This is a genomic window from Microvirgula curvata (assembly GCF_054781615.1).
The window spans coordinates 1-54,797 of the sequence record NZ_BAAGUB010000030.1 but is presented as its reverse complement, the minus strand read 5'-3'; the positions used below and the strand labels follow the sequence as shown (position 1 = coordinate 54,797).

The window sequence follows — 54,797 nt, the reverse complement described above, 5'->3', positions numbered from 1 at the left end:
GGGACGATCTAGCACGGGGAACAGACGGATGGATTCGGAAAAAAGCGAACGCGCAGCGAGCGGAGAGTCCGCCGGAATGAAGTAATGGATCGCTATTCTAACCGACAGCGACGCCACGGCTTGCTACCATTCCCCCATGCTGAATTCAACCAGACTGACTTTTGTGCGCCACGGCGAGACGGCATGGAATGTCGACCATCGCCTGCAGGGGCACCTGGACATCCCCCTCAACGACACCGGCCGCGCCCAGGCGCAGCTGACCGCCGCCGCACTGGGCGACGAAGCGTTTGACGCGCTGTACTCCAGCGATCTCGGCCGCGCACTGGACACGGCGGCACCGCTGGCCGAACGGCTGGCGCTGCCGGTCACCCCCGACCCGGCACTGCGCGAGCGCCACTTTGGCGCGCTGCAGGGCCTGCGCCCGGCCGATGCCGAACACGAGCACCCCGAACTGTGGCAGCGCTATCGCGGCCGTGCGCTGGACTGGGTGCCACCCGGCGGCGAATCGCTGGCCGACTTCGCCGCCCGCATCCACACCCGGCTGGAAACGCTGGCCAGCCAGCACCACGGCCAGTCGCTGCTGCTGGTGACCCACGGCGGCGTGCTGGAAGTCATCTACCGGCTGGCTACCTCCACCCCGCTGGCCCTGCCGCGCGACTTCCCGATCCCGAACGCCGCCATCTACCGCATCGAACGCCACCCGGGCGGCTGGCGGCTGCTCGGCTGGGCCGAGCGCCCGCACCTCGAGCAGGCGCGCGACGAGATTCTCTGAGCGGCAGACGATAAAAAACCGCCGTGAGAAAAGCTCACGGCGGTTCTTGCTGTCCATCAACCCCACTGCACTGGCGGCGGGGTTTTGACTTCAGACTCAGGCGGCAGCGCTGCCCGAGGCCTTCTTGCCGGCGCGGTTGACGGCAGCGGAAGCAGCCTTGGCCGACGAGGTAGCGGCTTCGACACCGGCTTCGGCCAGCTCGCTCGACACCTTCTTGGCGGTGCGCGACAGGCTGTCGTAGGCGGCGGTGGCGCTGGTGATCGCGTTCTTGGCGATATTCACGGCAGCATCGGAACCGGCCGGGGCGTTCTTCGAGATATTGTCCAGCGAGGCGCAAACCAGCTTGTTGAAGTCCAGAATCTGTTCTTCAATGAAGCTTTGCACTTCGTTCTGGGTTTCCACGGCGGCGTCGTACACGCTGCGGGCGGCGCCGAAAACCTGTTCGATACCCGGCTGGGCCAGGGTGGCCTGCACTTCGGCCAGCGCCTTCGGGTCCTTGGCGGAAGCCAGGGTCTTGGCGGTCGAAGCCTGTTCAGCCAGCAGCTTCTTCGACAGTTCGAGTTGCAGGGCGGCGAAGCGCTCGGCGCTGGCCAGCACGATCGAGGACAGGCGCAGTGCGCGATCCAGTTGGTTTTTTTGCAGGTCTTGCAGGCGTTCGGTTTGATTGAACATGGTGTATCTTCCTTCCGGCATTGGTTTGAACTTCTTCTTCCGCTGCCAGCGCCTTATGGTGCACTGCAGCAACACCGTGAATTTATGCAAGACCGGCCCGCTTGTCAAACTTTTTTTGTGCACTGCACAATGACGAATGACGGCATCTTGACGGTTCCGTGGAAAACACGTCGAACAGCAGGTAAACTCGCGCCATTCAAAAGCTTTTGTCCGTCGCCATCGACGCATCATGAACGCCAATCCAGCGCACGCATTCGACATAAAATCCGCCCGTTTGAACCTGCTGGCGGTCCGGCTGAAAAGCCCCCGCCTCGACGAGCTGGAACTTGACCTCAGCACCCGCTTCGCCAACGGCTCGCCGTTCGACGGCGAACCGGTCGTGTTCGACCTTCCCGCCGACGGTGCAAACGCCATTCGCTACGACGAACTGGTCAGCCTGTATGCCCGCTATGGCCTGAAGGCAATCGGTGTGCGCGGTGCACCATCGGGACTGCGCGGCGCGCTGGCCCAGGCCGGCCTGATCGCCTTTTCCGGTTCGGACAGCGACGACGAGCCGCACCCCCAGCCACCGGCCCAGGCAGAAGCACCGGCCGCCGCCGCACCCAGTGCGCCGCCGTCGACGCTGATCATCGACCGGCCGGTCCGTGCCGGCCAGCAGATCTACGCGAAAGGCGGCAACCTGGTGGTACTGGCCATGGTCAGTGCCGGCGCGGAAGTGATCGCCGACGGCGACATCCATATTTATGCGCCACTGCGCGGCAAGGCACTGGCCGGTGCCCGCGGCAATATTGCCGCGCGCATCTTCGTGCAGGCAATGGAAGCGGAACTCCTGTCCATCGCCGGCATCTACCGCACCATCGAACAAGCGTTGCCGGCCTCCATCGCCGGCAAACCCACTCAGATATTCCTGGACGCAGACAAACTGGTCATGCAGCCATTGGCCGCCTGATTGCAGGCGCCGAATATCGCCCGATATCATCGACAGGGGAAATACGTGGCCAAAATCATCGTCATCACGTCCGGCAAGGGCGGCGTCGGCAAGACCACTACCAGCGCAAGCTTTGCAAGCGGCCTTGCCCTCAAGGGGCACAAGACGGCCGTCATCGACTTCGACGTCGGCCTGCGCAATCTCGACCTGATCATGGGTTGCGAACGCCGCGTCGTCTATGACCTGATCAATGTCGTCAACGGCGAAGTGTCGCTGAATCAGGCGCTGATCAAGGACAAGCACTGCGACAACCTGTACATCCTGCCGGCGTCACAGACGCGCGACAAGGATGCGCTGACCGAGGAAGGCGTGGAAAAGGTCCTGAACGACCTGGCCGCCGACGGTTTCGAATACATCGTCTGCGATTCGCCGGCCGGCATCGAGCGCGGCGCGCTGATGGCGCTGCACTTCGCCGACGAAGCGATCATCACCACCAATCCGGAAGTGTCGTCGGTGCGCGACTCCGACCGCATCCTCGGCATTCTGGCCGCCAAGTCCCGTCGCGCAATCGAAAACCGCGAACCGGTCAAGGAACACCTGCTGATCACCCGCTACACGCCGGCGCGCGTCGAGCGCGGCGAAATGCTGTCGGTCGATGACGTGAAGGAAATCCTGCGCATTCCGCTGATCGGCGTCATTCCCGAGTCGCAGGCGGTCCTGCAGGCATCGAACCAGGGCACGCCGTCCATCCACCTGTCCGGCACCGATGTCTCGGAAGCCTACAAGGACGTGGTCGACCGTTTCCTCGGCGCCGACAAACCCATCCGTTTCCTGGACGCACCGAAGGTCGGTCTCCTGAAACGCCTGTTCGGAGGCTGAACCCATGACACTGATTGAACGCCTGTTCGGCAAGCGCCAGAAAACCGCGGCCATCGCGCGCGAGCGACTGCAGATCATCCTTGCCCACGAGCGCAGCGGTCGCGGCACCGACAAGCCGGACTACCTGCCGGCGCTGCAGGCCGAACTGATGGCCGTCATCTCCAAGTACGTGCAGGTGTCGCAGGAGGACATCAAGGTCCAGCTCGAACGCCAGGACAACCTGGACGTGCTGGAAGTGAACATCGTGCTGAACGAGCCGCAACGGCCAGCGGCATGACCCTGACCGAGCTCAAGTACATCGTCGCCGTCGCCCGCGAGCGCCATTTCGGCCGTGCAGCGGCCGCCTGCTTCGTCAGCCAGCCGACCCTGTCCATCGCGGTCAAGAAGCTGGAAGACGAACTGGGCGTGACGCTGTTCGAGCGCGGCTCCGACATCAGCGTGACCGATATCGGCCGCCAGGTGGTCGAGCAGGCCCAGGTCGTGCTCGAACAGGCCGCCGTGGTCAAGCGCATCGCCGGCGAGCGGCAGAACGAGCTGGTCGGGCCGCTGAAGCTCGGCATCATCTTCACCATCGGCCCGTATCTGCTGCCTAAGCTGATTCCGGCACTGCGCCACGTCGCCCCCGACATGCCGCTGTACCTGGAAGAGAACTACACGTCGCGGCTGGCCGACATGCTGAAAAGCGGCGAGATCGACGCCGCCATCGTCGCCGAGCCGTTCGATGAACCGAACATTGTCACGCTGCCGCTGTACGACGAACCTTTCGTCATCGCCACGCCGAAGGACCACCCGTGGGCCGACCGCGATGCGATCCAGCCGCACGAGCTGGCCAACGAGGCCGTGCTGCTGCTGACGCAGGGCAACTGCTTCCGCGATCAGGTGGTTGAAGTGTGCGACCGCCATGCCGAGCCGGTTCCCGGCGGCCACCCGCTGTCACAGGCCCTGTCCGGCAGTTCGCTGACCACCATCCGCCACATGGTCGCCAGCGGCGTCGGCGTCACCGTGCTGCCGGCCACCTCGGTCAGCGCCGCCGACAACGAGCTGCTCTGTATCCTGCCGTTCGCCGGCCAGGCGCCGACGCGCCGGGTCGTGGTCGCCACCCGCAAGCACTTCCCGCGCATGGGCGCCATCCACGCCCTGGCCGACGCGGTGCGCAGCAGCGGGCTGGAAAGCGTCACCATGATCGGTGACTGACCAGCGGTACAGTTGAAGTCAGTCAAGGTTATTGACGTCCGGGCTTGACGCGCAGAAAATAACTTTCGCAAACGGCATGCCGTTATGCATTTTCCAGGGGGAACCGCCTGCGCTTGATGACGGTTCCGTTTTTACCGCGCCGATTTAACGACAACTTGCGGGGCGCATTCAAATTCCGCTAAAGCGTCCCCCGGGTCGCACCGGGTGCGCTGTGTCGTCGGAGACATGCCATGTACGATTGCCAGACCGACGCCGCCATTGAGTTCGGCCATTCCCCTTCCCCGACAGCCCCGACCCGCTCGGCCCTGTGCGGCGACCTCTGTTGCCGCCCGCTGGCCAATGCCACGCCGCAGGACGTCCTGACGATCGCGGACCTCGCCCTTTCTCTCGGCTATCGCGTCAACCGCCAGCAACCCGCCTGCCTGACCATTCTTGCCGTCCGCCTCGACGACGCGCTGCGCCTCAATGCACGCTTCGGCGACCGCTTCGTGGTCAGCGGCGAGATGAACGCCCCCACCCCCATCCGCGTACCGGGCTGAGCCCGGCGCCCTGACCGGCAAGGACACCGGCGCCCGCCGTGGCGCCGGCGCAGCCCTGGCCGAGTGCGATATACTTCGCGTTCTGTCCTCTTTCTGATACGGCCCCCGGAATGCGCATTGCCACGCTGTTCTCCCGTCGTCACGAGGCGCGGGCGGAAGCGTCCGCGCTAACCCGGCTGGCAGTACCGATGATGATCGCGCAGATGGCACAGGTCGCGACCGGCTTCGTCGACACGGTCATGGCCGGCCAGGTCAGCGCCAACGATCTCGCCGCCGTCTCGATCGGTTCCAGCATCCTGATCACCGTGTTCATCACCCTGTCCGGGGTGATGGTCGCGCTGAATCCGGTCGTCGCCCACCATATCGGTGCCCGGGCACCGGAAAAAATCGGCCCGTCGGTGCGCCAGGGCATCTGGCTCGCACTCGCACTCGGCCTGTTCGGCATGGCCATCCTGTTTGGCGTGCAGCCGTTCCTCGGCGCCCACCTCGGACTCGACGCGGCCGTCACTGACAAGGTCAACGGTTTTCTGACCGGTGCCGGTCTCGGCGTGCCGGGCGTGCTGCTGTACCGCGCACTGCATGCCTACTCGTCCAGCGTCAACCGCACCAAGCCGATCATGATCGTCAGCCTGTGTGCGCTGGCGCTGAACATCCCGCTCAACTACATCCTGATCCACGGCCTGTTCGGCTTTCCGGAACTCGGCGGTGCCGGCTGTGGCTGGGCCACCGGGGCGGTATTCTGGTTCAGCTTCATCGCGCTGGCCATCCATACCCGGCTGGCGGCCGCCTACCGGCCATATCGGCTGTGGCAGCGCTTCGAGCGCCCGGACCCGGCCCAGCAACGCCAGTTGCTGCGTATCGGGGCACCGGTGGCGTTCTCGTATTTTCTGGAAGTCAGCGCCTTCACCTTCGTCGCGCTGGCCATTGCCAAGCTGGGTGCGGTCACCGTATCCGGCCACCAGGTGGTGATCAACTTCTCCAGCCTGATCTACATGATTCCGCAAAGCCTGGCGACTGCGCTGACGGTCCGTGTCGGCCAGGCACTGGGCCATCAGGACCCGCAGGCGGCACGTTTCCGCAGCGGCGTCGGCATGGTGGTGGCGCTGCTCTGTGCCTGTGCGACATCGCTGTGCGTCCTGCTGCTGCGCGAACCGATCGCCGCCATGTACAGCAACGATGCGCGCGTGGTCGCACTGGCGGCCTCGCTGCTGCTGTTCGCCGCGGTATTCCAGCTGTCCGACGCCGCGCAGACGGCGGCAGCCGGCGCGCTGCGCGGCTACAAGGTTACGGCACGGCCGATGGCGGTCCACCTGGTCGCCTTCTGGGGCGTCGGGCTGGCCGGCGGGGCCTGGCTCGGCCTCGGCCATGGCATCGTGCTCGGGCTGGAGCGGCCGATGGGCGCGCACGGCTTCTGGCTGGCCCTGACCATCAGCCTGACCCTGGCTGCCATCCTGCTGAGCTGGATGCTGGCCCGCGTCAGCCATGATGCCCTTCCCGCCCCCGGACATTTGCAAAAGGTTTCCGCATGACCCTCCTCGCGCAGCACGACGTCGCGCTGGCTCCGTTCACTACCTTCGGCGTGCCGGCCCAGGCCCGGCGCCTGGTCCATGTCAGCGACGAGGCCGCGCTGGCCGCACTGCTGGACGACGACGCCTTTCGCCACGGACCGAGGCTGGTGCTCGGCGGCGGCAGCAATGTGCTGTTCACCCGCGACTTTCCCGGCACGGTCGCCCGCATCGAGCTGAAGGGCATTGCCGTCATCGACGATCAGCCGGACACAGTGCAGGTCCGTGTCGCCGCCGGCGAAATCTGGCATGACTTTGTCCGTTCCGCGCTGGCCCGCGGCTGGTTCGGGCTGGAAAACCTGAGCCTGATTCCCGGCACGGTCGGTGCCAGCCCGGTGCAGAACATCGGCGCCTATGGCACCGAAGCGGGCGAACGGATCGTGCAGGTCGATGCGGTGGAGATTGCCACCGGCACCCTGCACCATTTCGACCATGCCGGCTGCCGTTTCGGCTATCGCGACAGCGTGTTCAAGCGCGAGTGGAAGGACCGGCTGATCATTACCGCCGTGCATTTCCGTCTCAACCGGCATGCCTCGCCCCGCACCGGCTATGGCGACATTTCCCGTGAACTGGACGCCGCCGGCATCGTGACGCCAACGCCGCTGGATGTGTCGGATGCGGTGTGCCGCATCCGCGCCGCCAAGCTGCCCGATCCGGCGCGGCTGGGCAATGCCGGCAGCTTCTTCAAGAACCCGGTGGTGACGCAGGCCACGGCGGACCGGCTGCATGCCGCCCATCCGGGCCTGGTCAGCTATCCGCACAGTGCCGGTCTGGTCAAGCTGGCCGCCGGCTGGCTGATCGATCATGCCGGCCTGAAGGGGCTGGTCCGGGGCCAGGCGGCGGTCCATGACCGCCAGGCCCTGGTGCTGGTCAATCGCGGCGGAGCCAGTGGCGAGGAGGTACTGGCGCTGGCCCGCCATGTGCAGCAGACCGTTCGCGATCGCTATGATGTAGAAATAGAACCGGAGCCAATCATTCTTTAGTGCCTTGCCGCCGCTGTGCGGCAAGCCAGATGCGGATACAATTCAGACTATTCCAGTCGCAATCCACAGGGACACCGCCCATGACAGCCAAGCTCACCAAAGTGCTCCCCCTGACCGGCAAGCGGCTGATTGTCGGTTTTGCGGACGGGGTCAGCGCGACGGTGTGGCTGGACCGGATCGACGGCCCGCACGATGAACGTTTTGCCGCGCTGGTCGATACGGCCCTGTTCCGCGCGGCACGCGTCGACAACGACCGCGTGGTCTGGCCGAACGGCGCCAGCCTGGCCGGCGAGCTGTTGTACGCGCAGGCGACACGGCGACCCCGCACCGGCTCGTAGCAGGCCTCCCCGCAGCGGCTATCGCCTGTCGATCGGGCCTGCTGCAGTGCCTCGCCACAGTGAACATCACAACGCAGAACGCCGCCTTTTCAGGCGGCGTTCTGCATGTCCCGGCGGTGCTTACGCGCCGAACGGGTGACGCAGCACGATGGTTTCCGCGCGGTCCGGACCGGTCGAGATGATGTCGATCGGGGCTTCGCAGATTTCCTCGATGCGCTTCAGGTAAGCGCGTGCATTGGCCGGCAGGTCCTCGAAGCGCTTGACGCCGAAGGTCGAGTCGGTCCAGCCGGGGATGGTTTCGTAGATCGGCTCGCAGCCGGCCACGTTTTCCGAGCCGAACGGCAGGATGTCGTATTCGACGCCGTCCTTGCGATAGCCGACGCACAGCAGGATTTCGTCCATGCCGTCCATCACGTCGAGCTTGGTCACGCACAGGCCGGATACGCCGTTGATCTGGATCGAGCGCTTCAGCAGCGCGGCATCGAACCAGCCGCAGCGGCGCGGACGGCCGGTGACCGAACCGAACTCGTTGCCACGCTTGGCCAGGAAGGCGCCAACATCATTGCACTGCTCGGTCGGGAACGGGCCGGAACCGACGCGGGTGGTGTAAGCCTTGACGATGCCCAGCACGTAATTGAGCATCTGCGGCGCCACACCGGCGCCCGGCGAGGCCGCACCGGCCACGCAGTTCGACGAGGTCACGAACGGATAGGTGCCGTGGTCGATGTCCAGCAGCGTGCCCTGTGCGCCTTCGAACAGGATCGGCTTGCCGGCCTTGTTCATTTCGTACAGCGTGCGCGACACGTCGGCCACCATCGGCTTGATGCGCTCGGCGTAGGCCATGGTGTCGTCCAGGGTCTTCTGGAAGTCGACCGGCTCGGTCTTGAAGTATTCCTTCAGCAGGAAGTTGTAGTAAGCCAGGTTTTCGCCGAGCTTGGCGGCAAAACGTTCCGGGTGGAACAGGTCCTGCACGCGGATCGCGCGACGCGCGATCTTGTCCTCGTAGGCCGGGCCGATGCCGCGACCGGTGGTGCCGATCTTGTTCTCGCCCTTGGCGGCTTCACGCGCCTGGTCAAGCGCAATGTGGTACGGCAGGATCAGCGGGCAGGATTCGGAGATCTTCAGCCGGCTGGCGACATCGATGCCGGCGGCCTGCAGTTCGTCGATTTCCTTCAGCAGCGCTTCCGGCGACAGCACGACGCCGTTGCCGATAAAGCAGTTGCGGCCTGCATGCAGGATGCCGGACGGGATCAGGCGCAGAATGGTCTTCTTGCCATTGATGACCAGCGTGTGGCCGGCATTGTGGCCGCCCTGGAAGCGCACCACGCCTTCAGCGTGGTCCGTCAGCCAGTCGACGATTTTTCCCTTGCCTTCGTCACCCCATTGGGTGCCGATCACGACGACGTTCTTGGCCATAGTTACCTCTCGAAACTCAAATTCATCAATGGGTGGAAGGCAGCGGCACAAGCTGTGCCACGCCGTCGATCAGCGTCAGGGCACGGTCGCAATGCAGCGCCTCTGCGGATTCGTGCAGGTAGTCGATGACGACCACCTCGCCTGCCTTGCGCAAACGCGCAGCTTCTTCGGCCAGTTGCGGCAGGTCGTCCGCCGCCAGGCGGATGCCCTTGGACGGATTCTGCTGCGGCAGGATGCGGATCAGGTCGCGCAGGTCCAGACTGAAACCGGTGGCCGGGCGAGCCCGGCCGAAACGGCGGCCGACATTGTCGTAACGACCGCCACGGGCCAGTTCTTCCGCCCAGCCTTCGGCATAGGCGGCGAACATCAACCCGGTATGGTAATGCGTACCGCGCAGTTCGGTCAGGTCGAATGTGACCCGGGCCCGGCCGGCAAAGGCGGCAGCAACGCGTTCCAGGTCATCCAGTGCCGCACGGATCGCCGGGAGTCCCGGCAGCGAAGTGCGTGCCCGTCTGACTGCATCCGGCCCGTACAGTTCGGTCAGGTGACGGAAGGCGGAGCGGAACGGCTCGTGCACGTCGACGGTCAGCGCCGCGACCGTGGACGTGTCCTTGCTCTGGATGGCCGAGAACAGCTCGTGCTCGAAATCACCGTCGAGCTGCGCCTCGCGCACCAGTGCCCGGTACAGACCAAGATGACCCAGATCCAGCGTGACATCGTTCACGCCGACCTGCGCCAGCGACGACAGCATCAGGTCGATGACTTCCAGGTCGGCCGCCAGCCCGTAACAGCCGTACAGCTCGGCACCGAGTTGCAGCGGTTCGCGCGAGCGGGTCAGACCGGTCGGGCGGGTATGCACGATGCTGCCGGCGTAGCACAGCCGGGTCGCGCCGTCGCGATGCGCCAGCAGATGAGCGTCGATGCGCGCCACCTGCGGCGTGATGTCGGCGCGCAGGCCGAGCTGGCGCCCGGTCAGCTGGTCGTCGAGCTTGAAGGTCCGCATGTCCAGTGCCGGGTCGGCATGGGTCAGCAGCGCCTCCGTGTATTCGATCAGCGGAGGACTGACGAGCTCGTAACCGTAGGTCCGGTACAGCTCCAGCATCCGCGCCTTGGCCGACTCCACCTGCCGCGCAGTAGCGGGCAGGATGTCGGCGATGTATTCAGGAAGCAGCCAGGTATGCATTAGTTTTTTACACGTTAAAAGGCGGGGGACGATCCCCCCGCCTTGCCGACCCGAACCGGCGTCGCTCGAATTACTTCTTCGCGCCGCCAGCCGAAGCCTTCGGATCCTTCATGTACTTGAAGAAGGCCGAATTCGGTTCCAGCACCATCACGTCGCCCTTGGACTTGAACGACTGCTTGTAGGCATCCATGCTGCGGTAGAACGAATAGAATTCAGGATTCTTGCCGTACGCGTCGGCATAAATCGCGGACGCACGCGCATCCCCTTCGCCCTTCGCCACCTGGGCCTGCCGGTAGGCATCAGCCAGGATGACTTCGCGCTGACGGTCAGCGTCCGCCCGGATGCGTTCAGCATCCGCTGCCCCCTCGCTTCGCAGCTGGCTTGCCACCGTGCGACGCTCGGACTGCATGCGATCGTAGACCGACTGGGAGATTTTATCCGGAAAATCGACGCGCTTTAAGCGGACATCCAGAATTTCCACACCAATCTTGCGGGCATCGACGTCGGCGCGCTTGCGCACGATCTCCATCACCCGGTCACGCTGGCCGGAAATCACGTCGGCAACGGTCTTCTGGCCGAACTCGGCGCGCAGTCCGTCGTTGATGGTCTGGCGCAGACGGGCCACGGCCGCGCTCTCGTTGCCGCCCACCGACTTGTAGAACTGCTCGACGTTGGTCACGCGCCATTTGACGAAGCTGTCCACCAGCACGTTCTTCTTCTCGCGGGTGTTGAACAGCTCCGGCGTGTCCGAGTCGATGGTCTGGATGCGGCGGTCGAAGTAGCGGACGTTCTGCAGCAGCGGCACCTTGAACTGGATGCCCGGCTCCTTCACGACACGCATGACTTCGCCGAACTGGAACACCATCGCATACTGGCGCTGGTCGACGATGAACAGCGACATGCTCAGCAGCAGCAACGCGGCGAGGACGGCGATAACACCAGGAATGAGTCTGTCCATCGCTTATTGCCCCCCTTCCTGGTTACGACCGCGACGCACGTCGCGGCTGAAATTGCGGCCGTTCGCCCCTTCGTTTGCCTGCGGTACCGCTTCGGCCTCGGCCGACGGGGTACCGGCGGCCTGCGGCCGGTTGCCGGCGGCGGCCGGCGCTTGCGGGTTGGTCATCTGCATCAGCTTGTCCAGCGGCAGGTACAGCAGGTTCTGGCCACCCTTCTGGTCGACGATGACCTTGGTGGTGTCCTGCATGACCTTCTGCATGGTGTCGTAGTAAATGCGTTCGCGCGTCACCGCCGGCGCCTTCTGGTATTCGCCCAGCACCGACTTGAAGCGCGCAGCCTCACCCTCGGCGTTGGAGATCACGCGCTGCTTGTAGCCCTGCGACTCTTCCAGCAGGCGGGTGGCAAGACCCCGCGCCTTCGGAATGACGTCGTTCGCGTATGCCTGGCCTTCGTTGCGCAGTTTTTCCTTGTCCTGGCCCGCCTTGACGGCGTCCTCGAACGCGGCCTGCACCTGCTCCGGCGGCTGCACGTCGTTGATGTTGACCTTGGCCACCCGGATGCCGGTGCCATAGCGGTCAAGCATCGCCTGGATCACCTGCTGCGTTTCGGCGGCAATCTGCCCCCGGCCCTCGTTCAGCACGAAGTCGACCTTGTTCTTGCCGACCACTTCGCGGATCGCGCTCTCGGTCACCATCTTGACGACATCCTTGCCGTCCTTGTCGGTGAACACGTTGTTGAACAGGAAGGCGCGCGGGTCCTTGACGTCGTACTGGACCGACAGCTGCACGTCGATGATGTTCTGGTCTTCCGTCAGCATCAGCGATTCTTCGAGCACGCGATTCTTGGCGTTGCCGCGATAGCCGATCTCGACCGAACGCACTTCGGTCAGGGTGACGATCTCGACTTTCTCGAACGGATACGGCAGATGCCACTGCAGGCCGGAATCGGTGATGCGGTTGAAGCGACCCAGCTGAAGGACCACCCCTTCCTCACGCGCGTCGACCACGTAGAAGCCGCTGGCCAGCCACAGCGCCACCAGCACGCCGCCAAGGGCCAGCACGCCACCCTTCATCGCGCCACGCGGGGAGCGCGGCGCCGAGGGGCCGCCGTTGTCGTCGCCACCTCCCTTGCCGCCCAGTATGCGGGACAGCTTGTTGTTGAGGTTGCGGAAAAGCTCGTCGAGATCGGGCGGCCCGTCATTGCCGCGCCGACCTCCGCCCCGTTGCGGGTCGTTTTGTGCCATGGGATCGGGGTCCGGGTTCTTGATGTTTGAATACGCTGTCAGTATGTGGGGGCGCTTGCGCATTCGACAAGCGCAGCCCGCAACAGCTCCAGGCCTTCGCCGGTAAGCGCGGAGACGCGAACGGCAATGATACGCCCTTGTTCGTCCCGCTCGATGTCGGCCGGCAATCCCTTCAGATCGCACTTGTTCCAGACCAGGAGCTGAGGTACGCCATCGGCGTCGATTTCCTTCAGCACTTTGTTGACTTCGGCGATCTGCATGTCACGGGTATCGCTGGCGCTGTCGACCACATGCAGCAGGAGATCGGCTCTGACCGTCTCTTCCAGCGTGGCCTTGAACGCAGCAACTAGCGAATGGGGCAGATCGCGGATGAAGCCCACCGTATCAGACAACACTACACTTAGCTGCTCGTTAAGGTAGAGCCGACGGCTGGTGGTATCCAGTGTCGCGAACAGCTGGTCGGCCGCATAGGCGCGCGCCTTGGTCAGCGAATTGAACAGCGTCGACTTGCCGGCATTGGTATAGCCGACGATGGAAACGCTGAACACGCCGCCGCGCTCGCGGCCGCGCCGCTGCACGTTCCGCTGCCGTTCGACCCGCGCCAGGCGGTCTTTCAGCAGCTTGACCCGTATGCCGATCAGACGGCGGTCGGTTTCGAGCTGGGTTTCACCCGGCCCGCGCAGGCCGATGCCGCCCTTTTGCCGTTCCAGGTGGGTCCAGCCGCGCACCAGGCGGGTCGCCAGGTGGTTGAGCTGGGCCAGTTCGACCTGCAGCTTGCCTTCGTGGCTGCGTGCGCGCTGGGCGAAGATGTCCAGGATCAGGCTGGTTCGGTCGACCACGCGGCATTCCAGCAAGCGTTCCAGGTTGCGCTGCTGTGCCGGGGACAGTGCATGATTGAAGATCACCACATTGGCGTCGTGCGCCTTCAGCGCCATGCCGATTTCCTCGACCTTGCCCTTGCCGGCAAACAGGGCCGCATCCGGTCGCTGTCGCTTGCCGATTACCACGTCGCGCACATCGACACCGGCCCCCTTGACCAGCTCGACGCATTCCTCGACGCCTTCGGCAAAATCCGGCTCGCCAAAATTCAGACACACAACTACTGCGGTATCACCAAAATCAGGACGGTCTAACACGAATAGGGATCGCTTTCAGCTATGACAAAATGCAGACGGCCGGCAATCGCCGGCCGGTCGGACAAAAGGCAGACGGGGGAAGCGGCTCGTTGACGGGCACCGGTCCATTGCCGGCTACCCCCGCCTTCCCCGCGCCGTCGCCGGTCAGGCGTCCTGCGGGGCAGCGCCGGCCGGGGTGTGATGCTCGTGCGGAATGGAGACCGGACGTGCGGGCACCACGGTCGAGATGGCATGCTTGTACACCATCTGGGTCACCGTGTTTTTCAGCAGCACGACATATTGATCGAACGACTCGATCTGCCCTTGCAGCTTGATGCCGTTCACAAGATAGATGGACACCGGCACGTGCTCTTTACGCAGCACGTTCAGAAACGGGTCTTGTAGCATTTGCCCTTTGGTGCTCATTTTTGATCTCCGATTTTACTTAAGGTTTTGTAATTCGCTCGGGATAGCGTTCTATTTTTCTAAGCGGAAAAACGCCGGGATGCCACTATTTTTTCTTGCCGTATCGTACCGGTTTCGGCTTGCCCTTGGTCGGTTTCGGCGGTGCCGCCCGTTCGGTATAGGGGTTGTCGGTCGATTTATACTGCACACGCAACGGCGTACCCTCAAGCTTGAAGATACGGCGGAAACTGTGTTCAAGATAACGGGTATAGCTGTCCGGCAACTTATCAAGCGCATTGCCGTGTATCACCACGATCGGCGGATTCATGCCGCCCTGGTGGGCATAACGCAGTTTCGGCCGGGTCAGGCCGATCATCGGCGGTGACTGGCGTTCCAGCGCCACTTGCAGCGCGCGGGTCAGCTTCGGCGTCGCCAGCTTGCACATTGCGGCCGTGTACGCCTGGTCGATGGACTTGAACAGCTCGCCGACGCCCTGCCCCTTCAGTGCCGAAATATAGTGATATTTGGCAAATTCAAGGAAATGCAGCTTGCGGGCGATGCTGTGCTTGATGCGCAGCTTCTGGTCTTCGCCACAGTCGTCCCACTTGTTGACCGCGACCACCAGCGCCCGGCCGGCTTCGAGGGCAAAACCGGCCAGCGTCGCATCCTGGTCCGACACGTCGAGGCTGGCGTCGAGCACCAGCACGGCGACGTTGGCGTCTTCGATCGCCTGCAGCGTCTTCACCACCGAGAATTTCTCGATTGCCTCGTTCACCTTGGCGCGACGGCGCACGCCGGCGGTATCGATGATGGTGTACGGCTTCCCTTCGCGCTCGAAATCGATGTAGATCGAGTCACGGGTAGTCCCCGGATGGTCGAAGGCAATCACCCGTTCTTCACCGAGGATGGCGTTGACCAGCGTCGACTTGCCGACGTTCGGCCGGCCGATGATGGCGAACTTCGGATGGCGCGGGTCTTCTGCCGGTGCCTCGTCGGCAAACGGCTCCAGCACCTCGTCCATCAGTTCGCGCACGCCTTCGCCATGGGCGCCGGAAATGCTCCACGGCTCGCCAAGACCCAGCTCGTAGAATTCGGCCACCACCATGGCCCGGCTCATGCCTTCGGCCTTGTTGACCACCAGGTAGACCGGCCGGCTGCCCTGGCGAAGCTGGTTGGCGATGATCTTGTCCTGCGGCGTCAGCCCGGAGCGGGCATCGACCAGGAACACCACCGCGTCCGCTTCATCCACGGCCTGCAGGGTCTGGCGCGCCATCTCATGCATGATGCCGCTGTCGACCACCGGCTCGAAGCCCCCGGTGTCGACCACGAGATACGGCTTGTCACCGACCCGCCCGTGGCCATAGTGACGGTCACGGGTCAGGCCGGGCAGGTCCGCCACCAGCGCGTCGCGGGTTTTGGTCAGCCGGTTGAACAGCGTCGATTTGCCGACATTGGGCCGGCCGACAAGCACTACAGTCGGTTTCACTTAATTTACAGTCCCAGTTGGGCGATTCGGCCGAGGCCCTGCACCAGCAGGTTCGGTCCCGCGGCGACCGGCTGGCCGGATGCGCCGATCGACGCACGGCCGAGCTCGTCGCCCGATTCATTGGAAAGCAGGTGGGCAATGCCTTCGCCGTCGGTCACGACGACGAAGCGGCCCAGCAGGGCCGGTGCCTCCACCTTGCGGTATTTGAAGCCATCCTGGCGCCAGACGCTGCGGCCGTCGGTACGGTCGAACGCCTGCACCGAACCGTCGTCGGCGGTCACGTAGATATTGGCGGCGTCCAGGGCAATGCCCTTGCTCGACGACACTTCACGCGACCACATCGGCGTCGCGGTACGCGCGTCGAAGCAGCTCAGGCGGCCCTGGAAGGCGACTGCGCACACCTGGCCACGGTCGAACACCGGGCGACTGGCGACGTCGACCATCCGGTCGAGTTCGGTCGCGCCCTTCGGCGTGGCGACGTTGGCTTCCCACATCGCGCGGCCATCGGCCAGACCCAGTACCGTCAGCACGCCGCCGGGCAGGCCCAGCAGCACGACGTCGGAGCCGAGCAGTTGCATGGCACCGGTCGAACGCACCGACAGCGCCGGTTGCTGGCGCTGGTACAGCCACAGTTGCTGGCCGCTGGCAAAGTCGAACGCCGTCACGTTGCCGTCACCGGTACGGACCACGACCGTCTTGCCGTCGGTCTGCGGCGCTTCCAGCGCCTGGCTGGTCAGCGTCGCCTTCCAGCGCGATTCGCCCTGTGTGGTGAAGGCCAGCAGTTCGCCGCGCTCGCTGACGGCAAACACCCGGCCATCACGCACACCGACACCGGCCGACAGCCGGACCTTGGTATCGAAGCCGCCGATCTCGCGGCCGGTGGCCGGATCGATGATCTGCACGCGGCCGTTATTGCCTGCGGTGTACACGCGCTCACCGTCGAAAGCCGGTTCGAACACGTAGCCGCCGGCATCGCCGACGCTGTTTTTCCAGCCGACCTTCAGGTCGACCAGTGGCTTCAGCGGCTTCAGCGGCGTCGGCTCGGGCGTATTGTCGCTGCCGGAAAACAGCGAGCAGCCGGACAGGGCCAGCGCAGCAAGCAGCGCAACGGCGGACAACTTCATCGGGAAGGGTTTATTCATGTTATCAGCCACCCAGTGAATCGATTTTGACTTGGACCAGTTCTGCGCGCGGCGCTTCCGGCGACATCTTGGCCAGGGACTCCAGATAGGCCGCATGTGCGCCCTTGCGATCGCCCTTGACCGACAGCGCGTCGCCCTTGAGTTCGAGTTGCTGCGCGGCGAAGGCGACGTCGACCGGCTTGGCCAGTTCGGCCAGCGCGGCGTCAGCCTGGTTCGCATCGAGCTTCAGCGAGGCAAGGCGCAGGCGGGCCACGGCCACCAGCGCTGCTTCTTTTGCATTGGCAGTCACCCAGCCCAGCGCCTGTTCGGCCGTCTTGACGTCACCGTGGTCGAAAGCGACCCGGGCCGCCAGCAGGCTGGCACGCGCGGCGTAGCCGGACGACGGGTAGGCATCCTGTAGCGCCTTGGCGCTGGCCACCAGCTTGCCGGTGTCATTGCTGCGGACGGCTTCGTCCACCGGTGCATACAGCACGGCGGCCTCGGTGGCGACATGGCGCTGGTAATAGCCCCAGCCCTTGTAGCCGAGATACGCCACCGCAGCGACGACCACCCCGGTGCAGATCCAGCGACCCCACTGGCGCCAGAACGCCTTGATGTCGTCTATCTGCTCCTGTTCCTGCAAGTCGAAAGCCATGAGTTCCCCTTAAGATTTCAGCGCGGCAAGCTTTGCCACAAGTTCGTGCCGGCCGAGCGTCTCCTGCTCGCCGCCATCGCGCAGCGGCTTGAGCACGGCCTGGTCGTTGGCCAGTTCGTTTTCGCCGACGATGACGGCGTAACGCGCGCCACTCTGGTCGGCTTTTTTCATTTGCGACTTGAAGCTGCCCTCACCCATGTGCTGGATGACCGCGTAGCCGGCAGCGCGCAGCGCCTTGGCCAGCTGCATCGCGTACAGCGGCGCACCGTCGCCCTGGCTGACCAGGTAGATATCGGTGCCGCTGCTGGCAGGCAGCAGTCCCTTGTCGGCCAGCAGCAGCAGCACGCGTTCCATGCCCATGCCGAAGCCGATGCCCGGCGCCGGCTTGCCGCCCAGCTGTTCGGTCAGCCCGTCGTAGCGCCCGCCGGCGCAGACCGTGCCCTGGGCGCCGAGTTCGGTGGTCACCCACTCGAACACCGACTGGTTGTAGTAATCGAGACCGCGCACCAGACGCGGGTTTTCCACGAAGTCGACGCCGATGCCGGCGATCATCGCCTTCCAGCCGTCGTAGTGCGCGCGTGATGCGTCGCCAAGGTAGTCGATCAGGCGCGGCGCGCCATCGGCCATCACCTGCAGCGCCGGGTTCTTGGTGTCGAGCACGCGCAGCGGATTGGTGTACAGCCGGCGCTTGCCGTCCTCGTCGAGGATGTCGACGAACTGTTCCAGATAGCGGATCAGCGCTTCGCGGTGGCGCGCGCGCTCGTCGGCATTGCCCAGCGTATTGATTTCAAGCCGCACGTAGTCGCTGATACCCAGCCGCTGCCACAGGTCCGCCGTCATCATGATGATTTCGGCATCGATATCGGGGCCAGCAAAGCCGAGCGCCTCGATGCCGACCTGGTGGAACTGCCGGTAACGGCCTTTCTGCGGCCGTTCGTGACGATACATCGGGCCCATGTACCACAGCCGCTGCGTGGCGTTGTACAGCAGGTTGTGTTCGACCACCGCGCGCAGCGTGCCGGCCGTGCCTTCCGGGCGCAGCGTCAGGCTGTCCCCGTTCAGGCTGTCGGTGAAGGTGTACATTTCCTTCTCGACGATGTCGGTCACTTCGCCGATCGAGCGCACGAACAGCGGCGTGTTCTCGACGATCGGGGTGCGGATGTTCTGATAACCGTAATCGGTCAGCAGGGTGCGCAGCACGCCCTCAAAATATTCCCACTGCTGGGATTCGCCCGGCAACACATCATTCATGCCGCGAATCGCCTGTATTTTTTCTGCCATCTTCAGTTCTGTTCGAGAGTCTTGATTCGGTTTTGCCATGGGGTACGGAACAATACAGCGGGCCGCAGCACGGGTATTCCCGATGCTGCGGCCCGTCGGCGGACAGGCAAGAGCATAGATTATTCCACGCTCTTGCGCGTCATCAGACCGGTTTCAGCGCAATCGTGCGACGACGCTTGCTGCCGCCCTCCCCGTATCGGGTTTTCACATAGTCGTCGACGATGTCCTGGAAGGCGTCGGCAATATTGTCGCCCTTCAGGGTCACCGTCTTTTCGCCGTCCACATAGACCGGCGCGACCGGGACTTCGCCGGTGCCGGGCAGCGAGATGCCGATGTCCGCCAGCTTGCTTTCGCCCGGACCGTTCACCACGCAGCCCATGACCGCGACATTCATCATTTCAACGCCGGGATACTGCAGCCGCCAGATCGGCATCTGTTCGCGCAGATAGGTCTGGATCTGGTCGGCCAGCTCCTGGAACACCGTGCTGGTGGTGCGACCACAGCCCGGGCAGGCAGTCACCAGCGGCGTGAACGAACGCAGGCCCATCGTCTGCAGGATTTCCTGGGCGACGATGATTTCCCGGGTACGCGACTCGCCCGGTTGCGGCGTCAGCGAGACGCGGATGGTATCGCCGATGCCTTCCTGCAGCAGTACGGCCAGCGCCGCGGTCGACGCGACGATGCCCTTCGATCCCATGCCGGCCTCGGTCAGCCCGAGGTGCAGCGCGTAGTCGCAGCGGCGGCCCAGATCGCGGTAAACCGCAATCAGGTCCTGCACATGGCTGACCTTGCACGACAGGATGATCTGGTCCGGATCCAGCCCCAGTTCCACGGCCCTGGCGGCGTTTTCCAGCGCGGACACGATCAGCGCCTCGCGCATGACCGCCTCGGCCGGCAGCGGCTGCGGCCGGCGGCTGTTTTCATCCATCAGCCGGTTGGCGAGCGCCTGGTCGAGGCTGCCCCAGTTCACGCCGATCCGTACCGGTTTGTCCAGTTCGGCCGCCAGCCGGATCATGAACGAGAATTTCTCGTCGCCCTTGGCACCCCGGCCGACGTTGCCCGGGTTGATGCGGAACTTGGCCAGCGCCCGGGCGCAGTCGGGATAGTCGCGCAGCAGGCGATCGCCATTGAAATGGAAATCCCCCACCAGCGGCACGTTGCAGCCCATGTCGTCGAGGCGCTGACGGATTTCCGCCACCCGTGCCGCCGCTTCCGGCGAATTCACCGTGATGCGGACGATCTCGGAGCCGGCCTCGGCCAGTTCGGCGACCTGGGCCGCCGTGCCGGCGGCATCGGCGGTATCGGTATTGGTCATCGACTGCACGATGACGGGCGCGTCCCCGCCGACCAGTACATGGCCTACGCGCGCCTGTCTGGACACGCGCCGGGGGATGGGACTGCCGGTATCGATCATGGCTTACTCGAGAGTCAGTTTTGCCGTGCTGCCACGGATCTTGTCGGCCAGGTCGACCTTCTTGCCGTTGAAGTACAGTTCGGCCTGCTGGGCATTGCCGATCACGACCCGGTACGGCGGCTTGCCGGTCACGGTCTTCTCGGCACCAGCGGAAACCTTTTCGTACAGCAGCTTGTTGCCATCGGCATCCAGCACCGACACCCAGCTGTCGGTCTTGGCCAGAATGCGGACGGCGCCGGTTGCGGCCGGCGTTTCTGCCGCAGCCGCAGTCGGTGCCGGCGCGGTGGCCGTGTCGGCCGACGGAGTGGTCGGTGCGGCGGTATCGGTACCCGGAGCGGGTGCCGTCGACGTGTCCGGCGCCGGCGTTTCGGTCGTCGCGGGCGCCGCTTCAGGCACCTCGTCGGCCGGCGGCGTTTCGGCATCGGTCACCAGCGCACCGGCTTCCGGCTGCGCCATGTCCGCCACCGGGGCAGCCGGAGCAGTGTAGTTGACCAGGGCGCCATAGCCGATATAACCGGCAATGCCGAGCAGGGCCAGCAGCAGTACGCTCTTGACGACCCGGCCGCCATTGCCGCCCGACCGTGCCGGACGCGGCGCAACCGGTTCTGAGGCGGTCTGCTGTTCGGGGACCGGCGTTGCGGCGACTGCCGTGCTCGGCAGATGGCCGTCCAGCCAGGCCAGCAGCGGTGCGGCATCCATCTCCAGGAAACGTGCGTAGTTGCGCACAAAGCCTCGCGCGAAGGTCGGTCCTGGCAATTTGTCGTAATTGTCCGCCTCGATGGCTTCGATCTGTCGCTTCGACAGCTTGATCTGGTCGGCCACTTCCTGGATGGAAATGCCGCGCTTGATCCGCTCGTTGGACAGCATGACGCCGGCCGATTGCATCGGTGCGGCCGTTTCGCGGGGGATGTCACTGGTCATCTGGGGATTCCGCTCGTTGTACTGTTGAGCCGGGTCCGGGTCGGGACGACGGCACTTGAGTTCCAAAATTTACCGACTTCTTCACTGGTGTCCCCACACATCGCACCTGTGCGTTCGCGCCAACGGGAAGATCGACGGCAACGGGTCATGAACCGCCATTCTCCGTCAGCCAGCGAATCTTGCGTTTTGTCTTGTCCTGAACCTGTCCGGCCAGTTGCCCGCAGGCGGCATCGATATCGTCGCCGCGCGTTTTGCGGATCGTGGTGACATGGCCGGCATCCACCAGAATGTCGCGGAACGCGCGCACCGCATTGTTGCTCGATCGCTCGTACCCCGAGTTGGGGAACGGGTTGAACGGGATCAGGTTGAATTTGCATGGCACGTCGCGGACGAGGGCCACCAGTTGCCGGGCATGTTCCGGTCTGTCGTTCACCCCGTCAAGCATCACATATTCAAAGGTGACGAAATCGCGCGGTGCGCGCTCGAGGTAGCGTTGACAGGCTGCCAGCAGTTCGCGCAGCGGATATTTCCGGTTGATCGGCACGATCTCGTCGCGGATGGCGTCGTTCGGCGCGTGCAGGCTGACGGCCAGCGCGACCGGACAGTCCTCGCGCAGACGGTCCATGACCGGGACCATCCCGGACGTCGACACGGTGACGCGGCGGCGCGACAGCCCGTAACCATGGTCGTCGAGCATGATCTGCAGCGCGGCGACCACATTGTCGTAATTGGCGAGCGGTTCGCCCATGCCCATCATCACGACATTGGAGATGACGCGTTCGTTCTTCTGCGTCACCCCCAGGGATTTGTTTGCCCACCACAGCTGGCCGATGATCTCGGCAGTGGTGAGATTGCGGTTGAAGCCCTGGCGCCCGGTCGAGCAGAACGTGCATTCCAGCGCACAGCCGACCTGGCTCGACACGCACAGCGTGCCGCGCTCGTTCTCGGGAATGAAGACGGTTTCCACCCCGTTGCCGGTACCGACATCCAGCAGCCACTTGCGCGTGCCGTCGGTGGACTGCTGCTCGGCCATCAGGCTGGGCACGGTCACGCAGGCCGACTGTTCAAGCTTGGCGCGCAGGCTCTTGGCGAGATCGGTCATGGCGCCGAAATCGTTTTCGCCCATCTGGTGCATCCAGCGCATCACCTGTCTGGCGCGAAAAGGCTTTTCGCCCATGGCGGCGAAATGGTCGGTGAGTTGCGGGAGGGTGAAATCGAGCAGATTGGTCTTCATGGCACAACACGAGGTGAGAAGCCGCGCGGGACACCGTCCCGGCGCGGCAGGCGCGATCAGCGCGAGTAGACTTCCGAAGCGGCGAAGAAGTAGGCGATTTCGATCGCGGCGTTTTCAGCGCTGTCCGAACCGTGGACGGCGTTGGCGTCGATCGAGTCGGCGAAGTCGGCGCGGATGGTGCCCTTGTCGGCCTTTTTCGGGTCGGTGGCGCCCATCAGGTCACGGTTCTTCAGCACGGCGTTCTCGCCTTCCAGCGCCTGGATCATCACCGGGCCGGAGATCATGAACTGGACCAGGTCGTTGAAGAACGGACGTTCCTTGTGCACGGCGTAGAAGCCTTCGGCTTCGCTGCGGGACAGATGCTTCATCTTGGCGGCGACAACCTTCAGGCCAGCCGACTCGAAACGATCGTAGATCTTGCCGATCACGTTCTTGCCCACAGCGTCAGGCTTTACAATTGACAGGGTACGTTCGATTGCCATACAAAGTCTCCTCGACATGAATTCGGTATAAATTGGAAGGCACATGCCTTCGATGAACCCGATATTCTAGCAGTGTTGCGGCTCCGGCGTCGCGATTCGCACCGCCGTGGCTGACGAACGACAGACAACTGTTTCCAACCCGGGAGTCTGCGGGCCGGCCAATGGACAATGATCCGGCGGCACACCTGCCCTGCGGGCCGGTTTTGTACCCTGCCCGCCCAGACTCCCGCCGACGCCGGCGGGCCGCCCGCTTCACCCGCATGACCGGACTATGACCGAACCCACCGAGAAACCGACCCCCACCGTCTCCCGCAAGTCGCTGCTGATCGCGGCGGGCATCGTCACAACGGCGCTGATCGCCTGGCCGGTCTACAACAGCGTGACCCGCCCCGTCGCGCCGCCGGGCGGCGCGCCAGCAGCAAAGAGCGAAGGTATCATCACGCCGCCACATCCGGCGGCGGTGGAAACGGCACCGGACAGCGCGACGGAGAAGCCGGCCGAGCCCGCCCCGGCAGCCGAAGCGGCAGCCGAGCCGACGGCACCGGCCACCGAGGCACCGGCCCATGCGCCGGCCGAACCGGTGACGCCGGCCCAGCCCAAGGCCGCACCGGCGGCAGCACCGGCCGCCAGCGCCGCGCACCCCGCCGCCAGCAAGGCGACCGAGAAGCCGGCCGCACCGGCACCGAAAGCAGCAACCAGAGACAGCGCAACACCGCCCGCGAAAGCCGCCGCCAGGGAAACCGAAGCGCCGGTCGCAAAGAGTGCGCCCGCGCAGAAACCGGCAGCCACGGCCAAACCCGCTCCTGCCGCGGCCGCGGCGCCGACGCCGGTACCGTACCGTACCGCGCCGCCGACCGAGGCCGCACGTCCGGACGGCAGCTCGGTCGGTTACCGTATCCAGCTCGGCCTGTTCAGCAATCTCGACAATGCGACGGCACTGGTCCAGCGCCTGAAGAAGTCCGGGATCGCCGCCCAGTCGGAAACCCGGGTCAGCGTCGGCCCGTTCACGACCCGTGCCGAGGCGGACGAGGCAATGACGCAGCTGAAGGCCATGGGCCTGACCCCGCTGCTGGCACCGAATGGCAAGCTGTAGCAGCAGCTAGCGCGGCTGGAAGGCGATGATCGCCATGCCGGCCAGCGCGATGCCCGCCCCGGCCAGATCCCAGCCGGTCGGCCGCACGCCATCCACGCCCCACAGCCACAACAGCGCCACGCCGATATACACGCCGCCATATGCCGCATAGACGCGGCCGGCGGCGGCTTCGTGCAGGCTGAGCAGCCAGGCGAACAGCGCCAGGCTCAGCGCGGCCGGCAGCAGCACCCAGACCGGTGCGCCGCGTTTCAGCCACAGCCACGGCAGGTAGCAGCCGGCAATCTCCGCGACCGCCGTCAGCACATACAGCAGCAGGGTCTTCACAGCGCCAGATCGTCGACCGGCACCCGCTCGAACGGATCGCCCTGATGCGGCAGCGCCAGATATTCGCTGGTCTGCATTTCCGACAGCCGGCTCGCGGTGCGGAAGAACTCGCTGGCCTGCACCCCTTCGGTATACAGCGCATCCGCCTCGACTTCGGCCGACATCACCAGCTTGACCCGGCTGTCGTAGAACACGTCGACCAGCCAGGTAAAGCGTCGCGCTTCACTGGCCTGGCTGGCACTCAGCTTCGGCATGCCGGACACGAACACGGTGTGATAGGCACGGGCGATCTCGACATAGTCGGTCTGCGCACGCGGGCCGGCGCAGATTTCCATGAAGTCGAACCAGATCACGCCGGGCACATGCCGCACGCACTTCAGCTTGCGATCGAACAGCGTGATTTCGCGCTTCAGCGCCTTGCCCGGCGCCAGCCGGGTCCAGATTTCTTCCAGCCGTTCCTGGCTGCCGGCCAGTGGCGTCACATACAGCGGCTCACGGGTCAGTTCCCGGTGCCGGTAGTCGCGCCCCCCGTCGACGTTCAGCACATCCATCCACTCGTTGATCAGTGCGATGGTCGGCAGGAAATTCATCCGCTGCAGCCCGTTCGGATACAGCGCATCCGGCTGGTAATTCGAGGTCATGACAAAGATCACGCCATGCTCGAACAGCTCCTTCAGCAGCCGGGCGAGAATCATCGCGTCGGCAATGTCGGAGACGTGGAATTCGTCGAAGCACATCAGCCGTGTCCGCTCGGCGATGCGCCGCGCGACCGTGACCAGCGGATCGGCTTCGTTGGTCAGCGTCCGCAGTTCGGCATGCACTTCCATCATGAACTGGTGGAAATGCACGCGCCGCTTGCGCCGGTACGGCACGCACGCATAGAACGCATCCATCAGGAAGCTCTTGCCGCGACCGACCCCGCCCCAGAAGTACAGCCCGCGCGGCACTTCCGGATTGCGCAGGCTCTTGCCGAGGAAGCGGCCGCGCCGTTTCTTGAATTCCATCAGCTGGAAGTACAGCCGGTCCAGATGGTCGATGGCCTCGGCCTGGGCCGGGTCGACGATAAAGCCGGGGCGGCCCGCCAGCTGCTCGTACCAGGCTTTGGGTGACAACTGGGTATTCTGACCGGGAGAGAAAGCGTGTTGCGACATGCGAAAAGGGACGGGGAGGCAAAGCGGCAATCTAGCATAGCCGGGCGGGACAGGTCCGCGCAGGCAAAGAAAAAACCCGCCGGCAGGCGGGTTTTTCTTTGCAACGCAAAGGCGTTACAGGTCCTTGGCGTTTTCGGCCAGGTAGGACGCGACGCCGCTCGGGTCGGCCTTCATGCCCTTCTTGCCCTTGTTCCAGCCTGCCGGGCAGACTTCGCCGTTTTCTTCGAAGAACTGCAGCGCGTCGACCATGCGCAGTGCTTCGTCGATATTGCGGCCCAGCGGCAGGTCGTTGACGACCTGGTGACGGACCTGGCCGGCACGGTCGATCAGGAAGGTGCCACGGAAGGCCACGCCGCCTTCGGATTCGACGTCGAATGCCTGGGCAATTTCATGCTTGGTGTCGGCGACCAGCGTGTAGCCGACCTGGCCGATACCGCCCTTTTCCACCGGGGTGTTGCGCCAGGCGTTGTGGGTGAACTGGCTGTCGATCGACACGCCGATGACTTCGACGTTGTGCTTCTTGAACTCTTCCAGGCGGTGATCGAACGCGATCAGTTCCGACGGGCACACGAAGGTGAAGTCAAGCGGGTAGAAGAACACGACGGCGTACTTGCCGGCGGTCGCGCTCTTGAAATTGAAGTTGTCGACGATCTGGCCGTCGCCGAGCACGGCCGAGAAGGTCTTGTCAGCGTCAGCGAAGAACGGAGCCTGTTTACCAACCAGAACTGCCATGAGGGTCTCCTTGTTTGATGCGGGTAAAGTGGGCAGGTGCGCCCGATGTGATTGCCGACGTTATAACGAAGCGTCCCGGCGCGATCCAATTGATTCGGCTAATGGCGCGCATAGCGTGCGGCAATCAATGAATCCGGGCATATCCTCTTAGTAATGGGGCATGGCCGGGCTTTTTTCAAGGGCAGTGGCCATGCCGGCAAGCGGGCAAATAGGACAACATATTTGTCCGTATTGGCCGGGAGTGCTTTAATGGCGGTCTCGCTGAGAGACATTACAAAACCACAAGCCTGACGGTCGCCAGAACCGCACACGCGCCCCGAACGCGGCCCGCACTGACTGCATGCGTGATGTTTCATCCGACTCGCGCGCCCACACACATGCCCGCGCCATCCGCGCCCGCCTGGCAGCCAGTCCACGACCCGGTCACCGACGTGCCGACCAGGCTGGAGAAACCATCATGAGTGAACAACGCATTCGCTGCGCAGCCCTGCTCGACAGAGTCACTACCCCGGCCAAGGCCGCCGAACTGATCCGCGACGGCATGACCGTCGGCACCAGCGGGTTCACCCGCGCCGGCGACGCCAAGGAAGTCCCGATCGCGCTGGCCGAACGCGCCCGTACCGAGCCGCTGCACATCACGCTGATTACCGGCGCCTCGCTCGGCCACGACGTCGACAAGGTGCTGACCGAAGCCGGCGTGCTGGCCCGCCGCATGCCGTTCCAGGTCGATACCACGCTGCGCCGCGCGATCAATCGCGGCGAAGTGATGTTTATCGACCAGCATCTGTCGGAAACGGTCGAGCTGCTGCGCTCGAACCAGATCGGCCCGATGGACGTCGCCATCATCGAGGCGGTGGCCATCACCGAGGACGGCGGCATCGTGCCGACCACCTCGGTCGGCAACTCTGCCAGCTTCGCCATCCTGGCCGAGAAGGTGATCGTCGAGATCAACCTGAGCCAGTCGCCGGCACTGGAAGGCCTGCACGACATCTGGATTCCGAAACCGCGCCCGACCCGCGAGCCGCTGCCCATCGTCACCCCGCACGACCGCGTCGGCACCACTTCGGTGCATATCCCGCTGGAAAAGATCGCCGCCATCGTCATCACCGAGAAAGCAGACAGTGCGTCGACCGTGCTGCCGGCGGACGAAGACACGGCACTGATCGCCTCCCACCTGATCGAATTCCTCAAGCACGAAGTGTCGCGCGGTCGCCTGTCGGCACAACTGCCGCCGCTGCAGGCCGGCATCGGCACCATCGCCAATGCGGTGCTGGCCGGCTTCGTCAATGCACCGTTCGAGAACCTGACCATGTATTCGGAGGTGCTGCAGGATTCGACCTTCGACCTGATGGACTCGGGCAAGATGACTTTTGCCTCCGGCTCGTCGATCACGCTGTCGGCAGCCAAGCACAAGCAGGTGTTCCAGAACATGGACCGCTACCGCGACAAGCTGGTGCTGCGCCCGCAGGAGGTCAGCAACCATCCGGAAGTGATCCGCCGCCTCGGCCTGATCGCGCTGAATACCGCACTGGAAGTCGACATCTACGGCAATGTGAACTCGACCCACGTCGGCGGCACGCACATGATGAACGGCATCGGCGGCTCGGGCGACTTTGCCCGCAATGCCTATTTCGCCATTTTCGCCACCAAGTCGATCGCCAAGAACGGCAATGTCTCCAGCGTGGTGCCCATGGTGTCGCACTGCGACCACAACGAGCACGACGTGGACATCATCGTCACCGAGCAGGGTCTGGCCGACCTGCGCGGTCTGGCGCCGCGCGAACGGGCCAGGGTGATCATCGACAACTGTACCCACCCGCTGTACCGCGACCTGCTGCGCGATTACTACCGCGACGCACTGACGCTGGGCGGCCAGACGCCGCACCGGCTCGAACGCGCCTTCGAGCTGCATGTGCGCTACCGCGAAACCGGCTCGATGCTGGCCACCGCCGTCTAAGCCAGGCCCGGAACGACAAAAAGCCGACCCGTTACAGGTCGGCTTTTTTTCATGCCACGAGCCCGATAACTCAGGCGGTCGGCGTTTCTGCCTTCTGGCGCAGACGCAGGCTCAGTTCCTTGAGCTGCTTGTCGTCGACGACGTTCGGTGCATTGGTCAGCAGGCACTGTGCGCGCTGGGTCTTCGGGAACGCGATCACGTCGCGGATCGACTCCGCACCGGCCATCAGCGTCACCAGACGGTCGAGACCGAAGGCCAGGCCACCATGCGGCGGCGCGCCGAACTTCAGGTTGTCGAGCAGGAAGCCGAACTTGTTCTGCTGTTCCTCGGCCGAAATCTTCAGCGCGGAGAACACCTTTTCCTGCACTTCGGCACGGTGGATACGCACCGAACCGCCGCCGATTTCCCAGCCGTTCAGCACCATGTCGTAGGCACGGGCCAGGCAGTTGGCCGGATCGCTTTCCATCAGGTCTTCGTGACCCGGCTTCGGCGACGTGAACGGATGGTGGCAGGCCGTCCAGCGGTCTTCGTCCTCGTCGTACTCGAACATCGGGAAGTCGACCACCCACAGCGGGCGCCATTCGCGCACGAAGTAGCCGCCGGCCTCGCCGCGTGCGTGACCGATCTTCAGTCGCAGCGCGCCAATGGCTTCGTTCACCACCTTGGCCTTGTCGGCGCCAAAGAAGATGATGTCGCCGTTGTCGGCGCCGGTGCGGGTCATGATTTCGTTCAGCGCGTCGACCGACAGGAACTTGACGATCGGCGACTGCAGGCCGCTGGTTTCGTCATTGGTGATCTTGCTCTTGTCGTTGACCTTGATGTACGCCAGACCCTTGGCACCGTAGATGCTGACAAACTGGGTGTAGTCGTCGATTTCCTTGCGGCTGATGCTGGAACCGCCCGGCACGCGCAACGCCACCACGCGACCGTTCGGCAGATCGGCCGCCCCGCGGAAGACCTTGAACGTCTCGGTCTTCATCAGGTCGGTCAGCTCGGTGAACTTGAGGCTGACGCGCAGGTCCGGCTTGTCCGAACCGTAGTAGAACATCGCATCCTGATAGCTCATGCGCGGGAAATCGCCAAGCTCGACCTGCATCACGTCGCGGAAGATCTCGCGCGTCATGCCTTCGGTGATGTCCATGATCTCGCCCTCGTTCAGGAACGAGGTTTCCAGGTCGATCTGGGTGAATTCAGGCTGACGGTCGGCACGCAGGTCTTCGTCGCGGAAACACTTGGTGATCTGGTAGTAGCGGTCGAAGCCGGCCACCATCAGCAGCTGCTTGAACAGCTGCGGGCTTTGCGGCAGCGCGAAGAACGAGCCCGGATGCACGCGGCTCGGCACCAGGTAGTCGCGAGCGCCTTCCGGGGTCGAACGGCCGAGGATCGGCGTTTCGATGTCGATGAAGCCCTGCTTGTCCAGGTACTGGCGCACGCCCATCGCCACGCGGTAGCGCAGGCGCAGGTTCTTCTGCATGGCCGGACGGCGCAGGTCGATGACGCGGTTGGTCAGACGCACGGTTTCGGACAGGTTTTCGTCGTCAATCTGGAACGGCGGCGTGGCAGCCGTGTTCAGGATCTCGATGTCCTTGGCCAGGATTTCGATCTGGCCCGACACCAGACCGGTATTGACGGTCCCTTCCGGGCGATTGCGCACGATGCCGCTGATCGACAGCACGAATTCGTTGCGCGCGCTGTCGGCGGTGCTGAAGGCTTCCGGCGTGTCCGGATCGATGACGACCTGCACCAGACCCTCGCGGTCGCGCAGGTCGATGAAGATGACGCCGCCGTGGTCACGACGACGATGAACCCAGCCCTTGACCGTCACGGTCTGGCCGAGAAAGCGGGTGTCGATGAGTCCGCAGTAATCGGTACGCATGGTGTGCTGACTTTCGATTTTGGAGCACCCCGCCGGCCACACGGCCGGCAGGGCCCCCTGTTGGAATTAACGGGTTTTCTGTCCGGGCGTCACTACGCCCATCGAGATGATGTACTTGAGCGCGTCGTCCACGCTCATGTCCAGTTCATGGGTGTCGGCCTTCCGGACCATGACGAAATAGCCCGAGGTCGGGTTCGGCGTGGTCGGGACGTAGACGCTGACATATTCCTCGCCGCCCAGGTGCTCGATGACGCCCTTGCCCGGATGACCGGTCAGGAAGGCGATGGTCCAGGCATCCTGGTGCGGAAACTGCACCAGCAGCGCCTTGCGGAACGATTGTCCCGAGCCGGACAGCAGGGTGTCGCTGACCTGCTTGACGCTGGAGTAGATCGATTTCACCACCGGAATGCGCCCCATCAGCGCATCCCAGAAGCCGACCAGTTTCTGGCCGAGGATGTTGGCGGCGAACGCGCCGGTGAAAATCATCACCAGCAGCGCGAACAGCAGACCGAGGCCGGGAATGTGGAAGCCGATCAGCGACTGCGGCTGCCAGGAGCCCGGCAGCCAGTCCAGCGTCTGGTCCATGGTGCTGACGATCAGGTCGAGCACCCACAATGTCACCGCCAGCGGCAACCAGATCAGGAAACCGGTGACCAGGTAACCCTTCAGTGTAAGACGGACTCTCAGCATCGCTCAGCCGCAGCCTCCGCAACCGCCACCCTGTGCGGCGGACGCGGGACAGGCAGGCGCCTTGTTCTTGAAGTCGGTGGCGTAAAAACCGCCGCCTTTCAGCTGGAACCCGCCCACGGCGGACAACTGCTTGGCATAATCGCCGCCGCCGCATTGCGGGCAGGCGGCAATCGGGTCGGCGGACAGCTTCTGCAGGTGTTCCTGCTCGTGTCCGCAGCTCCCGCAGCGGTATTCATAGATCGGCATGACCGTCGTTCTCTCTGGCATGACCGTGTACATGGCACGGCGCTTGCGTTCGGTATCGGAAAAATGTCGGATGAGATATTGTCATGATGACATCTTGCTGCATTGCAGCAAAAATACCATACAGCCTGTATGCTTATACGGTATTTGCAAACGGCAAAGTATAGCGCACTGCCGGCGCAAAGAAAAAACGCTGCAACGCGTGACTGACCATGTCATCAGAGCGGCGTGGTTTAAGGTGTTTGTCATTAGCTGTTGTTATTTTATTGCTGTCATCCAGCACGGGAGCTTTACATGCAGAACCTGTCCAACGTCATCGCCGGCAAAAAAGGCCTTATCGTCGGCATCGCCAACGACAACTCCATCGCCTACGGTTGCGCCGAGGTCCTGAAGCAGTGCGGCGCCGAGTTCGCCGTCACCTACCTGAACGAGAAGGCCGAACGCTTTGTGCGCCCGCTGGCCGAATCGCTGGGCGCCGGCATCATCATGCCGATGGACGTCGAGGTCCCGGGCCAGCTGGAAGCCGTGTTCGCCGAGATCGAAAAGAAGTGGGGCAAGCTCGACTTCGTGATCCACTCGATCGCCTTCTGCCCGATGGACGACCTGCACGGCCGCGTGACCGACTGCTCGGCCGAAGGCTTTGGCCAGGCGATGCGCGTGTCGTGCTACTCGCTGATCGAGATGGCCCGACTGGCCGAACCGCTGATGACCGACGGCGGCACCATCGTCACCATGACCTACTACGGCGCCGACAAGGTAGTGGAGAACTATAACGTGATGGGCCCGGTCAAAGCCGCGCTGGAATCCACCGTCCGCTACCTGGCCGCCGAACTGGGCCGCAAGCGCATCCGCGTCAATGCCGTGTCGCCGGGACCGCTGCGCACCCGCGCCGCCAGCGGCATCGCCCACTTCGATCGCCTGATCGAGGATGCCATCGCCAAGACGCCGGAACACAAGCTGGTCGATATCGAAGATGTCGGCATGACCACCGCGTTCCTGATTTCCGACGCCGGCCGCGCGCTGACCGGCGAGACGGTCTACGTCGACCGCGGCTTCCACCACATGGTCTGATCACCCCGCCCCCCTTTCCACCGCTTAATCCAGGACCGTCACCATGAATCGAGACGAACGCGCCTTTGATCCCCTGATCGCCCAGGCCAAAGCCCATGGGGCGATCACCATGTCGGTCTGCCACCCGTGCAGCACGGAATCGCTGCTCGGCGCCATCGAGTCGGCCCAGCACGGGCTGATCGAGCCGATCCTGGTCGCCCCGCGCAGCAAGCTCGACAAGCTTGCCAACACGCTGGACATCGACCTCGGCCGTTATCGCGTCGTCGACGTCGAGCACAGCCATGCCGCGGCGGAAAAGGCCGTCGAGCTGGTCCGCAGCGGCGAAGCGCAGGCGCTGATGAAGGGCAGCCTGCATACCGACGAGTTCATGTCCGCCGCGCTGGACCGCAATCTCGGCATCCGCACCGACCGTCGCATCAGCCACGTGTTCATCATGCGGGTATCGACCTATCCGCGACCGCTGTTCATCACCGATGCGGCGATCAATATCGCGCCGAACCTGAAGACCAAGGTCGACATCACCCAGAACGCCATCGACCTGGCCCATGCGCTCGGCGTCCCCATGCCGAAGGTCGCCATTCTGGCAGCGGTGGAAATGGTCAATCCGGACATGCAGTCGACCATCGACGCGGCCTGCCTGTGCAAGATGGCCGATCGCGGCCAGATTCGCGGCGCCATGCTCGACGGCCCGCTGGCCTTCGACAACGCCATCTCGCACGAGGCGGCCGACACCAAGGGCATTCTGTCCAAGGTTGCCGGCGAGCCGGACATCCTGGTGGTGCCGGACCTGGAGTCGGGCAATATGCTGGCCAAGCAGCTGACCTATCTTGCCGACGCCGCGTCGGCCGGCATCGTGATGGGCGCCCGGGTGCCGATCGTGCTGACCAGCCGCGCCGAAGACGCGCACGGTCGCCTCGCATCGGCGGCGGTCGCCAATGTGCTGGCCCATTACCGGGCCGGAGGCAAGGCATGAGCTGCAATGTGTTGCTGGCGCTGAACGCAGGCTCCGCGACGCTGAAGTTCCGCTGCTTCCTGCCCGGCAGCGATGTCGCACTGGCCAAGGGGCTGGTCGATGGCGTCGGGCGCGGTCGCGCGCACCTGACGCTGACCGCTGCCGACGGCAGCGTGCTGGTCGACCAGTCGCTGGGGGAAAGCGGTCATGCCGCCGCGCTGGGTGCGGTGCTGGCCCAGCTGGATACGCATGGCTGGCACCCGGTGGCCGTGGTTCACCGCATCGTCCACGGCGGCACCCGCTTCCGCCAGGCGACACGGCTGGATACCGCCACCATCGATGCCCTGCGCGAACTGTCGTCACTGGCGCCGCTGCACCAGCCGGTGGCGCTGGCCGCCATCGACGCGCTGACCACCATCGCCCCGGATACGCCGCAGATCGGCTGCTTCGATACCGCGTTCCACACCACCCAGGACCCGCTGGCCGCCCGCTTCGGCATTGCCCGCCACTGGCATGACCGGGGCGTGCAGCGCTACGGCTTCCACGGTCTGTCGTATGCCACCATTGCCCACAAGCTGCCGGCGCTGATCGGCCCCGACGCCGCCGAACAGCGGGTGGTGGTGCTGCACCTCGGCAGTGGTGCCAGCGCCTGCGCGCTGCACCAGCGCCGCAGCGTGGCCAGCAGCATGGGCTTCTCGGCCGCCGACGGGCTGTTGATGAGCACCCGCCCTGGCGGTCTCGATCCCGAGGTGGTGCTGTACTGGCAGGAACAGGCCGGCATGAACGTCGCCAATGTGCGCAGCGAGATCTACAAGCGTTCGGGCTTGCTGGGGGTATCCGGCATCTCGGCCGACATGCGCGACCTGCAGGACAACGACCGGCCGGAAGCGAACGAGGCGGTGGAGCTGTTCTGCTACCGTGCAGCGCGCGAAGTCGGTGCACTGGCGGTCCAGGCCGGCGGACTCGACCACATCGTGTTCACCGCCGGCATCGGCGAGCGCAGCACGCCGGTCCGTCGTCGCATCGTCGAACGGCTGTCCTGGCTCGGCTTCCAGCTGGACGCGGCGGCCAACGACAGCAATGCGCTGCGGATCTCGACCGTGGACAGCCCGCGTGGCATCTGGGTGATTCCGACCGACGAGGAAGGCCAGATGGCGCGCGAAGCCGCCGCACTGATCCCGGCCTGAAGCCGTCAGACAGGAAAAGTCCCCGGAACGCTTCGTTCCGGGGGCCCGGACTGTTCATAAAGGCGGGCACCGACGTTCACCATGGCGTGTCGGTGCAGGCCCGACTGACAGAAACTGTCGTGCACGGCAGTCTGCCTGATGGAATCCTGTCTCTTCCGTTCCCGCCGCCGCGGGAAACCCCCGCTTCGCTCGTCCGTTCTTCGTGAACGGGGTTGATGGACAGTCTGAACCGCCGTGAGGAAAGCTCACGGCGGTTTTTTGCTTTCTCCTGGCCGCGCCCGCTACATCTCCAGCCAGTCGGTCAGCATCAGGCCGATGCCGAGCGAACTGTTGGCGTGGTTGTAGTCAATCAGGCTTTCGCCATAGCCGTTCACGTACTGGACGAAGCCGCGCAGGCGGCCATGGATCGGAAAGCTGTATTCAAGCTGCAGCATGCCCTTGCCGGTCGCCGCATTGAGCCGGCCCAGCGCCGAGAAGGTGTGCGAACCGTCGCGGCTGTAGATCAGCTGGACGTCACCATGCCCCATGTAGTCGGTAATGTCCGGGTTGTCGCCCCCGCCGCCTTCCGGCAGCCGGTACCAGGCGCGACCGAGCACCGTCCACGGCCCGCGTTCGAGGCCGGCCATGGCGTAGATCCGGTTCCAGCTGCGCGACAGCGGGTCGTCCTGACCATTCGACTGGTGGACCAGGCCGCCGCCGACCATCGCCAGCTTCCAGCCCCACAGCGACTGGCTGGTCGGTACGGTCAGCATCAATTCCGGCTCATAGTCGGTGTTGCGGAACGGCGACGACTGCGACTTGTTGTACACCTGCCAGTGCGATTGCTGGGTATAGCCGAACCACAGGTCGGCCGGGGTATCGAACATGTCCTGCCACAGCTTGGTCTTGAACGAAATCTGGAACTTGGCTTCGGTGTTCTGCACCGCATCGAACAGCGGCGTCTGCGGCTGGCTTGGCGACTGGGCACGATTGCTCGGATTGAAGTTCTGCCACACCGGCAGCACGTAGTTGGGCCGGTAGGCGCGCAGGGTGAAGGTGCCCCGCTTGTCCGAGGTGTCGAGATCCCACAGCCGCGTCAGCGGCGTGCGCCAGGCGACGACCGGCTCTGCGGGTGTCGTCGCCGTGTCGGTGCTGTTCTGCACTTCCCCGGTGGTCGGAGCGCTGGCAGCCTGGGCCGCACGTTCGGCCGGTGGCGCCGTCGGGTCCGGCGGCTGCGCGGTCAGGCTGTCATAACAGGTCAGCCGGGCGGCATCCTCGCCGAGCGCGCGACAGTGTGCCAGCGCATCGGTCAGCGGGACCGCCGCCTGTGCGGCGCCGGCCAGCACCATACAGGGCAGCAAGAGAGGCAATCGCATGATGGACAGTCTCCGTATGACAGAAATACAAAAGGCTTCGCAATTGCGAAGCCTTGTGCATTCTGGAATCGTACCAGACTATCAGGCAGCCATAGCCTTGATAGCGGACGACAGGCGGCTCTTCTGGCGAGCGGCCTTGTTCTTGTGGAACACGCCCTTGTCGGCGATGCGATCCATCACACTGCCGGAGACCTGGAACACGGCTTGCGCCGCAGCCTTGTCGCCTGCTTCGATCGACTTGATTACTTTTTTGACCGCGGTGCGATAAGCGGTACGCAGGCTGGCGTTCTGCGCGCGGGCCTTCAGGGCCTGGCGGGCGCGCTTGCGAGCTTGTGCGCTGTTTGCCATGAATGATTCTCCTGGTGAGCGGATTCTGTAAAACACGCGATTGTAAGGATGAGCCCCTGCTTTTGCAACAACAATGACTTAGCACGATTTGTCTTTCTGCCGTGCGGGGCCATTTCGGCACGCTGGTTTTGTACCGCTTCTCGCCGTACCATCGCGCCTTTGCGCCAGCTACAGTTCTGACAACAACATGAATCTGCTCAAAGCCCTGGTCACCGTCAGCGGGATGACGCTGGTTTCCCGCATACTGGGTTTTATCCGCGATGCCGTCATCGCGCGTGCCTTTGGTGCCGGCTTCGCCACCGACGCCTTCTTCGTCGCCTTCAAGCTGCCCAACCTGTTGCGCCGCATCTTCGCCGAGGGCGCGTTCTCGCAGGCCTTCGTGCCGGTGCTGGCCGAATACAAGCAGAAACGCGGTGAAGACGATACCCGCGTGCTGCTGGCCAACGTCAGCGGTGTGCTGGCCGCCTCGCTGCTGGTGGTGACCGTGGTCGGCATGCTGGCGGCGCCCTGGGTGATCTGGGTGACGGCGCCAGGCTTCACCACCGACGCCACCAAGTTCGACCTGACCGTGTCGATGCTGCGCGTCACCTTTCCCTATATTCTGCTGATCTCGCTGGCCTCGCTGGCCAGCAGCGTGCTCAATACCTATAACCAGTTCTCGATTCCGGCCTTCGCCCCGACCTTCCTGAACATCTGCTTTATCGTGTTCGCCGCTATCCTGGCGCCGTACTTCCACCCGCCGGTGATGGCGCTGGCGTGGGCGGTATTCGCCGGCGGCGTGGTGCAGCTGGGCTTCATGCTGCCGTACCTGAAAAAGCTGCGCATGCTGCCCATGCCGCGCTTCGGTTTCCGCGACGCCGCAGTGATGCGCATCGTCCGCCAGATGGGCCCGGCGATCTTCGGCGTGTCGATCAGCCAGATCTCGCTGGTCATCAACACCATTTTTGCGTCGTTCCTGGTCTCCGGCAGCGTGTCGTGGATGTACTACGCCGACCGGCTGATGGAATTCCCCACCGGCATTCTCGGCGTCGCACTCGGCACCATCCTGCTGCCGAGCCTGTCCCGCCATGCGGCCAGCGACGATACCGCCACCTTCTCGCGCCTGCTCGACTGGGGCATCCGCCTGTCGGTGCTGCTGGCACTGCCGTCCGCCGTCGCGCTCGGCGTGCTGTCCAAGCCGCTGATCGCCACCCTGTTCATGTACGGCAAGTTCAGCCCGCTGGATGCCGACATGACCCAGCGCGCGCTGATTGCCTACTCGGTGGGCCTGCTCGGGCTGATTCTGGTCAAGGTGCTGGCGCCGGGCTTCTATGCGCGCCAGAACCTGAAGACGCCGGTCAAGATCGCCATCACCACGCTGATCCTGACCCAGTTGATGAACCTGGTCTTCATCCAGTCACTGCAGCATGCCGGGCTGGCGCTGGCCATCGGCCTCGGCGCCTGCCTGAATGCCGCCCTGCTGCTGTTCCAGCTGCTGCGCCACGGCATTTATATGCCGCAGGCCGGCTGGATGTCGTTCGGGCTGAAAGTGGTCATTGCCGTGATCGGCATGGCCGCCGTGCTGTACGGACTGCTGCAGGTGCTGCCGACCGACTGGCACGGCCACGCGTGGCAGCGGGCGCTGTGGCTGGGCGTGCTGGTGGTCGGCGGCGCCGCCAGCTATTTCGCCCTGCTGTTCGCGCTTGGCTTCCGCCTGCGCGACTTTGTCTGGCGCGAACGCCTCGCGGCCTGACGCAGTTGCCTTGAAGAAAAGCGGCCTTCCAGTTGGAAGGCCGCTTTCAGATAGGAGCAGTCCGGGAGTCAGACGGCGATCGCGTGCCGGCTGCGATAGCCGTCAAGGAAGCGTCCGATCCGGCCCATGGCTTCTTCAAGGTCATCGGTGTTCGGCAGGAACACCACGCGGAAGTGGTCCGGCTCATGCCAGTTGAAGCCGGTGCCCTGCACCAGCAGCACGCGCTGTTCGTTCAGCAGTTCCAGAATCAGTTGCTGGTCGTCTTCGACCGGATACATCTTGCGATCCAGCTTCGGGAACATGTACAGCGCGCCCTGCGGCTTGACGCAACTGACGCCCGGCATGTCGTTCAGCATCCGCCAGGCAAGGTCACGCTGACGCGCCAGCCGGCCGGTCGGTGCCACCAGATCGTCGATCGACTGATAGCCGCCGAGCGCGGTCTGGATCGCATGCTGGCCCGGGGCATTGGCGCACAGCCGCATCGAGGCCAGCATGTTCAGCCCCTCGATATAGTCCTTCGCCATGCTCTTGTCGCCGCTGACCACCATCCAGCCGGCACGGAAACCGGCGGAGCGGTAGTTCTTCGACAGCCCGTTCATGGTCACCACGAACAGATCCGGCGCCATCGACGCGATTGACGTGTGGGTCACCCCGTCGAACAGCACCTTGTCGTAGATTTCGTCGGCAAACAGGATCAGCCCGTGTTCGCGGGCCACGGCCACCAGCTCGCGCAGTACCTCGTCCGGATAGACGGCGCCGGTCGGGTTGTTCGGGTTGATGATGACCATCGCCCGCGTATTCGGCGTGATCTTGCGCCGGATATCGTCGATGTCCGGATACCAGTTCTGCTGTTCGTCACACATATAGTGCACGGCATTGCCGCCGGACAGGGTGACGGCAGCGGTCCACAGCGGGTAGTCCGGCGCCGGCAGCAGCACTTCGTCGCCGGCATCCAGCAGCGCCTGCATCGACATCACGATCAGCTCGGACACGCCGTTGCCGATATAAATGTCTTCGACGCCCACGGCCGGAATCAGCTTTTCCTGCGTGTAGTGCATGATCGCCTTGCGCGCGGCGAACAGGCCCTTGGAATCGGTATAGCCGGAGGCCTGCGGCAGGTGGCGCGCCATGTCCTGCATGATTTCTTCCGGAGCCAGGAAACCGAACGGTGCCGGGTTGCCGATATTCAGCTTGATGATGCGCTGCCCTTCGTCCTCCATCTGTTTGGCGCGGTCGAGCACCGGGCCGCGGATGTCGTAGCAGACGTTGAGCAATTTGCTGGATTTGTGGATCGGCTTCATCGGGGCGACCTTGTGGAGAGTGTTCGGCAAAGGGGAAGAAGGAAGCGGCACGGCCACGGCGGCGGCTTCCGGCTGGCGACGCCCGGCGCGCGCGCCGGACGGATCGACGCCAGCGGCCAGTTGCGCGCGCGCGGCGGCGGCGGCATCCCGGGCGGCATCGAGGGAAATCTGCGGATACACGCCCAGGGCGAGCACTTTCTCCTTGCCGGCGAAACGGTACTTGAGTCGCCAGTAGCGCGCGCCATTCGGCCGCGCCAGCAGGTAAAGACCACCGCCGTCGAACAGCTTTCGGTCACGGTCGCCATCGACGATCGCGGCGATGTCTTCGGATGTCAGCGCCATTTTTGGGGTATCTCCAGAAACGTTTCCAGAAATATACCCCGCACCCGTAAAAACGGCAAACAAATACCCCTATCATGCCGGCAATCCACAGCGGGGGTATCTAAAAAAGCGTGGCGACCGCGACCCGGCCGCAACGCCGTATAATCGCGGCAGACCCATGAACGGCGGCACCTTACGGACACGACCGCCGCAAGCAAGCGAGAACACTTGATGAAAATGCATCTGACCCAGGGCGCACAAAACCTGTTCACCGCCTATGGCGACGGCTTTGTCGCCATCAATCAGGAACAGCACCACCAGCCATTGCTGGTCATGGCGGATCTGCTGACGCCATGGCCCGCCTCCTCGTTCGAGGCGCTGACCGAGGACGACTTCGCCGCGCTGCTGGCGCATGACCCGGAAGTCGTGGTGCTGGGTACCGGTCCGCGGCTGCGATTTCCGCATCCGCGCCTGACTGCCGCGCTGACCGCCCGTCAGATCGGCGTCGAGGTCATGGATACCCCCGCCGCCTGCCGGACCTTCAATATTCTGGTCAGCGAGGACCGCCGCGTCCTCGCTGCCATCCTGCTTTAGGCCGCAGAAATCAGCCGCGCGATCGCCGACGAATCAAGCTCGCCGTCGCCGTTCGCCACCAGCGCGTCGATCAGCGCCGTCACCTGCGTGGTGGCCGGCAGGGCCGTGTCCAGCGCGCGGGCGGTTTCACCGACGATGCCCATGTCCTTCTGGTGCAGTTTGGCCTTGAAGCCCGGCACGTAGTTGTCGTCGATCATGCGCTGGCCATGGATATCCAGTACCCGGCTGGAGGCAAAGCCGCCCAGCAGGGCCTCGCGCACGCGAGCCTTGTCGACCTGGCACGCATCGGCCAGCTTGAATGCCTCGGCAACCGCCTGCACATTCAGCGCCACCACGATCTGGTTGCAGGCCTTGGCCACGCTGCCGGCGCCGGAGTCGCCGATGCGGACAATGTTCTTGCCCATCGCCTGATACACCGGCTGCGCCTTGTCAAATGCCGCCTGCTCGCCACCGACCATGAACGACAGCGTGCCATTGACGGCACCGACCTCGCCGCCCGAGACCGGCGAATCGAGGAAAGTCACGCCCCGCCCGGCGCAGCCGGCAGCGATGCGTCGTGCGCCCAGCGGGGCGATGGTCGACATGTCGATCACGATCAACCCCGGCCGTGCGCCCGACAGCACGCCGTTTTCCCCGAACAGCACCGACTCGACATCGGGGGTGTCCGACACATTGGTCACCAGCACGTCGACGCGTCCGGCCAGCTCGGCCGGTGTCGCGCAGGCGGTGACCGCCAGATCGCCGATGCTGGCCGGGCGGCGCGCCCAGACCGACACCTCGAAGCCCGCCTTGAGCAGATTCCGTACACACGGACGCCCCATGATGCCCAAACCGATATAACCCACTCTCACGCTGTCTCTCCCGCAGTAATGATGAATGCCCGGACACCGCCAGCCCGTCGTATCCCGGCATGGCGATGACTAAGGTCTGATTAAATGAGGAATCCGATAGTAACGCCATCGCCCCGCTGACGGGGTAACGCTACGAAAGGCACCATCATGCGTTCGCTTCTGATTGCCATCCCCCTGCTTGCCAGCGCCGCAGCCTGGGCCGCGCCCGCCACCACCGGCGGATTCGTTGGAGAACCGCCGAAGCCGGTCACGGTCGAACAGGCCCGTGCCCTGCCCGATGACAGCCCGGTCGTGCTGCAGGGCCGGATCACCAAGCGCCTGAATCACGACAACTACGAATTCCAGGACAAGACCGGCAAGATCACGGTCGAGATCGACAAGCATGTCTGGGCCGGCCAGACCGTCGCGCCGAAAGACCAGGTCGAGATCTCCGGCGAGGTCGACAAGGACCTGACATCGACCGAAATCGACGTCAAGCAGCTGCGCCTGCTGCACTGAGCCACCGCGCGCGTCACATGAAAAATCCCCGCCTGTTCTCTGCCAGGCGGGGATTTTTCGTGCAGGGGGAACTTACTGTGCCGGAGCAGTAGCCGGTTTTTTGGCCTTGTCCTTGGCGGCAGTCTTGTCCTTGTCGACAGCGGGCTCGCCGGCCGGGGCCGGTTGTTTGGTGGCCGGCTTCTTGGCCTTGTCCGTCGTCGCCTTGTCCGCAGCCGGGGCAGCGGCCGGAGCCGAAGCCGGCTTGGCAGCCGGCGCGGCCTTGGCACTGGCCGGGGCCGCCGGCTTGGCACCCGGCTTCGCCGCCGGCAGCGTGGTGGCGCCGGACAGCGACACGTCCTTGCGGATGCTTTCCAGCGTCTTGTCGCCGATACCGGTCACTTTTTTCAGGTCATCGACCGATTTGAATGGCCCGTTCTTCTGCCGGTAATCGAGGATGGCCCTGGCCTTGGCCGGCCCGATGCCGTTCAGCGCTTCCAGCTCGGCCTGGCTCGCCGTATTGACGTTGACCGCAGCAAACGCGGCACCGATGTAGACAAAGGCGGCAAGGATGCCGACCAGCAATCGACGCAGAAACATGAAGGGACTTCCTTTTTTGGGATGAACGGTTTGAACATAGCGCGATACCGGATACGTCGCCATATTTTTTACCCGTTTTGCCTAACCGCGCCAGACATGAACAATGAAAAAGCGCCCGCGAAGGGCGCTTCAGGCTGTCCATGCTCCCCGTCCGCAAAAAACGGACATGAGGAGAAGGTCGCGGTCAGATCCGCTTGGCCAGTTCTTCCGCCTTGCCGAGGTAGGTCGCCGGACTCAGCGCCAGCAGGCGGGTCTTCTCGTCGGCCGGGATTGCCAGCGTCTCGATAAAGGCCGCCAGCGTCTCGCGGCTGATGCCGTCCTTGCCACGAGTCAGTTCCTTCAGTTGCTCGTACGGATTCTCGATGCCGTAGCGACGCATCACGGTCTGGATCGGCTCGGCCAGCAGCGCCCAGTTCGCGTCGAGGTCGGCTTCGAGCAGCGCCGGATTGCTTTCCAGCTTGTTCAGGCCGCGCAGGAGCGCCTTGAAGCCGAGCTGGGTGTAGCCGAACGCCACGCCCATATTGCGCAGCACGGTGGAGTCGGTCAGGTCACGCTGCCAGCGGCTGACCGGCAGCTTTTCGGCCAGGTGCGACAGCAGCGCGTTGGCCAGCCCGAAGTTGCCTTCCGAGTTCTCGAAGTCGATCGGGTTGACCTTGTGCGGCATGGTCGAGCTGCCGACTTCGCCGGCAATGACTTTCTGCTTGAAGTAACCCAGCGAGATATACCCCCACATGTCGCGGTCGAGGTCGATCAGGATGGTGTTGACGCGCACCATGGTCTGGAACAGCTCGGCCATGTAGTCATGCGGCTCGATCTGGATCGTGTACGGGTTGTAGGTCAGGCCCAGGCCTTCGACGAAACGCTTGGCCAGACCTTCCCAGGCCACTTCCGGGTAAGCGGTCAGGTGGGCATTGAAGTTGCCGACGGCACCGTTGATCTTGGCCAGCATTTCCTGGCGGGACAGCATCTCGCGCTGGCGTTGCAGCCGGTAGACGACGTTGGCGATTTCCTTGCCCATGGTGGTCGGCGTGGCCGGCTGGCCATGGGTGCGGCTCATCATCGGCTGGGCGGCCAGCTGGTGGGCCAGTTCGGTCAGGCGGGTGATGATTTCATCCAGCACCGGTACCAGCACCAGATCGCGCGCACTCTTCAGCATCAGCGCATGGCTGAGGTTGTTGATGTCTTCCGACGTGCAGGCAAAGTGGATGAATTCGCTGGCAGCCATCACTTCCGGATTGCCGGACAGGCGTTCCTTCAGCCAGTACTCGATGGCTTTCACGTCATGGTTGGTGCGTGCCTCGATCGCCTTGACCGCTTCCGCATGTTCGACCGAGAAGCTGTCGATCAGGGTGTTGATCTCTTCGATGGTGGCATCGGAGAACGGGGCGATTTCGCCGATCAGCGGCTCGGCTGCCAGCGTCTTGAGCCACTCCAGTTCCACTTTCACCCGGGATTTCATCAGGCCGAATTCGCTGAAGATGCCCCGGAGCGGTTCGCAGGCGGCGGCGTAGCGGCCGTCGATCGGGGACAGGGCGGTCAATGCATTGAGATTCATGTGCGTCGATCTTGCTATGCCGGACCAGCCGGCGAGTTGAAAACCATGTCGCGACCCCGGGGCCGCGGCGGAAACATCAGCCCAGACGCCGGACCAGTCCGGCGGCCAGCGCGTCGGCGGCGGCCGGCGCAAAACGGAAGAACAGTTCGGGCTCGATCATCTCGAGCTCCATGATGGCCAGCCGGCCGGCGTTGTCGCGGATGGTATCGACCCGCGCATACAGGACGTCGAACGGCACGGCGCGCACGGCGGCCTCGGCAAAGGCGCACTCCTCGGCGCTCGGCTGGTGCGGATGCACGCTGCCGCCGTGGTCGTCCTGGACGCGGAAATCACCTGCCTTCGGCGTCTTGCGGATGGCGTGGGTCACTTTGCCGTCGATCACCATCAGCGACAGCTCGCCCTGCTCCAGCACACCGCGCTGGAACGGTTGCAGCATCATCGATTCGTGCCGGATCAGCTCGCCGAACGCCGCTTCATGCTCGCCGGCACGATCGGCATGAAAACGGTAGGTGTGGCGGGCCGCACCCGACACCGCCGGCTTGAGGATCAGTTCGTCCCAGTCCAGTCCGGCCACCACTTCGGTCAGGCTCCGGCTGTCGCCCGGCTCGACGTAGACGGTCGGCACCACATTGACGCCGGCGCGCGCCAGGTCGCCAAGGTAGTGCTTGTCGATATTCCAGCGGATCAGTGCCGACTCGTTCAGCAGCCGCGTACACGATTCGACATGGTCAAGCCACGGCGAGAATGTCGCATAGCGGTCGAAATAGTCCCAGGTGGTACGGAACAGCACGGAACGGGTCTGGCCCCAGTCCTGGTCAGGGTCGGCCCAGTCGCGGCGCGCCACGTTCAGGCCCTGGCGCTGCAGGGCCTCCATGACCAGCCCATCCTCGAGATGGACCTGCGACGTATACCAGTCGGATTCGTCGGGGTGCAGATAGCGGGATTCGGTCAGAATCAGGGTATCGAACATCGGTTCCAGCCTGCGCTGCGCGGACACGGTCCGCAATGGGGGAAAATCCGGAAGAGCCGGCGGGCTCTCCCGCAGATGGGGGCTTACATGCCCGGCAACAAGCCCTTCATGCCGCGCATCATCTTCATCATGCCGCCCTTCGAGAACTGCTTCATCATCTTCTGCATTTCCTCGAACTGCTTCAGCATGCGGTTGACCTCCTGCACGCTGACCCCGGCGCCGGCCGCGATGCGGCGCTTGCGGCTGGCCTTGATGATGTCGGGCTTGCGCCGTTCGGCCGGCGTCATCGAGTTGATGATGCCCTCGATGCGGTTGACCGACTTCTCGGCCTGCGCGCCTTCCATCCCCTTGGCCATCTGGCCGATCTGGCCCGGCATTTTCTCCATCAGGCTGGACATGCCGCCCATCTTGCGCATGGTCAGGATCTGCGACTTGAAGTCCTCGAGGTCGAAGCCCTTGCCGGACTTCATCTTCCTGGCGATGGCGGCGGCATCCTGCTCGTCGATGCCCTTCTGCACATCCTCGATCAGCGACAGTACGTCGCCCATGCCGAGAATGCGGCTGGCCATCCGGTCGGGGTGGAACGGTTCCAGCCCGTCGAGTTTTTCGCCGACACCGATGAACTTGATCGGCTTGCCGGTCACATGGCGGACCGACAGCGCCGCGCCACCGCGCGAGTCGCCGTCGAGTTTGGTCAGCACCACGCCGGTCAGCGGCAGCGTGTCGTTGAAGGCCTGGGCGGTGTTGACCGCATCCTGGCCCTGCATCGCATCGACCACGAACAGCGTCTCGACCGGGTTGACGGCAGCGTGCACCGCCTTGATTTCGGCCATCATCGCTTCGTCGATGGCGAGACGACCGGCGGTATCGACGATCAGCACGTCAAAGAAGTGGCGCTTCGCGTGATCGACCGCCGCCACGGCGATATCGACCGGCTTCTGCGACGGATCGGACGGGAACCACTCGACGCCAACCTGTTCGGAAAGCAGCTTCAGCTGTTCAATGGCCGCCGGGCGATACACGTCGGCGGACACCAGCAGGACTTTTTTCTTCTGCTTTTCCTTCAGCAGCTTGGCCAGCTTGCCGGTAGTGGTGGTCTTGCCGGCGCCCTGCAGGCCGGCCATCAGCACGATGGCCGGCGGCACGGCAGCCAGGTTCAGCGCGTCATTGGTCTCGCCCATCAGCTTGACCAGTTCCTCGTTGACGACGCCGACCACGGCCTGGCCCGGCGTCAGGCTGCCCATGACGTCCTGCCCCATCGCCCGTTCCTTGACGTGGGCGACGAAGGTCTTGACCACCGGCAGCGCGACGTCGGCTTCCAGCAGGGCCATGCGCACTTCGCGCATGGCATCGGAGATATTCGACTCGGTGAGCCGTGCGTGACCCTTGAGGGTCTTGATCACGCCGGAAAGGCGATTGGTCAGGTTGTCGAGCATGCAGGCTGTCCTTGCGCCAGCGCGTCCCGCGCTGGCAGGGAATCGGTTAGACTTTCAGGAAACCGACATTTTACATGAGCCGACGGCAAAACCGTCGCAACGCCCATCGCCTTCATGACAACCGCCGAATTTCTGCCCGTCGCAGCCGGGATCGCCCTGGTCTGCTATCTGCTGCTGGCCTGGCACTTTACCGCCCACTGGTGCGGCAAGAGTGCGCTGACCCTGCCACGCGCGCCCCGCATCGAGCACCTGCTGATCGGCGCCGCGCTGGCGCTGCACGCGCTGACGCTGGCCGCACCGGCCGGCCAGCTGCTGCATCTCGGCGTCGGCGAAGCCGTCAGCCTGCTGGCGTGGCTGACCGTGCTGATCTACTGGATCACCTCCTGGTTCTTCCGCATGGAGGGCCTGCAGGCCCCCCTGATGTGGATGGCCGGCCTCGGGGTCGCCATGGGCGCACTGCTGCCGTATACCCACCAGTCCGATCTGCAGGCCACGCCGCTGCTGACCGTGCACATCGTCATCTCGCTGATCGCCTACAGCATGTTCCTGCTGGCAGCACTGCTGGCCGGGCTGATGCTGTGGGTCGACAAGCGGCTGCATACCCGCCAGCTGGCCACGCTGCCGACCCGCCTGCCACCGCTGCTGGCGCTGGAAACCCTGCTGTTCCAGCTGCTGTCGGTTGCCTTCCTGCTGCTGACGGTGACTGTGTTCACCGGGGTGACCTTCTCCGAACAGATTTTCGGCATGCCGTTCGCGTTCACGCACAAGAGCGTGTTCTCGATGGTGTCATGGGTGGTGTTTGCGCTGCTGCTGTTCGGCCGCTCGCGCTATGGCTGGCGCGGTCGGGTCGCAGCGCGCTGGACGCTGGCCGGCATGGGCACGCTGATGCTCGCCTACCTTGGCAGCAAGATCGTGCTGGAGCTGTTCCTTCACCGTTGAGCCGGGGGCTCAGTCCCCGGCCGGAAACACCAGCGGGCTGAATGCCTTGGCTGCCACGGTCACCCGCTGGCCGACGCGCAGTTGCGCCGCCTCGTCGTCATCGAGCACGACATCCACAATCTCGCCGCCCACCAGCAGGCTGGCGATCTGCAGCACATCCTCGTCCCGGATTGCCAGCACCTCGCCGGCCAGACGGAAACGACCGGCCGCCTGCCGGGTCAGGAACAGTTCGGCCGGGGTCGCATCGCCGGTCACCACGCCGTCCTCGAGACGAATGATCCGGCTGGCCAGCCGGAACACTTCCGCCAGATCATGGCTGACCAGCACCGTGGTCAGCTTCAGCGCCTCGTGCACGCGCAGCAGCTCCTGCTGCAGCCGGCTGCGCAGGGCCGGGTCCAGCGCCGACAGCGGTTCGTCCAGCAACAGCAGCGCCGGTTCCCAGGCCAGCGCGCGCGCCAGTGCCACCCGCTGCTTCTGTCCGCCGGACAGCGTGTCCGGCTTGCGATTGGCCAGCGCTTCCAGCCCCATCAGCGCCAGCAGCTCGTCGACCCGCGCCGGCGTGCGCGCGGCAAAGGCCAGGTTGCCGCGCACCGTCAGGTGCGGGAACAGTGCGTAATCCTGGAATACCAGCCCGATGCGGCGACGCTGCGGCGGCAGGTCGATGCCGCGTGCCGCATCGAACCACACCTCGTCGCCGACCACGAGACGGCCACTGTCCGGCCGGGTCAGCCCGGCCAGCATGCGCAGCAGCGTGGTCTTGCCGGCCCCGGACGGGCCGAACAGCGCGACACGCTCGCCGGCACGGATGGTGGCCGCGGCCGAGAACGCCAGTTCGCCATGCCGGGACACCAGCCGCTTCTGCAGATCGAATTCGATCATGAAATCTCCGCCGCGCGCCGGCTCAGGCCGCGCGCGCCTGCGCCTTGTTGATGATGTAGACCGTCAGCAGCACGACAAAGCTCAGCACGAACAGCACGCCGGCGTAGACATTGGCCGCCGCATAGTCGAGGGCTTCCACTTCGTCGTAGATGGCGATCGACGCGACCTTGGTCACACCGGGGATATTGCCGCCAATCATCAGCACCACGCCAAACTCGCCGACCGTGTGCGCAAATGCCAGCACGATGCCGGACAGCAGCGACGGCTTCAGGTTCGGCAGCAGCACGCGGAACAGGATCTTCAGCCGTGACGCCCCCAGTGTGCGGGCGGCCTCGGTCAATGACACCGGCAACGACTGGAAGCCGGACTGCAGCGGGTGAACCATGAACGGCATGCTGAACAACACCGAACCAAGTACCAGTCCCTCGAAAGTAAAGACCAGGCGCAGGTCGAAGGTCGCCGCCAGCCAGTGGCCGAGCCAGGACTGCGGCGAGAACGCCAGCAGCAGGTAAAAGCCCAGCACCGACGGCGGCAGCACCAGCGGCATGCTGACCAGCGCTTCGGCAACCGGCTTCCAGCGGGCACGGCTGCCGGCCAGCCACAGGGCCAGTGGCACGCCGATCACCAGCAGGATGGCCGTGGTCACGGCCGCCAGCTCGAACGTCAGAAACAGCGGACTCCAGTCGATCCGGCTCAGCATGGCCCGTCTCCTGCCTCGATCCACAGCGACAGCTCATTGGCCTTGATCAACGCCGTCACCGCATCGCCGGGGGCCAGTTCCAGATCGCTTGCCGCGCGGGCCGTGATCAGCGACACGATCTTGTGTCCGTCGCAGTCGAGCGTGACCCGCGCCATCAGCCGGCCGAGGTCGAGCGAATCAATGGTCGCCACCAGCCGGTTGCGCAGGCTGATCCGGCCGAGCGCGCCCTTGGCCAGCGACACTTCCGCCGATTTGAAGCCCGCGGTGACCCGCGCGCCGGGAACAAAGGCCCCCGCACCGCCAGCCATCATCGCGGTCAGGCGCGTCCCGTTGTCCAGCTCGACCTCCACCAGCGCCAGCGACGCCTCGCAGTTCACCGCCACTACACTGGCGTCGAGGCGGTTCATGGCAGCAGGTAGCCGTTCTTCGACAGGATGTCGCGCGCCGTGGCCGAACTCATGAAGTCATACAGTTTGCGGGCGGCCACCCCGTTCTCGGCACCACCGCGCCTGGTCACCACCATCGCCTGTGCGATCGGCTGGTAGCTGTCGCGGGCCAGCTCCACATAATGGCCCTTGCCCTTCATTTCCGGGGACACCACCACCGACTTGGCGGTAAAGCCGGCATCGGCCGCACGCGAGTAGATGTACTGGTTGGTCTGCGAGATGCTTTCACCAAACACCAGTTTCGATTCCAGCTTGCTGTCCAGGCCGAGCTTGCCGAGCACCTTCATGGTTTCACGACCATACGGCGCCGTACGCGGATTGGCGACGGCGATTTTGGCGACCTGCGGGCCGGCCAGCGCCTGCTGCCAGTTGTTCAGGTTCAGATCCGGCTTCAGCGTCCACAGCACCAGCGTGCCGTAGGCATAGATTTTCGGTGGCGTGGCGGTCAGGCCGAGTTCGGCCAGCTTTTCCGGGAAATCACGGTCGGCCGACAGGAAGAAATCGTACGGTGCGCCATTCTGGATCTGGGCGACGAACTTGCCCGACGAGCTGTAAGACGGTTTGACGGCAATGCCGGTCTCGCGCTGGAATGCCGCGGCCAGATCGTCGAACGTGTACTGCAGATTGGCGGCAACGGCCACCGACAGCGGCTCGGCCGCCAGCACCGGTCCGGCAAACACGAGGGAAACCAGCAGCGGCAGGGTCTTCTTCAGCATGGAAACTCCGGGGAAAAACAGTAGGAAATCAGGCAGCGACGGCCAGGATCACTTGCGATGCCTTGAACAGCGCGGTGGCCTGCTGGCCGACGGCCAGCGCCATGCGCTCGGCGCTGTCGTGAGTGACGATGGCGCACACGCTGTTGCCGCCATCGAGATCGATGACCACTTCGGTGTTGACCGCCCCCGGCGTCAGCGACGCGACAATGCCGGTCAGCTGGTTGCGCGCAGACAGCAGCGCGTCACCGAGACCGGTCGCCACCATGATCGACGAGGCCTTGACCAGCGCGATCGCCTCACCGCCAACTTCGAGACCGAGGCTGGCCCGGCTGTCACTGGTAATGATGGCGACCAGCCGCGCGCCGCCGGCGAGTTCGAGTTCGATCTCGTCATTGACCGCGCCGGTACGGATCGCGCTGATGCGGCCAAGAAACTGATTGCGGGCACTGGTGCGCATGGTGCGGAATCTCCTCAGCAGATCGAGTGTGGCCGGTACGTCGTCCAGATGAAGGGCCGCCAGCATGCGGTGCTGCTCGGCCTCGATGGCGCGATAGACCTTGACCAGCGCGTGGCCGGCCTCGGTCAGTTGCGTACCGCCGCCACCGCGGCCACCTGCTGCACGGGTCACCAGCGGCTGGGGCGACAGGTTGTTCATCGCGTCGACCATGTCCCAGGCGGTCTTGTAGCTGACACCGGCCGCTTTGGCTGCTCGCGTGATCGAGCCTTCGGCGGCAATGGCTTCCAGCAGGCGCACCTGGGGCAGCGCGGCATAGCGCCGGCCTTCGGCCAGCAGGGCAAGATCGGTGGCAAACGGCATGGGCTGCGACTCTGGCTAGGGAATACCAGGCGCAATATATCCGACTACATAGCGTCAGACCATAGCCCGGATGGCGGAGGCGGACCCGGCCGGCATGAACAGGCCGGCATCGAGAGTGGCACGATGACCGACGCTGAGCAGGATGCCGCTGTGCATGACAGCGACGATACGGGCGTACAACTGCTGCTCCATGTCTTCGTCCAGCGCACTGGACGCCTCATCCAGGCACAGCACATCCGGCGGATCGAGCAGTACCCGGGCCAGCGCGATCCGCTGCTGCTCGCCCAGACTCATCACGTGCGCCCAGGATTCACAGTGGTCGAGCCGGTTGCTGAAATGCACCAGCCCCGCCTCGTGCAGGATGGCCACCAGCTGCCGGTCATCGATCGCACCGGCTTTTGCCGGATAGCACAGCACGGCGCGCAGGCTGACCCCAGGCACGGCGACGGTCGTCACCGGACCAGCAGGGCCGGACCAGGCCCCAGACGTTGCCGATGACCGGCCGGGCGACACTCATGCCGCCGCTGCCCCGCCTGCGGCCACGGCAGCCAGCACCTCGTCCACATCCTGCGGCGGTCGCTCGAAGGTGATCCGGCGGCGAAGATCGAGCAGGCGCAGATCACAGCCACCACTGTCGACGCCGAGCACATGCCAGCCCTGGCCGGTCAGCCCGGCGATGGCCTCGGCTTCGAACGGCAGCGCCGGCCGCAGCAGCTCGGCGCCATCGAACCAGCCCATGCGACCGAAGCCGGCCACGAAGCGCGCCCGCTTCGGCACGAAGCGCCAGAAGGAAAAATCGTCGAAGTCGATATAGTCGACCGCACCGGGCTGGTAGCGCAGAAAACGTTGCCGGCGCGCCGGTGTCCGCTCGCACGGCATGGCATCGGCCAGCAGCGTGATCCTCAGCGTGCGATCCGCCGGCAGGGTGGCATCGGCCAGCAGCAGACTGGCATGCGCATCGGCCTGCAACTGCCTGGTGTGCTCGGCCAGGGTGCTGATCACGGTCAGCGGCACACCGTCCTCATCCGGCGCCAGCGTGATGGCAGAGACATACGGATAGCCGGGCAAGGCCAGGCAGTGGCTGGCCAGCGCGGCCTGTTCGCTGCAATGCAGCAGGGAGACGGCGGAAATCAGTCCGGTATTCACATCAGGTCTCCTTGGAAAGACGGCAACAACAACCAGATCTACTGTTGACCGTAGCAGAAGTCTCCCTCGTCCGAGCGGAAGGCAACCACGCCGGCGCGACAATATGCCGCAAGCACATCGCCGTCCGGGCAGGTACATTCGGCCCGGTCACTGCCGAACCAGCGCCAATGCCCTTCCCCTTTCCCTGCCCGGTACAATGAGCGCTCCCTTTCCCGCCCCCCGAGTCATGGACCTTCCCTCGTCGATTCGCATCGTTCGCCTGCGCTGGGCCATTCTCGGCCTGTGTCTGCTGGCCGGCGGCGCCCTGTATCTGGGCGCAGTCGAATTGCCGTGGCCGGCCCTGGCCCTGGTCGCCTGCTCGCTGGCCTCGGCCAACCTGGTCTGGAGTCTCGCCGGCCCGGCGCGCTGGGCCGCGCTCGATATACAGCTCGGTGTCGATTTTCTCTGCCTGACCGCGCTGCTGTACCTGACCGGTGGCCCGGCCAATCCGCTGGTGTCGATGTATCTGCTGCTGATCGCACTGGCCGCACAGGCCATGCCTGCGACCCGGACCTGGCTGCTGGCCGCCGCGTCGATGCTCGCCTATGCCCTGCTGTTCCGCTGGCACCAGCCGATCATGGTCGCCGGCGAGCATTCGGACATGCTGATCAGCCTGCATCTGGCCGGCATGTGGCTGACCTTCTGCGTCTGCGGCATCGTGCTGGCCGGACCGCTGGCCAGACTGTCACGCACGGTGCGCGAGCGCGAACTGGAGCTGGGCCGCATCCGCGAAACCCAGCTGCGCGACGAAAAGCTGGTAGCGCTGGGCATGATTGCCGCCGGCGCCGCACATGAACTCGGCACACCACTGAATACCCTGACCCTGCTGGCCGACGACCTGGCCGAACGCTATGCCGGCGACCCCGAGCTGGACGACGATGTCCGGCTGATGCGCAATCAGCTGGGTGCCTGCCGCCGCGCGCTGGGACGCCTGAAACAGCAGGGCGGCGAGCTGGCGTCGCCGGCAGAGCCGGTCTCGCAGCAACTCGGGCATCTGGTCGCCAACTGGCGCAATCTGCGACCGCAAATCGAGCTCGACTATCAGCCGGCGCTGGCGACAGCGCCGACCCGCTGGTTCGACCCAAGCTTCGGCCCCGCACTGCTGAACCTGCTGAACAATGCCGCCGACGCCAGCCCCGATGGCCGGATAACGGTCCAGGCCGACTGGCAGGCACCGATACTGGTCATCCGCATCCGCCATGCCGGCAGTCTGCCGCCGCAGCTGGAGCTCACCCATCCGGCAATGCCGGTGGCCAGCAGCAAGCAGCATGGAATGGGACTGGGCATGTTCCTGGCCCACGCCACCCTGGACAAGCTGGGCGGTACACTGCGGATGGACAGCGATGCGGACGGCGTCTGCACCACACTGACCCTGCCCCTGCCCACCTCCCACGCGGTTAGCCCCCCATGACACACCTGCTCCTGATCGACGATGACGAAGCCTTTCTGTCCATGCTGTCCCGGGTGCTGCAGCGCAAGGGGCTGTCCATCAGCCTCGCGGTCTCCCCGGAACGGGCGCTGGAGGTCATCAGCGAGACACCACAACCGATCGACGGCATCGTGCTCGATCTGAACCTTGGCGGCTGCAGTGGTCTGAAATGGATTCCGGCCCTGCGCGAAAAACTGCCGGATACGCCGATTCTGGTACTGACCGGCTATGCCAGCATCACCACGGCAGTCGATGCCATCAAACTGGGCGCGACCCAGTACCTGGCCAAGCCGGCCGATGCGGACAGCATCCTGGCAGCCCTGCAAGCCGATTCGACCACCTCGCCGACCGCCCCGGCCGACCCGGCCACCCCGATGTCGCTGAAGCGGCTGACCTGGGAACACCTTCAGCGGGTACTGAACGAGAACGACGGCAACGTCTCCGCCACCGCCCGCGCCCTGAACATGCACCGCCGCACGCTGCAGCGGATGCTGGCAAAACGGCCGGTTGCCCGCTAACCGCCACTTGTCCTGCAGGCAGGCCTGGCAGTCGCGGAGTTTCCCGGCCTGAAACTGGTTTCAGAAGCGGCGCCCCGGCCGGGACCGGCCTCGACGGCGCCCGAAAACAGGGAGGCCAGCCGTGCCCGGCGACACTGCCACATCCCCCCACCTCATCCCGTCATTCATGGGCCACTCCGGGTACCGGTGCCCCGCCGCTGGCTGGCATGCATGAACAGCACGCCGGCCGGACTGGCGCATGCAGCCTGCTGTATCACCTGGAGAAAACGGCGCGGTTCCGCGCCGCGCTGAACCATGGATGAAAGCAGCCCAAAACGGCCGGTTGACGGTCCGCGCCATTCGTCCGAAAGAACAACCGGGGCAGCACAGATCTCCTATAGCAGGCTTTGAAGCGACATATCAGACCGGCACCGGCTGCTCAGGATGCCGGACATCAGGAGCCCACCATGCCAGGCGAAACATCCTCCCTCCCGGAAAACCTGCCAGCGGTCCCGGGTTCCGGCCCCCGCCCCGCAATCGGCATGCACGGTGAACGCATCGACTGGCTCAACCCGCGCAGCCAGCTGTATCACCTGGGTGATGGCGCACGCAGCTATGATCCGATGCTGCAGTGCTTCCTGAACAAAGACCCGTACTGCCCGTTCTCGGGTGGCGGCATCAATCCGTATGCGTTCTGCCGCGGTGATCCGGTCAACCGGAGCGATCATTCCGGCTACATGAGTGTTTCCGCCGGGTTCGGACTCGGGATGGGCATTCTCGGTATCCTGCTCGGCATTCTTACCCTCGGCCTGGCAACGCTGGCAGCGATGACGGTCCTGGGCAGCTTGCTGCTGGCAACCTCCACTGTCCTTGGCCTGGCGTCCAGCGCCACTGGCATCGCCTCCGCCGTACTGGAAGACCGGGACCCCGAACTGGCACGCACGCTGGGCTGGATATCGCTTGGGCTGGGCATGGCCTCGGCGGTAACGGGGATGATCGGGCCAGCGCTGGCCAGCTACGTGAAGGCCACCGGGCGCGTCATTACCGGCCGCCTGATAAAAAATGGCCACATCAACTTCGTCGAGGCCACAGAATCACAGGACAAAATCCATTTTCTGTTTCTGCCAGAATTCAAAGACGGCTCGCTGGTCATGACTCACGGGAAACCCGGGCTCATGCAGACCATCAATGGGACGTATGTCACACCCGATGAGTGGGCAGACGAGCTGTTCCGGTTCTCGGGTTACGCCAGATCCCGTCCCGGCAGTCCCCTCTATCTGATGTCCTGCAATGCAGCTACCCCCCATGCGCCGGCAGCCGCCAACGCCCAGTACATCGCCGATGTGCTGGGCCGCACGACCCGGGCCCTGAACTCTCCCGTGTCCATGTGCCACATCGACAGGTTGCCGAGGCTGCTGCCCCGTACATTCGTTGGGCGCGGCAACACCTGGGGCAAGCTGCTCGATTTCACCCCGCAGTAAACCGCCCATGAAAGCCGCCCCCCGGGCATGGCACGGGGGGCGGCTTTGCGCATTCAGTCGCACCAATGAAAGAAGCCCTCGTACAGGGTACGAGGGCTTCAGTATAGGACCT

At 64.5% G+C, this 54,797-nt stretch carries 58 protein-coding genes and 1 pseudogene (1 of these 59 running past the window's edge); 21 read left to right on the top strand and 38 right to left on the bottom strand.

The window, feature by feature from the left end; genetic code table 11:
• On the bottom strand, nt 1-15 hold the 5' end (the start) of the coding sequence (locus ACYVG8_RS13405) for an exonuclease domain-containing protein (RefSeq protein ID WP_460746018.1). Its footprint begins 1,452 nt before the window's first position; only the first 15 of its 1,467 coding nucleotides appear in the window; the start codon lies at nt 13-15; the stop codon falls past the left edge of the window.
• Between the two features lie 121 nt (nt 16-136).
• Here ACYVG8_RS13405 and ACYVG8_RS13400 point away from each other — a divergent pair, with 121 nt between their 5' ends.
• Nucleotides 137-772 carry a histidine phosphatase family protein gene (locus ACYVG8_RS13400; protein WP_028499979.1) on the top strand — a complete coding sequence of 212 codons (636 nt, stop codon included), beginning with the start codon at nt 137-139 and terminating at the stop codon, nt 770-772.
• A 96-nt stretch (nt 773-868) separates the two neighbouring features.
• Here the strand turns inward: ACYVG8_RS13400 and ACYVG8_RS13395 are convergent, their stop codons facing one another.
• Nucleotides 869-1,444, bottom strand: coding sequence for a phasin family protein (locus ACYVG8_RS13395; protein WP_028499978.1), 576 nt, complete (start codon nt 1,442-1,444; stop codon nt 869-871).
• Nucleotides 1,445-1,673: 229 nt separating this feature from the next.
• Here ACYVG8_RS13395 and minC point away from each other — a divergent pair, with 229 nt between their 5' ends.
• From minC to ACYVG8_RS13355, 8 genes are all read left to right on the top strand, one after another.
• Nucleotides 1,674-2,393, top strand: coding sequence for a septum site-determining protein MinC (gene minC / locus ACYVG8_RS13390; protein ID WP_036386500.1), 720 nt, complete (start codon nt 1,674-1,676; stop codon nt 2,391-2,393).
• 45 nt (nt 2,394-2,438) lie between these two features.
• Nucleotides 2,439-3,251 carry a septum site-determining protein MinD gene (gene minD / locus ACYVG8_RS13385; protein WP_028499976.1) on the top strand — a complete coding sequence of 271 codons (813 nt, stop codon included), beginning with the start codon at nt 2,439-2,441 and terminating at the stop codon, nt 3,249-3,251.
• Nucleotides 3,252-3,255: 4 nt separating this feature from the next.
• A complete protein-coding gene (gene minE / locus ACYVG8_RS13380; RefSeq protein WP_028499975.1) occupies nt 3,256-3,528 on the top strand; it encodes a cell division topological specificity factor MinE in 273 nt (90 codons plus the stop codon).
• The gene (locus ACYVG8_RS13375) at nt 3,525-4,445 is read left to right on the top strand and encodes a LysR substrate-binding domain-containing protein (RefSeq protein WP_281660449.1); all 921 of its coding nucleotides are present in this window, start codon (nt 3,525-3,527) and stop codon (nt 4,443-4,445) included. The genes minE and ACYVG8_RS13375 overlap by 4 nt, the downstream gene beginning before the upstream one ends.
• A 230-nt stretch (nt 4,446-4,675) precedes the next feature.
• Complete coding sequence (locus ACYVG8_RS13370) at nt 4,676-4,984, top strand: hypothetical protein (protein WP_028499973.1); 309 nt, start codon at nt 4,676-4,678, stop codon at nt 4,982-4,984.
• Nucleotides 4,985-5,094: 110 nt separating this feature from the next.
• On the top strand, nt 5,095-6,513 hold the full coding sequence (locus ACYVG8_RS13365; RefSeq protein WP_460746016.1) for an MATE family efflux transporter: 1,419 nt from the start codon (nt 5,095-5,097) through the stop codon (nt 6,511-6,513).
• Nucleotides 6,510-7,532, top strand: a complete 1,023-nt coding sequence (gene murB / locus ACYVG8_RS13360; protein ID WP_112692866.1) for a UDP-N-acetylmuramate dehydrogenase — start codon at nt 6,510-6,512, stop codon at nt 7,530-7,532. The genes ACYVG8_RS13365 and murB overlap by 4 nt, the downstream gene beginning before the upstream one ends.
• Before the next feature lie 80 nt (nt 7,533-7,612).
• A complete protein-coding gene (locus ACYVG8_RS13355; RefSeq protein ID WP_460746014.1) occupies nt 7,613-7,870 on the top strand; it encodes a hypothetical protein in 258 nt (85 codons plus the stop codon).
• Between the two features lie 120 nt (nt 7,871-7,990).
• On the opposite strand, the gene ACYVG8_RS13350 is transcribed toward ACYVG8_RS13355, so the two are convergent.
• The 14 genes from ACYVG8_RS13350 to ndk form a co-directional block, all read right to left on the bottom strand.
• Entirely contained in the window at nt 7,991-9,286 is a 1,296-nt protein-coding gene (locus ACYVG8_RS13350) for an adenylosuccinate synthase (RefSeq protein WP_028499971.1), read from the bottom strand.
• Nucleotides 9,287-9,311: 25 nt separating this feature from the next.
• The gene (locus tag ACYVG8_RS13345) at nt 9,312-10,469 is read right to left on the bottom strand and encodes an ATP phosphoribosyltransferase regulatory subunit (RefSeq protein WP_028499970.1); all 1,158 of its coding nucleotides are present in this window, start codon (nt 10,467-10,469) and stop codon (nt 9,312-9,314) included.
• 70 nt (nt 10,470-10,539) lie between these two features.
• Nucleotides 10,540-11,427: a protease modulator HflC gene (gene hflC / locus ACYVG8_RS13340; RefSeq protein ID WP_028499969.1), complete on the bottom strand. Its 888-nt coding sequence runs from the start codon at nt 11,425-11,427 to the stop codon at nt 10,540-10,542.
• A 3-nt stretch (nt 11,428-11,430) separates the two neighbouring features.
• Complete coding sequence (gene hflK / locus ACYVG8_RS13335) at nt 11,431-12,669, bottom strand: FtsH protease activity modulator HflK (RefSeq protein ID WP_028499968.1); 1,239 nt, start codon at nt 12,667-12,669, stop codon at nt 11,431-11,433.
• A 38-nt stretch (nt 12,670-12,707) separates the two neighbouring features.
• Entirely contained in the window at nt 12,708-13,805 is a 1,098-nt protein-coding gene (gene hflX / locus ACYVG8_RS13330) for a ribosome rescue GTPase HflX (RefSeq protein ID WP_036386497.1), read from the bottom strand.
• A gap of 144 nt (nt 13,806-13,949) precedes the next feature.
• Complete coding sequence (gene hfq / locus ACYVG8_RS13325; protein ID WP_028499967.1) at nt 13,950-14,210, bottom strand: RNA chaperone Hfq; 261 nt, start codon at nt 14,208-14,210, stop codon at nt 13,950-13,952.
• Between the two features lie 85 nt (nt 14,211-14,295).
• Nucleotides 14,296-15,675, bottom strand: coding sequence for a ribosome biogenesis GTPase Der (der, locus tag ACYVG8_RS13320; RefSeq protein WP_028499966.1), 1,380 nt, complete (start codon nt 15,673-15,675; stop codon nt 14,296-14,298).
• Between the two features lie 5 nt (nt 15,676-15,680).
• Nucleotides 15,681-16,817, bottom strand: coding sequence for an outer membrane protein assembly factor BamB (gene bamB / locus ACYVG8_RS13315; RefSeq protein WP_159075918.1), 1,137 nt, complete (start codon nt 16,815-16,817; stop codon nt 15,681-15,683).
• A 4-nt stretch (nt 16,818-16,821) separates the two neighbouring features.
• A complete protein-coding gene (locus ACYVG8_RS13310; protein WP_028499964.1) occupies nt 16,822-17,451 on the bottom strand; it encodes a YfgM family protein in 630 nt (209 codons plus the stop codon).
• A 9-nt stretch (nt 17,452-17,460) separates the two neighbouring features.
• The gene (hisS, locus tag ACYVG8_RS13305) at nt 17,461-18,732 is read right to left on the bottom strand and encodes a histidine--tRNA ligase (RefSeq protein ID WP_460746012.1); all 1,272 of its coding nucleotides are present in this window, start codon (nt 18,730-18,732) and stop codon (nt 17,461-17,463) included.
• A gap of 142 nt (nt 18,733-18,874) precedes the next feature.
• Nucleotides 18,875-20,146 carry a flavodoxin-dependent (E)-4-hydroxy-3-methylbut-2-enyl-diphosphate synthase gene (ispG, locus tag ACYVG8_RS13300; RefSeq protein WP_199489871.1) on the bottom strand — a complete coding sequence of 424 codons (1,272 nt, stop codon included), beginning with the start codon at nt 20,144-20,146 and terminating at the stop codon, nt 18,875-18,877.
• 3 nt (nt 20,147-20,149) lie between these two features.
• Nucleotides 20,150-21,067, bottom strand: a complete 918-nt coding sequence (locus ACYVG8_RS13295; protein ID WP_028499961.1) for a helix-turn-helix domain-containing protein — start codon at nt 21,065-21,067, stop codon at nt 20,150-20,152.
• Between the two features lie 145 nt (nt 21,068-21,212).
• Complete coding sequence (gene rlmN, locus ACYVG8_RS13290; RefSeq protein WP_028499960.1) at nt 21,213-22,301, bottom strand: dual-specificity RNA methyltransferase RlmN; 1,089 nt, start codon at nt 22,299-22,301, stop codon at nt 21,213-21,215.
• A gap of 56 nt (nt 22,302-22,357) precedes the next feature.
• Entirely contained in the window at nt 22,358-22,783 is a 426-nt protein-coding gene (ndk, locus tag ACYVG8_RS13285; RefSeq protein ID WP_028499959.1) for a nucleoside-diphosphate kinase, read from the bottom strand.
• Between the two features lie 271 nt (nt 22,784-23,054).
• Between ndk and ACYVG8_RS13280 the strand changes: the two genes are divergently transcribed.
• A complete protein-coding gene (locus tag ACYVG8_RS13280) occupies nt 23,055-23,876 on the top strand; it encodes an SPOR domain-containing protein (RefSeq protein ID WP_051528988.1) in 822 nt (273 codons plus the stop codon).
• A 6-nt stretch (nt 23,877-23,882) separates the two neighbouring features.
• On the opposite strand, the gene ACYVG8_RS13275 is transcribed toward ACYVG8_RS13280, so the two are convergent.
• The 3 genes from ACYVG8_RS13275 to ACYVG8_RS13265 form a co-directional block, all read right to left on the bottom strand.
• Nucleotides 23,883-24,200, bottom strand: coding sequence for a YnfA family protein (locus ACYVG8_RS13275; RefSeq protein WP_028499958.1), 318 nt, complete (start codon nt 24,198-24,200; stop codon nt 23,883-23,885).
• Nucleotides 24,197-25,351, bottom strand: a complete 1,155-nt coding sequence (zapE, locus tag ACYVG8_RS13270) for a cell division protein ZapE (protein ID WP_199489872.1) — start codon at nt 25,349-25,351, stop codon at nt 24,197-24,199. Before zapE ends, ACYVG8_RS13275 begins: the two co-directional genes overlap by 4 nt.
• Before the next feature lie 114 nt (nt 25,352-25,465).
• Complete coding sequence (locus ACYVG8_RS13265) at nt 25,466-26,083, bottom strand: peroxiredoxin (protein ID WP_107888667.1); 618 nt, start codon at nt 26,081-26,083, stop codon at nt 25,466-25,468.
• A 457-nt stretch (nt 26,084-26,540) separates the two neighbouring features.
• On the opposite strand from ACYVG8_RS13265, the gene ACYVG8_RS13260 reads away from it, so the two are divergent.
• Nucleotides 26,541-28,040 (top strand): acetyl-CoA hydrolase/transferase family protein, encoded by a 1,500-nt coding sequence (locus ACYVG8_RS13260; protein ID WP_028499955.1) that lies wholly within the window; start codon nt 26,541-26,543, stop codon nt 28,038-28,040.
• Nucleotides 28,041-28,110: 70 nt separating this feature from the next.
• On the opposite strand, the gene aspS is transcribed toward ACYVG8_RS13260, so the two are convergent.
• The 3 genes from aspS to ACYVG8_RS13245 all read right to left on the bottom strand — a co-directional run bounded on the left by aspS (nt 28,111) and on the right by ACYVG8_RS13245 (nt 30,852).
• The gene (gene aspS, locus ACYVG8_RS13255; protein ID WP_028499954.1) at nt 28,111-29,916 is read right to left on the bottom strand and encodes an aspartate--tRNA ligase; all 1,806 of its coding nucleotides are present in this window, start codon (nt 29,914-29,916) and stop codon (nt 28,111-28,113) included.
• 66 nt (nt 29,917-29,982) lie between these two features.
• Nucleotides 29,983-30,606: a DUF502 domain-containing protein gene (locus ACYVG8_RS13250; RefSeq protein ID WP_036386489.1), complete on the bottom strand. Its 624-nt coding sequence runs from the start codon at nt 30,604-30,606 to the stop codon at nt 29,983-29,985.
• Nucleotides 30,607-30,609: 3 nt separating this feature from the next.
• Nucleotides 30,610-30,852, bottom strand: coding sequence for an FmdB family zinc ribbon protein (locus ACYVG8_RS13245; protein ID WP_028499952.1), 243 nt, complete (start codon nt 30,850-30,852; stop codon nt 30,610-30,612).
• A 291-nt stretch (nt 30,853-31,143) separates the two neighbouring features.
• On the opposite strand from ACYVG8_RS13245, the gene fabI reads away from it, so the two are divergent.
• From fabI to ACYVG8_RS13230, 3 genes are read left to right on the top strand one after another with little or no spacing between them, the layout of a single operon-like run.
• A complete protein-coding gene (fabI, locus tag ACYVG8_RS13240) occupies nt 31,144-31,920 on the top strand; it encodes an enoyl-ACP reductase FabI (RefSeq protein WP_028499951.1) in 777 nt (258 codons plus the stop codon).
• 43 nt (nt 31,921-31,963) lie between these two features.
• A complete protein-coding gene (locus ACYVG8_RS13235; protein ID WP_028499950.1) occupies nt 31,964-32,893 on the top strand; it encodes a bifunctional enoyl-CoA hydratase/phosphate acetyltransferase in 930 nt (309 codons plus the stop codon).
• On the top strand, nt 32,890-34,059 hold the full coding sequence (locus tag ACYVG8_RS13230) for an acetate/propionate family kinase (RefSeq protein ID WP_028499949.1): 1,170 nt from the start codon (nt 32,890-32,892) through the stop codon (nt 34,057-34,059). Before ACYVG8_RS13235 ends, ACYVG8_RS13230 begins: the two co-directional genes overlap by 4 nt.
• A gap of 281 nt (nt 34,060-34,340) precedes the next feature.
• Here ACYVG8_RS13230 and ACYVG8_RS13225 read toward each other — a convergent pair whose 3' ends face one another.
• Nucleotides 34,341-35,414 carry a phospholipase A gene (locus ACYVG8_RS13225; protein WP_028499948.1) on the bottom strand — a complete coding sequence of 358 codons (1,074 nt, stop codon included), beginning with the start codon at nt 35,412-35,414 and terminating at the stop codon, nt 34,341-34,343.
• Nucleotides 35,415-35,495: 81 nt separating this feature from the next.
• On the bottom strand, nt 35,496-35,762 hold the full coding sequence (gene rpsT, locus ACYVG8_RS13220; protein ID WP_028499947.1) for a 30S ribosomal protein S20: 267 nt from the start codon (nt 35,760-35,762) through the stop codon (nt 35,496-35,498).
• A gap of 187 nt (nt 35,763-35,949) precedes the next feature.
• Between rpsT and murJ the strand changes: the two genes are divergently transcribed.
• Nucleotides 35,950-37,494: a murein biosynthesis integral membrane protein MurJ gene (gene murJ, locus ACYVG8_RS13215; RefSeq protein WP_460746009.1), complete on the top strand. Its 1,545-nt coding sequence runs from the start codon at nt 35,950-35,952 to the stop codon at nt 37,492-37,494.
• Between the two features lie 68 nt (nt 37,495-37,562).
• Here murJ and ACYVG8_RS13210 read toward each other — a convergent pair whose 3' ends face one another.
• Complete coding sequence (locus ACYVG8_RS13210) at nt 37,563-38,795, bottom strand: pyridoxal phosphate-dependent aminotransferase (protein ID WP_233495291.1); 1,233 nt, start codon at nt 38,793-38,795, stop codon at nt 37,563-37,565.
• Between the two features lie 99 nt (nt 38,796-38,894).
• A pseudogene (locus ACYVG8_RS13205) lies at nt 38,895-39,137 on the bottom strand (Arm DNA-binding domain-containing protein); the annotation flags it as partial.
• A 210-nt stretch (nt 39,138-39,347) separates the two neighbouring features.
• On the opposite strand from ACYVG8_RS13205, the gene ACYVG8_RS13200 reads away from it, so the two are divergent.
• The gene (locus ACYVG8_RS13200; protein ID WP_028499944.1) at nt 39,348-39,710 is read left to right on the top strand and encodes an Mth938-like domain-containing protein; all 363 of its coding nucleotides are present in this window, start codon (nt 39,348-39,350) and stop codon (nt 39,708-39,710) included.
• On the opposite strand, the gene ACYVG8_RS13195 is transcribed toward ACYVG8_RS13200, so the two are convergent.
• Complete coding sequence (locus tag ACYVG8_RS13195) at nt 39,707-40,555, bottom strand: NAD(P)-dependent oxidoreductase (protein ID WP_460746024.1); 849 nt, start codon at nt 40,553-40,555, stop codon at nt 39,707-39,709. The genes ACYVG8_RS13200 and ACYVG8_RS13195 overlap by 4 nt on opposite strands.
• Before the next feature lie 153 nt (nt 40,556-40,708).
• Here ACYVG8_RS13195 and ACYVG8_RS13190 point away from each other — a divergent pair, with 153 nt between their 5' ends.
• Nucleotides 40,709-41,059: a NirD/YgiW/YdeI family stress tolerance protein gene (locus ACYVG8_RS13190; protein WP_028499942.1), complete on the top strand. Its 351-nt coding sequence runs from the start codon at nt 40,709-40,711 to the stop codon at nt 41,057-41,059.
• 72 nt (nt 41,060-41,131) lie between these two features.
• On the opposite strand, the gene ACYVG8_RS13185 is transcribed toward ACYVG8_RS13190, so the two are convergent.
• The 4 genes from ACYVG8_RS13185 to ffh form a co-directional block, all read right to left on the bottom strand.
• Nucleotides 41,132-41,635 (bottom strand): ComEA family DNA-binding protein, encoded by a 504-nt coding sequence (locus ACYVG8_RS13185; RefSeq protein ID WP_199489873.1) that lies wholly within the window; start codon nt 41,633-41,635, stop codon nt 41,132-41,134.
• A 184-nt stretch (nt 41,636-41,819) separates the two neighbouring features.
• On the bottom strand, nt 41,820-43,190 hold the full coding sequence (gene purB, locus ACYVG8_RS13180; protein WP_028499941.1) for an adenylosuccinate lyase: 1,371 nt from the start codon (nt 43,188-43,190) through the stop codon (nt 41,820-41,822).
• A gap of 76 nt (nt 43,191-43,266) precedes the next feature.
• The gene (locus ACYVG8_RS13175) at nt 43,267-44,160 is read right to left on the bottom strand and encodes an ATP-grasp domain-containing protein (protein ID WP_107890267.1); all 894 of its coding nucleotides are present in this window, start codon (nt 44,158-44,160) and stop codon (nt 43,267-43,269) included.
• 83 nt (nt 44,161-44,243) lie between these two features.
• Nucleotides 44,244-45,596: a signal recognition particle protein gene (gene ffh / locus ACYVG8_RS13170; protein ID WP_028499939.1), complete on the bottom strand. Its 1,353-nt coding sequence runs from the start codon at nt 45,594-45,596 to the stop codon at nt 44,244-44,246.
• Between the two features lie 114 nt (nt 45,597-45,710).
• On the opposite strand from ffh, the gene ACYVG8_RS13165 reads away from it, so the two are divergent.
• A complete protein-coding gene (locus tag ACYVG8_RS13165; RefSeq protein WP_036386485.1) occupies nt 45,711-46,535 on the top strand; it encodes a cytochrome C assembly family protein in 825 nt (274 codons plus the stop codon).
• A 9-nt stretch (nt 46,536-46,544) separates the two neighbouring features.
• Here the strand turns inward: ACYVG8_RS13165 and ACYVG8_RS13160 are convergent, their stop codons facing one another.
• The 7 genes from ACYVG8_RS13160 to ACYVG8_RS13130 are packed head-to-tail and all read right to left on the bottom strand — an operon-like array spanning nt 46,545 to nt 51,239.
• Nucleotides 46,545-47,414, bottom strand: coding sequence for an ABC transporter ATP-binding protein (locus tag ACYVG8_RS13160; RefSeq protein WP_460746007.1), 870 nt, complete (start codon nt 47,412-47,414; stop codon nt 46,545-46,547).
• Between the two features lie 22 nt (nt 47,415-47,436).
• Nucleotides 47,437-48,114 carry a molybdate ABC transporter permease subunit gene (gene modB / locus ACYVG8_RS13155; RefSeq protein WP_036386483.1) on the bottom strand — a complete coding sequence of 226 codons (678 nt, stop codon included), beginning with the start codon at nt 48,112-48,114 and terminating at the stop codon, nt 47,437-47,439.
• Entirely contained in the window at nt 48,108-48,521 is a 414-nt protein-coding gene (locus ACYVG8_RS13150) for a TOBE domain-containing protein (RefSeq protein WP_028499935.1), read from the bottom strand. Before ACYVG8_RS13150 ends, modB begins: the two co-directional genes overlap by 7 nt.
• Nucleotides 48,518-49,276 (bottom strand): molybdate ABC transporter substrate-binding protein, encoded by a 759-nt coding sequence (modA, locus tag ACYVG8_RS13145; RefSeq protein ID WP_107888673.1) that lies wholly within the window; start codon nt 49,274-49,276, stop codon nt 48,518-48,520. Before modA ends, ACYVG8_RS13150 begins: the two co-directional genes overlap by 4 nt.
• 28 nt (nt 49,277-49,304) lie before the next feature.
• The gene (locus ACYVG8_RS13140) at nt 49,305-50,093 is read right to left on the bottom strand and encodes a TOBE domain-containing protein (protein WP_028499933.1); all 789 of its coding nucleotides are present in this window, start codon (nt 50,091-50,093) and stop codon (nt 49,305-49,307) included.
• Nucleotides 50,094-50,147: 54 nt separating this feature from the next.
• The gene (locus tag ACYVG8_RS13135) at nt 50,148-50,549 is read right to left on the bottom strand and encodes an ATP-binding cassette domain-containing protein (protein WP_234412993.1); all 402 of its coding nucleotides are present in this window, start codon (nt 50,547-50,549) and stop codon (nt 50,148-50,150) included.
• Between the two features lie 57 nt (nt 50,550-50,606).
• Nucleotides 50,607-51,239 carry a HugZ family pyridoxamine 5'-phosphate oxidase gene (locus tag ACYVG8_RS13130; protein WP_051528986.1) on the bottom strand — a complete coding sequence of 211 codons (633 nt, stop codon included), beginning with the start codon at nt 51,237-51,239 and terminating at the stop codon, nt 50,607-50,609.
• 226 nt (nt 51,240-51,465) lie between these two features.
• Here ACYVG8_RS13130 and ACYVG8_RS13125 point away from each other — a divergent pair, with 226 nt between their 5' ends.
• The 3 genes from ACYVG8_RS13125 to ACYVG8_RS13115 all read left to right on the top strand — a co-directional run bounded on the left by ACYVG8_RS13125 (nt 51,466) and on the right by ACYVG8_RS13115 (nt 54,685).
• Nucleotides 51,466-52,689: an ATP-binding protein gene (locus ACYVG8_RS13125; protein ID WP_158537489.1), complete on the top strand. Its 1,224-nt coding sequence runs from the start codon at nt 51,466-51,468 to the stop codon at nt 52,687-52,689.
• Entirely contained in the window at nt 52,686-53,225 is a 540-nt protein-coding gene (locus ACYVG8_RS13120) for a response regulator transcription factor (RefSeq protein ID WP_028499931.1), read from the top strand. The genes ACYVG8_RS13125 and ACYVG8_RS13120 overlap by 4 nt, the downstream gene beginning before the upstream one ends.
• Nucleotides 53,226-53,671: 446 nt before the next feature.
• Complete coding sequence (locus tag ACYVG8_RS13115) at nt 53,672-54,685, top strand: RHS repeat-associated core domain-containing protein (RefSeq protein ID WP_084300217.1); 1,014 nt, start codon at nt 53,672-53,674, stop codon at nt 54,683-54,685.
• Nucleotides 54,686-54,797: the final 112 nt, after the last annotated feature.

Coding starts and splice junctions, on each gene's coding strand:
- fabI (WP_028499951.1), top strand. CDS start 31,144: ATGCAGAACCTGTCCAACGTCATCGCCGGCAAAAAAGGCCTTATCGTC.
- ACYVG8_RS13190 (WP_028499942.1), top strand. CDS start 40,709: ATGCGTTCGCTTCTGATTGCCATCCCCCTGCTTGCCAGCGCCGCAGCC.
- ACYVG8_RS13125 (WP_158537489.1), top strand. CDS start 51,466: ATGGACCTTCCCTCGTCGATTCGCATCGTTCGCCTGCGCTGGGCCATT.
- ACYVG8_RS13185 (WP_199489873.1), bottom strand. CDS start 41,635: ATGTTTCTGCGTCGATTGCTGGTCGGCATCCTTGCCGCCTTTGTCTAC.
- ACYVG8_RS13345 (WP_028499970.1), bottom strand. CDS start 10,469: ATGCATACCTGGCTGCTTCCTGAATACATCGCCGACATCCTGCCCGCT.
- purB (WP_028499941.1), bottom strand. CDS start 43,190: ATGAATCTCAATGCATTGACCGCCCTGTCCCCGATCGACGGCCGCTAC.
- ACYVG8_RS13115 (WP_084300217.1), top strand. CDS start 53,672: ATGCCAGGCGAAACATCCTCCCTCCCGGAAAACCTGCCAGCGGTCCCG.
- rlmN (WP_028499960.1), bottom strand. CDS start 22,301: ATGAAGACCAATCTGCTCGATTTCACCCTCCCGCAACTCACCGACCAT.
- ACYVG8_RS13355 (WP_460746014.1), top strand. CDS start 7,613: ATGACAGCCAAGCTCACCAAAGTGCTCCCCCTGACCGGCAAGCGGCTG.
- ACYVG8_RS13210 (WP_233495291.1), bottom strand. CDS start 38,795: ATGAAGCCGATCCACAAATCCAGCAAATTGCTCAACGTCTGCTACGAC.
- ACYVG8_RS13165 (WP_036386485.1), top strand. CDS start 45,711: ATGACAACCGCCGAATTTCTGCCCGTCGCAGCCGGGATCGCCCTGGTC.
- minE (WP_028499975.1), top strand. CDS start 3,256: ATGACACTGATTGAACGCCTGTTCGGCAAGCGCCAGAAAACCGCGGCC.
- hfq (WP_028499967.1), bottom strand. CDS start 14,210: ATGAGCACCAAAGGGCAAATGCTACAAGACCCGTTTCTGAACGTGCTG.
- ACYVG8_RS13310 (WP_028499964.1), bottom strand. CDS start 17,451: ATGGCTTTCGACTTGCAGGAACAGGAGCAGATAGACGACATCAAGGCG.
- murJ (WP_460746009.1), top strand. CDS start 35,950: ATGAATCTGCTCAAAGCCCTGGTCACCGTCAGCGGGATGACGCTGGTT.
- ACYVG8_RS13365 (WP_460746016.1), top strand. CDS start 5,095: ATGCGCATTGCCACGCTGTTCTCCCGTCGTCACGAGGCGCGGGCGGAA.
- zapE (WP_199489872.1), bottom strand. CDS start 25,351: ATGTCGCAACACGCTTTCTCTCCCGGTCAGAATACCCAGTTGTCACCC.
- ACYVG8_RS13260 (WP_028499955.1), top strand. CDS start 26,541: ATGAGTGAACAACGCATTCGCTGCGCAGCCCTGCTCGACAGAGTCACT.
- ffh (WP_028499939.1), bottom strand. CDS start 45,596: ATGCTCGACAACCTGACCAATCGCCTTTCCGGCGTGATCAAGACCCTC.
- ACYVG8_RS13375 (WP_281660449.1), top strand. CDS start 3,525: ATGACCCTGACCGAGCTCAAGTACATCGTCGCCGTCGCCCGCGAGCGC.
- ACYVG8_RS13395 (WP_028499978.1), bottom strand. CDS start 1,444: ATGTTCAATCAAACCGAACGCCTGCAAGACCTGCAAAAAAACCAACTG.
- ndk (WP_028499959.1), bottom strand. CDS start 22,783: ATGGCAATCGAACGTACCCTGTCAATTGTAAAGCCTGACGCTGTGGGC.
- ACYVG8_RS13265 (WP_107888667.1), bottom strand. CDS start 26,083: ATGGCAGTTCTGGTTGGTAAACAGGCTCCGTTCTTCGCTGACGCTGAC.
- ACYVG8_RS13400 (WP_028499979.1), top strand. CDS start 137: ATGCTGAATTCAACCAGACTGACTTTTGTGCGCCACGGCGAGACGGCA.
- minC (WP_036386500.1), top strand. CDS start 1,674: ATGAACGCCAATCCAGCGCACGCATTCGACATAAAATCCGCCCGTTTG.
- ACYVG8_RS13120 (WP_028499931.1), top strand. CDS start 52,686: ATGACACACCTGCTCCTGATCGACGATGACGAAGCCTTTCTGTCCATG.
- ACYVG8_RS13150 (WP_028499935.1), bottom strand. CDS start 48,521: ATGAACCGCCTCGACGCCAGTGTAGTGGCGGTGAACTGCGAGGCGTCG.
- murB (WP_112692866.1), top strand. CDS start 6,510: ATGACCCTCCTCGCGCAGCACGACGTCGCGCTGGCTCCGTTCACTACC.
- ACYVG8_RS13140 (WP_028499933.1), bottom strand. CDS start 50,093: ATGCCGTTTGCCACCGATCTTGCCCTGCTGGCCGAAGGCCGGCGCTAT.
- hflC (WP_028499969.1), bottom strand. CDS start 11,427: ATGGACAGACTCATTCCTGGTGTTATCGCCGTCCTCGCCGCGTTGCTG.
- modB (WP_036386483.1), bottom strand. CDS start 48,114: ATGCTGAGCCGGATCGACTGGAGTCCGCTGTTTCTGACGTTCGAGCTG.
- ACYVG8_RS13225 (WP_028499948.1), bottom strand. CDS start 35,414: ATGCGATTGCCTCTCTTGCTGCCCTGTATGGTGCTGGCCGGCGCCGCA.
- ACYVG8_RS13370 (WP_028499973.1), top strand. CDS start 4,676: ATGTACGATTGCCAGACCGACGCCGCCATTGAGTTCGGCCATTCCCCT.
- ACYVG8_RS13235 (WP_028499950.1), top strand. CDS start 31,964: ATGAATCGAGACGAACGCGCCTTTGATCCCCTGATCGCCCAGGCCAAA.
- hisS (WP_460746012.1), bottom strand. CDS start 18,732: ATGGCAGAAAAAATACAGGCGATTCGCGGCATGAATGATGTGTTGCCG.
- ACYVG8_RS13230 (WP_028499949.1), top strand. CDS start 32,890: ATGAGCTGCAATGTGTTGCTGGCGCTGAACGCAGGCTCCGCGACGCTG.
- rpsT (WP_028499947.1), bottom strand. CDS start 35,762: ATGGCAAACAGCGCACAAGCTCGCAAGCGCGCCCGCCAGGCCCTGAAG.
- ACYVG8_RS13245 (WP_028499952.1), bottom strand. CDS start 30,852: ATGCCGATCTATGAATACCGCTGCGGGAGCTGCGGACACGAGCAGGAA.
- ACYVG8_RS13175 (WP_107890267.1), bottom strand. CDS start 44,160: ATGTTCGATACCCTGATTCTGACCGAATCCCGCTATCTGCACCCCGAC.
- modA (WP_107888673.1), bottom strand. CDS start 49,276: ATGCTGAAGAAGACCCTGCCGCTGCTGGTTTCCCTCGTGTTTGCCGGA.
- ACYVG8_RS13280 (WP_051528988.1), top strand. CDS start 23,055: ATGACCGAACCCACCGAGAAACCGACCCCCACCGTCTCCCGCAAGTCG.
- ACYVG8_RS13200 (WP_028499944.1), top strand. CDS start 39,348: ATGAAAATGCATCTGACCCAGGGCGCACAAAACCTGTTCACCGCCTAT.
- hflK (WP_028499968.1), bottom strand. CDS start 12,669: ATGGCACAAAACGACCCGCAACGGGGCGGAGGTCGGCGCGGCAATGAC.
- ACYVG8_RS13350 (WP_028499971.1), bottom strand. CDS start 9,286: ATGGCCAAGAACGTCGTCGTGATCGGCACCCAATGGGGTGACGAAGGC.
- bamB (WP_159075918.1), bottom strand. CDS start 16,817: ATGAATAAACCCTTCCCGATGAAGTTGTCCGCCGTTGCGCTGCTTGCT.
- ispG (WP_199489871.1), bottom strand. CDS start 20,146: ATGATCGATACCGGCAGTCCCATCCCCCGGCGCGTGTCCAGACAGGCG.
- ACYVG8_RS13160 (WP_460746007.1), bottom strand. CDS start 47,414: ATGATCGAATTCGATCTGCAGAAGCGGCTGGTGTCCCGGCATGGCGAA.
- aspS (WP_028499954.1), bottom strand. CDS start 29,916: ATGCGTACCGATTACTGCGGACTCATCGACACCCGCTTTCTCGGCCAG.
- ACYVG8_RS13250 (WP_036386489.1), bottom strand. CDS start 30,606: ATGCTGAGAGTCCGTCTTACACTGAAGGGTTACCTGGTCACCGGTTTC.
- ACYVG8_RS13295 (WP_028499961.1), bottom strand. CDS start 21,067: ATGACCAGTGACATCCCCCGCGAAACGGCCGCACCGATGCAATCGGCC.